This window comes from Agarivorans albus (assembly GCF_019670105.1).
Lineage (GTDB): Bacteria > Pseudomonadota > Gammaproteobacteria > Enterobacterales > Celerinatantimonadaceae > Agarivorans > Agarivorans albus.
In genome coordinates this window covers 2,513,674-2,571,344 of record NZ_AP023032.1, presented here as the reverse complement: position 1 = coordinate 2,571,344, position 57,671 = coordinate 2,513,674, and the positions used below count along the sequence as shown (strand labels likewise).

47 protein-coding genes, 1 tRNA gene and 1 riboswitch (2 of these 49 only partly in view) are annotated in these 57,671 nt (G+C 43.2%); of the genes, 31 read left to right on the top strand and 17 right to left on the bottom strand.

The features are described 5' to 3' along the window. From K5620_RS11810 to K5620_RS11790, 5 genes are all read left to right on the top strand, one after another. Window positions 1-421 carry the 3' portion of a hypothetical protein gene (locus tag K5620_RS11810; protein WP_016401862.1) on the top strand. Its footprint begins 326 nt before the window's first position, so 421 of the gene's 747 nt are visible here — the last part of the coding sequence; its start codon lies off the left edge, out of view; its stop codon occupies window positions 419-421. Further along, window positions 418-2,265 (top strand): SLC13 family permease, encoded by a 1,848-nt coding sequence (locus K5620_RS11805; protein ID WP_016401861.1) that lies wholly within the window; start codon window positions 418-420, stop codon window positions 2,263-2,265. Before K5620_RS11810 ends, K5620_RS11805 begins: the two co-directional genes overlap by 4 nt. Continuing rightward, the gene (locus tag K5620_RS11800) at window positions 2,265-3,302 is read left to right on the top strand and encodes an ABC transporter substrate-binding protein (protein ID WP_215426403.1); all 1,038 of its coding nucleotides are present in this window, start codon (window positions 2,265-2,267) and stop codon (window positions 3,300-3,302) included. Before K5620_RS11805 ends, K5620_RS11800 begins: the two co-directional genes overlap by 1 nt. 20 nt (window positions 3,303-3,322) lie before the next feature. Next, entirely contained in the window at window positions 3,323-6,166 is a 2,844-nt protein-coding gene (locus tag K5620_RS11795; RefSeq protein ID WP_040307177.1) for an ABC transporter substrate-binding protein, read from the top strand. Between the two features lie 61 nt (window positions 6,167-6,227). Further along, window positions 6,228-7,337, top strand: a complete 1,110-nt coding sequence (locus tag K5620_RS11790; protein ID WP_016401858.1) for a DUF1835 domain-containing protein — start codon at window positions 6,228-6,230, stop codon at window positions 7,335-7,337. A 51-nt stretch (window positions 7,338-7,388) separates the two neighbouring features. Here K5620_RS11790 and K5620_RS11785 read toward each other — a convergent pair whose 3' ends face one another. From K5620_RS11785 to pabB, 5 genes are all read right to left on the bottom strand, one after another. After that, the gene (locus K5620_RS11785) at window positions 7,389-8,621 is read right to left on the bottom strand and encodes a catalase family protein (RefSeq protein ID WP_016401857.1); all 1,233 of its coding nucleotides are present in this window, start codon (window positions 8,619-8,621) and stop codon (window positions 7,389-7,391) included. A gap of 1 nt (window position 8,622) precedes the next feature. After that, on the bottom strand, window positions 8,623-10,734 hold the full coding sequence (locus K5620_RS11780) for a di-heme-cytochrome C peroxidase (protein WP_215426402.1): 2,112 nt from the start codon (window positions 10,732-10,734) through the stop codon (window positions 8,623-8,625). Window positions 10,735-11,153: 419 nt separating this feature from the next. Continuing rightward, the gene (locus K5620_RS11775) at window positions 11,154-12,512 is read right to left on the bottom strand and encodes an L-serine ammonia-lyase (protein WP_016401855.1); all 1,359 of its coding nucleotides are present in this window, start codon (window positions 12,510-12,512) and stop codon (window positions 11,154-11,156) included. A 66-nt stretch (window positions 12,513-12,578) separates the two neighbouring features. Continuing rightward, window positions 12,579-13,151, bottom strand: coding sequence for a CoA pyrophosphatase (locus tag K5620_RS11770; protein WP_016401854.1), 573 nt, complete (start codon window positions 13,149-13,151; stop codon window positions 12,579-12,581). A 19-nt stretch (window positions 13,152-13,170) separates the two neighbouring features. Further along, entirely contained in the window at window positions 13,171-14,541 is a 1,371-nt protein-coding gene (gene pabB, locus K5620_RS11765; RefSeq protein ID WP_016401853.1) for an aminodeoxychorismate synthase component I, read from the bottom strand. A gap of 206 nt (window positions 14,542-14,747) precedes the next feature. Here pabB and K5620_RS11760 point away from each other — a divergent pair, with 206 nt between their 5' ends. Continuing rightward, window positions 14,748-16,274, top strand: a complete 1,527-nt coding sequence (locus tag K5620_RS11760; protein ID WP_016401852.1) for a fumarate hydratase — start codon at window positions 14,748-14,750, stop codon at window positions 16,272-16,274. Between the two features lie 82 nt (window positions 16,275-16,356). Here the strand turns inward: K5620_RS11760 and K5620_RS11755 are convergent, their stop codons facing one another. From K5620_RS11755 to K5620_RS11740, 4 genes are all read right to left on the bottom strand, one after another. Beyond that, window positions 16,357-16,812: a DoxX family protein gene (locus tag K5620_RS11755; RefSeq protein WP_221077365.1), complete on the bottom strand. Its 456-nt coding sequence runs from the start codon at window positions 16,810-16,812 to the stop codon at window positions 16,357-16,359. After that, window positions 16,796-17,575 carry an HvfC/BufC N-terminal domain-containing protein gene (locus K5620_RS11750; protein WP_016401850.1) on the bottom strand — a complete coding sequence of 260 codons (780 nt, stop codon included), beginning with the start codon at window positions 17,573-17,575 and terminating at the stop codon, window positions 16,796-16,798. The genes K5620_RS11755 and K5620_RS11750 overlap by 17 nt, the downstream gene beginning before the upstream one ends. Continuing rightward, window positions 17,568-18,410: an MNIO family bufferin maturase gene (gene bufB, locus K5620_RS11745; RefSeq protein WP_016401849.1), complete on the bottom strand. Its 843-nt coding sequence runs from the start codon at window positions 18,408-18,410 to the stop codon at window positions 17,568-17,570. Before bufB ends, K5620_RS11750 begins: the two co-directional genes overlap by 8 nt. Window positions 18,411-18,480: 70 nt before the next feature. Next, on the bottom strand, window positions 18,481-18,735 hold the full coding sequence (locus K5620_RS11740; protein WP_016401848.1) for a BufA1 family periplasmic bufferin-type metallophore: 255 nt from the start codon (window positions 18,733-18,735) through the stop codon (window positions 18,481-18,483). A gap of 496 nt (window positions 18,736-19,231) precedes the next feature. Here K5620_RS11740 and K5620_RS11735 point away from each other — a divergent pair, with 496 nt between their 5' ends. From K5620_RS11735 to K5620_RS11725, 3 genes are all read left to right on the top strand, one after another. Then, on the top strand, window positions 19,232-19,834 hold the full coding sequence (locus tag K5620_RS11735) for a hypothetical protein (RefSeq protein ID WP_016401847.1): 603 nt from the start codon (window positions 19,232-19,234) through the stop codon (window positions 19,832-19,834). A gap of 247 nt (window positions 19,835-20,081) precedes the next feature. Beyond that, the gene (gene psrA, locus K5620_RS11730; protein WP_016401846.1) at window positions 20,082-20,708 is read left to right on the top strand and encodes a TetR family transcriptional repressor PsrA; all 627 of its coding nucleotides are present in this window, start codon (window positions 20,082-20,084) and stop codon (window positions 20,706-20,708) included. Window positions 20,709-20,748: 40 nt separating this feature from the next. Next, entirely contained in the window at window positions 20,749-23,073 is a 2,325-nt protein-coding gene (locus K5620_RS11725; protein WP_016401845.1) for an acyl-CoA dehydrogenase, read from the top strand. A 316-nt stretch (window positions 23,074-23,389) separates the two neighbouring features. Here the strand turns inward: K5620_RS11725 and K5620_RS11720 are convergent, their stop codons facing one another. Further along, entirely contained in the window at window positions 23,390-24,238 is an 849-nt protein-coding gene (locus K5620_RS11720; protein ID WP_016401844.1) for a MurR/RpiR family transcriptional regulator, read from the bottom strand. 328 nt (window positions 24,239-24,566) lie between these two features. Between K5620_RS11720 and K5620_RS11715 the strand changes: the two genes are divergently transcribed. The 7 genes from K5620_RS11715 (at window position 24,567) to K5620_RS11685 (ending at window position 32,632) form a co-directional block, all read left to right on the top strand. Continuing rightward, entirely contained in the window at window positions 24,567-25,532 is a 966-nt protein-coding gene (locus K5620_RS11715; RefSeq protein WP_016401843.1) for a glucokinase, read from the top strand. Between the two features lie 172 nt (window positions 25,533-25,704). After that, a tRNA-Ser gene (locus tag K5620_RS11710) sits at window positions 25,705-25,792 on the top strand. 421 nt (window positions 25,793-26,213) lie between these two features. Continuing rightward, the gene (gene gad, locus K5620_RS11705) at window positions 26,214-27,587 is read left to right on the top strand and encodes a glutamate decarboxylase (RefSeq protein WP_016401841.1); all 1,374 of its coding nucleotides are present in this window, start codon (window positions 26,214-26,216) and stop codon (window positions 27,585-27,587) included. A gap of 84 nt (window positions 27,588-27,671) precedes the next feature. Then, window positions 27,672-29,540, top strand: a complete 1,869-nt coding sequence (locus tag K5620_RS11700) for an aspartate:alanine exchanger family transporter (RefSeq protein ID WP_016401840.1) — start codon at window positions 27,672-27,674, stop codon at window positions 29,538-29,540. A gap of 93 nt (window positions 29,541-29,633) precedes the next feature. Next, the gene (locus tag K5620_RS11695) at window positions 29,634-30,284 is read left to right on the top strand and encodes a hypothetical protein (RefSeq protein WP_016401839.1); all 651 of its coding nucleotides are present in this window, start codon (window positions 29,634-29,636) and stop codon (window positions 30,282-30,284) included. 307 nt (window positions 30,285-30,591) lie between these two features. Then, window positions 30,592-31,449 carry a pyridoxal kinase PdxY gene (gene pdxY / locus K5620_RS11690; RefSeq protein WP_016401838.1) on the top strand — a complete coding sequence of 286 codons (858 nt, stop codon included), beginning with the start codon at window positions 30,592-30,594 and terminating at the stop codon, window positions 31,447-31,449. A 10-nt stretch (window positions 31,450-31,459) separates the two neighbouring features. After that, window positions 31,460-32,632 (top strand): patatin-like phospholipase family protein, encoded by a 1,173-nt coding sequence (locus K5620_RS11685; RefSeq protein ID WP_221077364.1) that lies wholly within the window; start codon window positions 31,460-31,462, stop codon window positions 32,630-32,632. A gap of 76 nt (window positions 32,633-32,708) precedes the next feature. Here K5620_RS11685 and K5620_RS11680 read toward each other — a convergent pair whose 3' ends face one another. Further along, a complete protein-coding gene (locus tag K5620_RS11680) occupies window positions 32,709-33,611 on the bottom strand; it encodes a LysR family transcriptional regulator (RefSeq protein ID WP_016401835.1) in 903 nt (300 codons plus the stop codon). Window positions 33,612-33,707: 96 nt separating this feature from the next. Here K5620_RS11680 and K5620_RS11675 point away from each other — a divergent pair, with 96 nt between their 5' ends. From K5620_RS11675 to K5620_RS11650, 6 genes are all read left to right on the top strand, one after another. Further along, on the top strand, window positions 33,708-35,036 hold the full coding sequence (locus K5620_RS11675) for a serine hydrolase (protein WP_016401834.1): 1,329 nt from the start codon (window positions 33,708-33,710) through the stop codon (window positions 35,034-35,036). A 90-nt stretch (window positions 35,037-35,126) separates the two neighbouring features. After that, complete coding sequence (locus K5620_RS11670; RefSeq protein ID WP_016401833.1) at window positions 35,127-35,345, top strand: DUF1656 domain-containing protein; 219 nt, start codon at window positions 35,127-35,129, stop codon at window positions 35,343-35,345. A 17-nt stretch (window positions 35,346-35,362) separates the two neighbouring features. Further along, window positions 35,363-36,244, top strand: a complete 882-nt coding sequence (locus tag K5620_RS11665; RefSeq protein WP_016401832.1) for an HlyD family secretion protein — start codon at window positions 35,363-35,365, stop codon at window positions 36,242-36,244. Beyond that, window positions 36,231-37,238, top strand: coding sequence for an FUSC family protein (locus K5620_RS11660; RefSeq protein ID WP_016401831.1), 1,008 nt, complete (start codon window positions 36,231-36,233; stop codon window positions 37,236-37,238). The genes K5620_RS11665 and K5620_RS11660 overlap by 14 nt, the downstream gene beginning before the upstream one ends. A 485-nt stretch (window positions 37,239-37,723) precedes the next feature. Further along, window positions 37,724-39,352 carry a hypothetical protein gene (locus K5620_RS11655; RefSeq protein ID WP_016401830.1) on the top strand — a complete coding sequence of 543 codons (1,629 nt, stop codon included), beginning with the start codon at window positions 37,724-37,726 and terminating at the stop codon, window positions 39,350-39,352. A gap of 146 nt (window positions 39,353-39,498) precedes the next feature. Next, a complete protein-coding gene (locus tag K5620_RS11650) occupies window positions 39,499-40,884 on the top strand; it encodes a phospholipase D-like domain-containing protein (protein ID WP_016401829.1) in 1,386 nt (461 codons plus the stop codon). A gap of 1 nt (window position 40,885) precedes the next feature. Here the strand turns inward: K5620_RS11650 and K5620_RS11645 are convergent, their stop codons facing one another. Continuing rightward, the gene (locus tag K5620_RS11645; RefSeq protein WP_016401828.1) at window positions 40,886-41,359 is read right to left on the bottom strand and encodes an SRPBCC family protein; all 474 of its coding nucleotides are present in this window, start codon (window positions 41,357-41,359) and stop codon (window positions 40,886-40,888) included. A 325-nt stretch (window positions 41,360-41,684) separates the two neighbouring features. On the opposite strand from K5620_RS11645, the gene K5620_RS11640 reads away from it, so the two are divergent. After that, window positions 41,685-42,875 (top strand): BamA/TamA family outer membrane protein, encoded by a 1,191-nt coding sequence (locus K5620_RS11640; RefSeq protein ID WP_016401827.1) that lies wholly within the window; start codon window positions 41,685-41,687, stop codon window positions 42,873-42,875. A 3-nt stretch (window positions 42,876-42,878) separates the two neighbouring features. Here the strand turns inward: K5620_RS11640 and K5620_RS11635 are convergent, their stop codons facing one another. After that, window positions 42,879-43,499: a LysE family translocator gene (locus tag K5620_RS11635; RefSeq protein ID WP_040307175.1), complete on the bottom strand. Its 621-nt coding sequence runs from the start codon at window positions 43,497-43,499 to the stop codon at window positions 42,879-42,881. A 532-nt stretch (window positions 43,500-44,031) separates the two neighbouring features. On the opposite strand from K5620_RS11635, the gene K5620_RS11630 reads away from it, so the two are divergent. Continuing rightward, window positions 44,032-45,306, top strand: coding sequence for an L-lactate MFS transporter (locus K5620_RS11630; RefSeq protein WP_016401825.1), 1,275 nt, complete (start codon window positions 44,032-44,034; stop codon window positions 45,304-45,306). 344 nt (window positions 45,307-45,650) lie between these two features. Beyond that, on the top strand, window positions 45,651-46,133 hold the full coding sequence (locus K5620_RS11625; protein WP_016401824.1) for an FKBP-type peptidyl-prolyl cis-trans isomerase: 483 nt from the start codon (window positions 45,651-45,653) through the stop codon (window positions 46,131-46,133). A 5-nt stretch (window positions 46,134-46,138) separates the two neighbouring features. Here the strand turns inward: K5620_RS11625 and K5620_RS11620 are convergent, their stop codons facing one another. Further along, window positions 46,139-47,698, bottom strand: coding sequence for a phospholipase D family protein (locus K5620_RS11620; protein ID WP_215426400.1), 1,560 nt, complete (start codon window positions 47,696-47,698; stop codon window positions 46,139-46,141). Window positions 47,699-47,863: 165 nt separating this feature from the next. Here K5620_RS11620 and K5620_RS11615 point away from each other — a divergent pair, with 165 nt between their 5' ends. Further along, window positions 47,864-50,002, top strand: coding sequence for a YgiQ family radical SAM protein (locus tag K5620_RS11615; RefSeq protein WP_016401822.1), 2,139 nt, complete (start codon window positions 47,864-47,866; stop codon window positions 50,000-50,002). A gap of 26 nt (window positions 50,003-50,028) precedes the next feature. Here the strand turns inward: K5620_RS11615 and K5620_RS11610 are convergent, their stop codons facing one another. The 3 genes from K5620_RS11610 to K5620_RS11600 are packed head-to-tail and all read right to left on the bottom strand — an operon-like array spanning window position 50,029 to window position 52,602. Then, window positions 50,029-50,259, bottom strand: coding sequence for a hypothetical protein (locus K5620_RS11610; RefSeq protein ID WP_040307174.1), 231 nt, complete (start codon window positions 50,257-50,259; stop codon window positions 50,029-50,031). Between the two features lie 4 nt (window positions 50,260-50,263). Then, window positions 50,264-50,899 (bottom strand): two-component system response regulator NarL, encoded by a 636-nt coding sequence (narL, locus tag K5620_RS11605; protein WP_016401821.1) that lies wholly within the window; start codon window positions 50,897-50,899, stop codon window positions 50,264-50,266. A 14-nt stretch (window positions 50,900-50,913) separates the two neighbouring features. Beyond that, the gene (locus tag K5620_RS11600; protein WP_016401820.1) at window positions 50,914-52,602 is read right to left on the bottom strand and encodes a type IV pili methyl-accepting chemotaxis transducer N-terminal domain-containing protein; all 1,689 of its coding nucleotides are present in this window, start codon (window positions 52,600-52,602) and stop codon (window positions 50,914-50,916) included. Between the two features lie 98 nt (window positions 52,603-52,700). Next, a riboswitch (molybdenum cofactor riboswitch) is annotated at window positions 52,701-52,839 on the top strand. Between K5620_RS11600 and moaA the strand changes: the two genes are divergently transcribed. The 5 genes from moaA to K5620_RS11575 form a co-directional block, all read left to right on the top strand. After that, on the top strand, window positions 52,829-53,803 hold the full coding sequence (gene moaA / locus K5620_RS11595) for a GTP 3',8-cyclase MoaA (RefSeq protein ID WP_016401819.1): 975 nt from the start codon (window positions 52,829-52,831) through the stop codon (window positions 53,801-53,803). (Overlaps the previous riboswitch by 11 nt.) Window positions 53,804-53,973: 170 nt before the next feature. After that, entirely contained in the window at window positions 53,974-54,462 is a 489-nt protein-coding gene (gene napF / locus K5620_RS11590; protein ID WP_016401818.1) for a ferredoxin-type protein NapF, read from the top strand. Next, window positions 54,459-54,719, top strand: a complete 261-nt coding sequence (locus K5620_RS11585) for a chaperone NapD (RefSeq protein WP_016401817.1) — start codon at window positions 54,459-54,461, stop codon at window positions 54,717-54,719. The genes napF and K5620_RS11585 overlap by 4 nt, the downstream gene beginning before the upstream one ends. Then, the gene (napA, locus tag K5620_RS11580; protein WP_016401816.1) at window positions 54,716-57,205 is read left to right on the top strand and encodes a periplasmic nitrate reductase subunit alpha; all 2,490 of its coding nucleotides are present in this window, start codon (window positions 54,716-54,718) and stop codon (window positions 57,203-57,205) included. Before K5620_RS11585 ends, napA begins: the two co-directional genes overlap by 4 nt. Window positions 57,206-57,288: 83 nt before the next feature. Continuing rightward, on the top strand, window positions 57,289-57,671 hold the 5' portion of the coding sequence (locus K5620_RS11575) for a nitrate reductase cytochrome c-type subunit (RefSeq protein ID WP_040307189.1). Its footprint extends 67 nt past the window's final position; the window shows 383 of its 450 coding nt (coding positions 1-383); the start codon lies at window positions 57,289-57,291; the stop codon falls past the right edge of the window.

Here is a 57,671-nt window from a genome sequence, read left to right as displayed (position 1 = left end):
GTTCTGCAGTCAGTACCTGTCTGATAATAAAACCGTTTCGCAAAGCGATCTTGAGCTGCGTTTAAAGCAATACCTAGGTTTAGACCCAAGCTGGGATTACAATGCTTTTGTAGAGTTGTATGTTGCGCCAGAAGACCTATTTAGGCCTTGTGTCGACCCTGAAATTGACGACCAGAGTTGTAAGCTAGATGCCAGCCAAATAGCCAATGAGGTGAAGGGGATTAACGATTATCCGGGCTTCTATCAAGCTTTATACTTCAAGAGTTTTCGAGAGTCTGCAGGTGTTCCATGGACAGGCTTAGGTTACACCTACGACTGGGGAAACCCTCAATCTAAACAAGGTGCTAGTGAATACATTATTGCGCCGGGGGCAGAGTATCAGGTACATGCTGTTATCCCAACGGAGCAGTATTGCCGATGATTATGCCGGAAAAGCTACAAGTTTTAAGTCAGTTTTTAAAAAGTAACCCCGCTTTTTCTGGCTGCCAGAAAGAAGACCTCGCTCGACTGTTAGCAAATATTACAGTTGTGAAATTAGCGCCTGGTGAGGTTGTTTGCCGCTCGGGAGAAGACGCGAACAACCTATATTACTTACTAGAAGGTGAGCTACAAACCACCAATAAAGATCAGGTTAAAGGGCCTATTAGCGGATTCTTCGGCGAAGAGTCGGCACTAGGTATGCGCAGTTACATCTACGATATTGAGGTAGTAGAGAGTGCCGAGCTGGTGGTTTTACCCTTGGCGGCGATACTTACTCTAGAAGCCTACAGTAGTTTTAAACAATCATTGCTCGACAGCTTCCACTCTCGCCTTGCGGGGCAAACGCATATTGAAGTCGACTTAAGCCCTAAACATGACATTGAAGTGGGCTATCGCCAGATCATTGGTTGGTTGTTTGCGATAATAACCCCTTTAATGATTTATTGGGGCTTAATACTTAGCCAGCAACCATTGCATCAAGATGCAATCTACTTTGCGTCAATCCTTGGCATATGTTCGGTAATGTGGATCTTTCGTTTACTACCAGATTATGTGCCTGGGTTATTTGCTGTATTAAGTGCTGTATTGCTGGGAATTACCACCAGTGAATCGGCGTTTTCCGGCTTCTCGAGCAACAGCTTTTTTATGGCTTTGAGCATACTTGGCTTGAGCGCGGTAATCCGCTCATCGGGTTTAAGTTATCGTATGTTGTTGCATCTACTGTTAATCGGTCCTGCTTCCAAAATTTGGTATAACATCAGCTTTTTTAGTGTTGGCGCATTGCTTACACCGGTTGTGCCTACCGTTAATGGTAGGGTAACCATTGTTGCGCCGTTCTTAAAAGATTTGTTGAGTGGGGCGAGTAAAGAAGCGCGTGAGCAAGAGGGACCGAGGTTAAAGGCCAGCCTGCTATTTGGCGCAAGCTTACTGTCGCCAATTTTTGTTAGTAGTAAGTCGGTAAACTTTATCGTATTAGGCATGTTGCCACAGCAAGTTCAGCAGTATTTCCAATGGCTAGATTGGCTACTTGCGGCATTGGTTTGTGGCATGGTGCTGTTAGCGCTGTACGCTGTTTCTTTGTGCTGGGTTTATCGCAATAAACAAAGTCTAAAGCTGCCAAAAACTACAAGCCTGCAGCAGCTTAAAACCCTTGGTTCGCTAAACCCTGCCGAGTGGTCGTCAATTCTTGGTCTAATCGTGCTTATATCGGCTCTGTTATTTGCCAATATTCACCGTATCGAAGTTGCTTGGGTTGCCTTAGCCATTCTGTTCTATTTGATGATGTTTGGTTTTTTAGATCCCAACCAGTTTAGAACTAAAATTGATTGGAGCTTTCTTGTGTTCTTAGGCTCGCTAATTGGTGTGGTCGACATTATTCATCAAGTAGAGCTAGATACTTGGCTTACTGGGAAAATCTATTGGTTGGCTGCTTACATGCAAGAAAGCTTGGCACTGTTTGTGGTGTTGTTGGCTGTTATCGTGAGTCTTATTCGTTTAATACTGCCAATCAATGCAACGGTGATTATTCTAGCTACCTTACTTATTCCTGCTTCCATAGAAGTGGGGGTGAATCCTTGGGTGATTGGTTTCCTAATATTGTTCCTTTCAGAAAGCTTCTTTTGGCCGTTCCAGGCTTCTTATTACATGCAGTTTTTAAGTTTAACCACCGGCATTGTGAGTAATGATGAAGCCAAGTTGATGAAAATGAATGTACTGATATACCTGTTCAAACTTGTAGCGGTTTATCTCAGCATTCCTTATTGGCAAAGCATGGGGCTTATATAATGAAAAAGTTACTGTTAAGCGTCATTATGCTGAGCTTTCTCGTTGCTACTATCGGAGTGATAGTCGTGGAGGGGGCTTCAAGGCCAAGAATCCTCATTCTGCATAGCTACGAAACCGACTATGCCTGGACTCGCACAGTTAACCAAGGCATAGACAGAGCCAAGCGCGCCCACATGAATGTTGATATTCGCTATCACTACATGAATACCAAAAATCAATCTAGCGAAGCCGCTAAGAAACGCGCTGCAACGGTTGCTAAACGGGTAGTCGATAACTACCAACCCAATGTATTACTGGTTATTGATGACGATGCTCAGCGCTTAGTTGCTACCGACTATATTGGCAACGAAGCGATTCAGATTGTGTTTGCCGGGGTAAATGCTGAGCTTGAAGCCTATGGTTATCAGGATGCTGACAATGTGACAGGCATACTCGAACGTAAATCGGTGTCGGCAATTAAAGAAGTATTAAGGTTATTGGTAGAAAGCCAGCCTAGACTTGGCAGCTTGAAAGGGAGTGTTGTTTACCTCTCCGATAGTTCAACTTCGGCCAAGCTTGATGCGGGTTACCTAGCAAGGCAAGAGTGGGCGCCACTTGAATACCAAGGGCACCTTGGGGTTAAAACCTTCGAACAGTGGAAGCAAGCTGTTCTATCACTTAACGGCAAGTACCAATTTTTGCTAGTTGGCGGCTACCGTAAACTGTTTAGTGACGGTAGCGAAAGCTTTGCCTCTGCTGAAGAAGTGGCGCAATGGACCGAAGCAAATTCAACGCTACCGATTGTTGGTATCAATGCATTTAACTCTGAAGACGGGGTCATGCTCTCAATTGGAGCTTCACCCTTTGAGCAGGGAGAGATAGCTTTCGAGCGGGCTATTCGCTTAGTGGAAGATCCCGCTAGTTTGTCACAGATGCCAGTGGCTATATCGAAACAATACGTGGTAGCTCTGCGTCATCAAGCACTTGAAGCTCGCGATATCAAAGTGCCAAAAGTACTAGAAGCTTTTGCCCGCGCCACCAATAACTACTTTGAATAAAACCGTTAAGGAAGACTGTTTTGGCTATTAGATGGAATTTACGTAGACGCATACTTGCGCTTGCTTGTTTATGTGTTGTCGCAAGCGCCTTAGTTACTAGTTATGAGCACTTGCAGCGGTGGATAAGCGACAGTGGAACAAATAGTGTAATACTGGCGGTGGTTGGGCCAATGTCGGGCAATGAAGCCGACAAAGGTTTATCAATGGTTCACGGTGCTCAACTTTATGCTGATCTCCATAATAGCCAGCGGCAAGATAACCAAGTAGCCATTGTTGTTCAGCAATACGATGATGCTAATGACAAAAGCAAAGCACAGCTAATTGCGAAGCAGTTAGCTGCAACTAACAATGTAGTTGCCGTATTAGGGCACCGAGCATCGGCTACCTCGATTAAGGCCGCCAGTATTTACCAACGTGCTGGTTTACCCATGGTTGGGGGCTCAGCCACCGCAACTGAGATCACCCAGAATAATGACTGGGCTTTTAGGGTTATTCCAGATAACCATTTACAAGGTAAGTTTGTTGCCGACTACGTTGCAAGCCTAGCTAAAGACAAAGCGGTATTAATCTATAGCCAAGATAAATTTGGCGAGTCGTTAGCAGATTCTTTTCTTAATAGAGCTGAACTGCTAGCGATTCAAACGCTGAGTTTAGGGGTGGATTTAAAAAGAGACATCGCTAAACAAGCCGAGCTAATAAGCCAAAAAATTAGTGAGTTTGGCCACACCGGAGCAGTGTTCTTAGCGGTGCATGATGTAGAAGGTGAAACGCTAGTTAGCCATTTAAAGCAGCAACATCCAAATTGGCTGTTTATTGGCAGTTCTTCTATTGGTAAGCAAAGTTTCCCCGAGCGTTTTAAACATCGAAGCCAAGAGAGAGAAGTATCTGGTTATTATACTAATGGGGTGTTCGCCGTTAGTCCTATCTTGTTTGATGTAGCCAGCGAATCAACTCAACTTTTTTATCAAAGCTTTCATAAAGGTTTTGGTTATGAGCCTAGTGGTGTTTCGGCCGCATATTATGATGCAGCAACTATCGTATCGGCCGCAATAGATGCAGCAAGCGGTGAAGCAGGCGGGGCCGATGAGTTTAGCCAGCTTAATATAGCTAGCCAAAGAGCAGCGATAAAAAATCACTTAACTGGTTTTGATTCACCCAATAATGCTGTTCAGGGTTTAACCCACTCTTTGTATTTTGACTCGCAAGGCAACGTATTACGCCCTATGCAAGTGGGCTTGTTTAGTGGCGGGGCTTTTGTTTCTGCGCCGATTCAGCTGCAAGATGTTAATGACGAAAACCTTGCGGTGCGCCGAACTGATGTGGTGTATACCGGCATTGAAATGCAAAACATTAGCGAGTTTTCCACCATAGATATGACCTTCAAAGCTAAATTTAAACTTTGGTTTAGAAGCACACCTGGGGTAAAAGCCGAAGACATCGTGTTTTTGAACTCGGTAGGTGATTTGGGCTTACAAGAACCAATAGAGTCTAATTTTACAAGCCAAAGTACTTACCAGCTTTATCAGGTGGAAGGCACTTTTCTAGCAGATGCAAAACCCGGTAGAGCAGCCTTTGGAGAATACCAACTGGGCGTAAGTTTTAGGCATACTACGCTGCCAAGAAGTGAGCTTATTTATGTATCAGATATTGTTGGGCTCGGCCAAACCAGCCTACATAAAAACCAAACCAACCAGCATAAGGTTCAATTTGACACCAGCCAGTGGCGCCAAGGCAGCACTTTGTCTTTTCAAGATACCTTACGTAAACGCAGTTTAGGTGATCCCAAGTATTTACATTCAGACAGACAAGCTGTGGAGTTTTCTCGGTTTAATTCTCTAACGCCAGTACAAGAAAATGTATTAAGCCTAAGGGGGCGTATTCCCGCACAATGGCAGCAGATAATCTTTTATAGCAGTGTATTGGCGTGGTTACTTTACGCATTGGTTTTAGACTTTAAGATACTGGGTCAGCTATCTAGAGCTTATGGCTTAGGTAACAAGCTTTTATACGCCTTGTTTATAGCTTCCGCTGAGCCCTTGTTTTTAGATTGGTTAGCGCAAGCTTATCCTAATACTAATCAGCTGTTTGCTAGCAATTGTTTCGACGTATTGTGGTGGCTACTGTTGGCCTCGACCTTAGCTTTGTTAATTGATGTGTTGCTTTGGGACCCCATAGAAAAGCGCAGTGGCCGCCAAGTTCCACGAATTATGCGCCACTTAACTCGTGGCTTAGCATACATAGGAGCGATATTTGCGATTCTCTCTTTTGTATACCAACGAGAGCTAACCAGCCTATTAGCAACGTCTGGCTTGGTGGCAATGATCCTGGGCTTAGCTTTGCAATCAAACCTTGTGAATATTTTCTCGGGCATTGCTATTAGCTTGGAGAAGCCGTTTAAGCTTGGAGATTGGATTAGTCTAGGTGGCTATGGTGGGCCAATTGTAGGCGAAGTGATAGACATGAACTGGCGTACTACTAAGGTAAAAACGGCTGACAATACCCTCTATTCTATCCCGAACAATACTTTGGCAAACGCCAATTTAAACAATGTGAGTAGCAGTGGACAGATTGTGACAGGTGGTTTTTCTGCCTCAGTAAATAAACAGTTAGAACCCTTGCAGGTGATCCCGCGGATAGAAGCCGCCCTTATGGCTATTGACGCCGTTAATCGGGTTTATATTGATGTAGCTAGCATAGGCTCTGACAATGTGGATTATCAAATAAAGCTGGTGCATGGGGTAGATGACACCGCTACAACTACCGATTTAGTTTGGCAAGCTATTTGGCGTTTAGATGCTGAAATTAAGCAGGAACTTGAGGTAATAGAACCAGAGTTGGAAACCCCGTTACTTAATGATGCATAGTGGCGTTTGTTCCCTTATAGAAGTTTGTTAAGCTGAGGCAAACTCAACGAGGGAACAGCTGATGCAATTACACATTACCAACGGCGATAGCGTTGGAGACATGCTTAAGCAATCAAGTATTGTCCAAGGTGAGATACTGTGTTGGCGAGACGTATTGCATGACGGGCCAATTGTTGCTGTAGAAGGGCAAGCTTATCTAAAAGCTCGCGCTAGTTTCATTCATGAAACAATAAGTTTGCCTAGCCCTTTGCCTGCAATGGAGATCAGTGAACAGCAGATCTTGGATGATTTTGTTCAGCGCCAAGCTGTTTTAGATAAGCTAAGCCATTACAAAGAGGTTGTGTTGTGGTTTGAACACGATCTCTATGATCAATTGCAGTTAGCTGAATGTTTATTTCATTTAGCCAAACATCCCGAACTAACCAAGCAATTTCGAATTATTTGTATTGGTGAGCATCCAGATCTTGATTATTTCCATGGCCTAGGAAACCTTTCGATTAGCCAGCTTGAAGCACTTTATCCAAACAGACAAACGCTTAGTGTTGAGCAATTAGAACTAGGCAAAAGGGTATGGCTGGCACTCGCAGCCAACACCCCTGAGCAACTCAATCATTTACTCCTCGAACCATTATCACCACTACCATTTATGGCGAATGCTTTGCTGCGTTTTGCCCAAGAGTATCCTTGGCTAGATAAGGGGTTAAGTCTTACGCAATTGCACATTCTTGAGTCTTTGGCTAAACCAATGCAAGAGTTGCCTATTTTGCAGAGTAATCTTCGTCAGCAATCTCAATATCAGGGTGAAGAAGAGTTCGTTGCGGATCTGCGTTATCAACAAATTATGGAAGACTCTGAGATAAAGCTTGGGCGACTATTTGTAAACTTGCAAACCTTAGAAGATGCGCCTTTTCTTGGGGATGCTTGGTTAAGCAAAGAGCTTTACTGTTTGTCTCTGTTAACTCCTCCTTGTGTAAAAATTGACAACAAGGATGACAAACACTGGAGCATGGATGCTAGTTACACTGTCACCGATGCAGGGCTTAAGGCGCTTGAGGGCGCAATGCTTAAAGAGCTTTCTTCTCAGCTAAATTTTTGGCGAGGCGGGGTTAACATTAGCCAAGATAATTATTGGTGCTGGGACCACAAGCAAGGCCAGATAGTGAAGCAGTAATAGCGAGGTAAAGAGCGGCAATAAAAAACCACGCTTAGCGTGGTTTTTGTTTTATTTACAGTTGCTGTTTAAGCTTTCACCATCAATGGGTTTAGCGTAACCATCAAAACAGCGGGGCAATGGCCAAGTGGGTTTGCTCACAACCAAACCCTGGTTTGGGTCGCAAACTTCTCCTTCGCTGGCTAAGCACCATGAGTTGGGTTCTGGGGTTGCTGCTTTGTTTTGCTGATGACGGTATTTAGATACCGCTTGATAAACAACACGTCGGGCTTTGTTTAAGCTGCTTAAGGGTTCCCAGCCTTCTACTGCTCGCCACGGATTCATCGATATATTTTCACAAAATTGCTGTTGCTGCTCGCTATATAAATGCTGCGGAGGAATGTTAATAGTTGCAATGCTAATGAATGGCGAGGCTTGCTCAGACCAAATAGCGGTAGCATCGTCTACCGGCATGTAATAGCCCGGCAGTTTTTCTTGTACCATAAACTCAAAACATGCTCCGCCGTTTGCTAATTGAGTTTCTAATTGATTGCTTAAATAATCAGGATCTGATTTATCTACCTTGCTAGGGAAGGTCATTCCGGCACAAGGTTTAGTAGAAAACTTAATGGTGCTGTTGCCTAAACGGTAGGGCAGCATAGAAAAATACTGTGCTTCAAGTGGCGTATTGATAACCGATGACACGGTTTGAATCGCCCGGTAAAACTGTTTGGGGTGCAAACGTGGTGGAAACAAGCTAATAAACCACTTGGTGCGTTGAAACTTCGCCAAGTAAGTCATGTCGTCTGCGTAATCAAAAATGTTGCGGTTAAAAAATGCCGGCGTATTGGTCATAATGAAATCTTGGTTATGACTCTCGCCTAACTCAGGGGCAATGGCTTTACCTGGTACGTTCATTACTTTTACCGCCATTCCTCGCGCGTCGCCTTTACTATCAGCTTGTACTAGCATGTCGCCATTGGAGAAACGGATCCAAGCTTTATATTGCTGATTTTCTTGCGCAAACAGCCCAGCTTTAAAACGCTCTGGAATGTCTGGATTTACCGAGAAAGTAGCTCTAGCACAACCGGTTGCTTTGGCATGTGCGTCCCTTCGGTAAGGCAAACCGTTGTATTGCTCTGCACGTTTAGATATTTCGCGCGCCGAGTTAATCGCCGACATAATGGCTTCTTGCTCGGGCTTGGTGATGCCCATTTCTTTATATAAGTCATTAGCATTAGCAGCACTAAAGCTTAAACCAAGCAAACAAAGGGCTAAAGGTGATTTAGTAAATAGTTTTTTCATCTTAGTGCACCTTTGCTGGATTGTTTTTCGCGGCGTTAAAGCTGTCTAAACAAGCTTGCTGTTCAGAGCCAAACTGTGGCGCTTGAGTGTATTTAGACCAATCAAGTGGGTCTCCACCAAGCTTGTCGCTAAATTCTGGGTTGCCCATTACTTTCAAGTATTCTAATAAAGCGGCACGCTCCTGCATGCTAAGCAAACGACCGATTCGGCCCGGCATATCAACATCAGTGAATAGATGCCCTTGGTTACCGTTGCCCTTAATACTGGTATCGTGTTTAAAACTACCTGGGCGTTGTTCGGTAATAAAACCTAGATGGTCTGGGTTGTACTCACGATTACCAATATAAAATTGCTTTGGTCGCTCACGAAGTGGCGATAACAGGTGGTACAAAGTAGGCACTGAACCATTATGTAAGAATGGTGGGGTAGCCCACACACCATGTAATGGGCGCGGTTTATAGGCTCGCATATTGGCGATTCTAAAAGGTACATTTAAACCATCGTAGTCAGCAATCAAGGCTTTATCGATGTTATTGTCTTGGTAAAGTTTTGGCACTAAACGATTAAGCAGTATTTGTAAGCCATCGCCAGCATTTACCGGGGCCGAGCCTGGAATAATTTTGCTACCATCGTAGCGGTGATCCATGTAGTTATCTGCAGCGGTAGGGTCAGTGCCAATCACCGAGGTTTTAACCCAAGGCATTGCCCAAATTACTTCGCGCCAATCTTCGCGGACCGCTTGTTGGCCAACAAAAGTAATGTCTCCGTCCATATCCCATTGCCAGTTTACATCTATTTGCTTGTCTGGATTTTCGCCAGGTTTGCTGGCTACTTTCCATTGGTAGGGTTGGACTTTATGCGGTCCATGACAAGCCTGACATTGGTCTAGGAATAAGTCTTTACCTTGGGTGGCCAGCTGGGTATCGATGTTTCCTAGAATAGCTTCTGGCCAGCGCGGCGGCTCTAGTGAGCGTAAGGTGCCTTCAACGCAGTGCATGCCAGCTAAATCAATGACTGATTCACCAAACTCTTCGCTAGTTAATAATTCACCTTCTTCATTCACTAGTTTGATTGGCGCCAATACGCCTAGGCTTTCACCGACATTCCGTGCCATTGCTTGGTTGGTAAAACCAGTGTATTGCACCCAATCGAAACGCCAGATATCCCAAAGGAAGGGATAGCTAACCGGTGCATTAGCGACACGGTAGTTAGCAGGTTCGTCGAGGTCGTAGCCAAATACTACATTAGCTATTCGGCCTACTGCGTCTGTTCGGCCGCGGCCTTCTTCAACAGGGTAGAGCTTAGGAGCACCAGCGCCCGATACAAATTGCTTAATATTACCCAAGAAGCCCCAAATTTGTTTGCGTAGTTGCTTACGCTGTGCAGGATCTTGTCCTGCAACGCGGTCAGCAAAACGGCTCCATTTACTTGGATTAATGAGGGTTGCGACTACAGAGGCGGCGAGGGTAGTAATAAACTCGCCACGTTTGGCGTTAGAAATGCTTTGCACTGCCTGACCACCATCGATGCGCAGCGCGTTACCTTGGTAGTGAAGCTCACCGGTATGACACATGGCACAGGTAAGATCTAAGCGCTCTTTACCGGATTTAGGGTCAATGTGCCGACCTAAACCTACTGGAAGGTTGCCAGGGTTTAAAGTGGTAGGCTGCTGGCCAGGGGTTACAATAAAGCCCCAGCCGCGCATATTGTCGGGGCTGGTTAATAAATCTTTGGAAAGCGGCAGCTCTAGGTTGATGAACCAATCATACTCTAGCCCTAATAGCTCGGTACCTTGTGGGGTAAAGTAAAAACGCTCGCGTTGCTCGTCTGTCCAACCTTTGTTGAGGTAGTGAACTTGGTTCACCGTCTCTATGGTTAAGTTGGGTTTGAGGAAAGCTTTTAGCCCTAGATATCCGGCTGTGATCAAGGCAATGCCGAGAAAAGAATAGCGTAACCAACGTGGTCCTAATGCTAGCCAAACCTGCCAAATTGCTTTTACTAAACCCCAAACCCAATTTAACAAGCGGGTGGTGGCCTTAATAATTAGCTTAAAAGGCAGTAAGACGATTTTTAAGACGAGCAAAAGTAGCCCAGACAGGAGCTGTTTTAGCATAGTTTCAAATCCATTTGTAAGAATGCAAGCGGCCTGCGTCGTGCAGGCCGTAAATGTTGGTTAAATGTTATAGGTATTTTAAGTGGATTGCACTTAACTATTACTAAAACAAAGAGATAGATCTAGGGGCTGTATATCTTTCGAGCTGATTTTTGCAGCAGTTTGTGGCTGATTTATACAAGGCAGAAGCTTTGATGTGTAGCGAGCCTACATGAGAAGCTGATAACGCAGTAGACATAAGCCACAGAGGCTGCCCAAAGGGTTCGGCTAAAATCGCTTTATGCTTTCTTTAGGTGTGTTTACCTAGAATGCTAGGCTACACACTCTTTGCCGCGCCTAAAGCGATTTTATCGCGAACAAAATTTAACCGCGAAAGATAAACAGCCCCTAATAACAGCATATTTACACTTAGCTGTGTATTAACATTCGATAATGTTTACTGCTAAGCCACCACGAGCAGTTTCTTTATATTTGCTCTTCATATCGCAGCCAGTTTCCCACATGGTTTTGATGGCTTTATCTAAAGAAACTTTGTGCTCACCACTGCCTCTTAATGCCAATCGTGCGGCATTTATCGCTTTAAGCGCGCCCATGGCATTACGCTCAATGCAAGGAACTTGCACCAAACCGCCGATGGGATCGCAGGTTAAGCCAAGGTTGTGCTCGATGCCAATTTCGGCGGCGTTTTCAATTTGTTCGGGGTTACCACCAAATATTGCCACCAAGCCTGCTGCAGCCATCGAGCAGGCTACGCCCACTTCGCCTTGGCAGCCAACCTCAGCACCAGATATAGACGCGTTGGTTTTGTATAAAGACCCAATGGCAGTAGCGGTTAGAAAAAACTGATTGATTGAATCTTGATCAAGCTCTTGAACGTGATTGTGGTAGTAGTGCAATACCGCAGGGATAATACCCGCGGCGCCGTTGGTTGGTGCAGTAACTACGCGGCCGCCGCCAGCATTTTCTTCACTAACAGCTAATGCATACAGGTTTACCCAATCCATCACATTTAAAGGATCTGAGCTTAAGTTGCGCTGCGAAGCTAACTGCCGATTTAAAGTTGGTGCCCGTCTAGCCAGTTTTAAGCCGCCCGGTAATATGCCTTCTTCACTAATGCCGCGTTTTACACATGCTTGCATTGTAAGCCAAATTTGTTGGGTGTATTGGCTAATGGTTCGGGTGGAACAGTGAACTTGCTCATTAGCCGAGACCACGGCCGCAATGCTTTTGCCGCTCTCTTTGCAGCGTTGTAATAAGCTCTCGGCGTTCTCGAAGGGATAGGGGTAATTGTGACTCGACGTATCGTTTTCTTGGCCTTCTTCGACAATGTAACCGCCGCCTATAGAGTAATAGGTGGCCGAGATGCTTTTGCCATTGTCTAGGTAGGCATGAAAACTTAAGGCATTGCTGTGGGCTGGTAGCTGCTTACGACGATGAAATACAATGGCACCTGTTTTAGCGAAGTTAATGGTCTTCTTAGCTAACAGCGACAACTCTTCGGTTTGCTCAACTTTTAGCAGCATCTGATCAACGGTATCAACATCCACTAACTCGGGCGACTCACCCAACAAGCCCAAAATAACGGCCTTGCCTGTGCCATGGCCTTTGCCTGTTGCACCTAATGAACCAAACAGTTCTACTTTAATGTGATCAACTCGATTTAGCTCAGCGTTGCTGTCTAAACGCTCTGCAAACAGCTTAGCTGCTTTCATTGGCCCAACTGTGTGAGAGCTGGAAGGCCCAATACCTATTGAGAATAGGTCAAATATACTTACCATGTTTAATCCTAGCTAAAGCTGCTTAAGCCACTAAGTTGTTAATTCTGAGATTATAAGTATATTTAGTTATCTGCAACAATGAGAAGCGAAATCACGCAATATTTTAGCGGTGGCTCCCCATATCACATGTTTTTCTACTTCTATAAAGTACACTTTTTCGAGCTTTCCTCTGCGTTTGAAGGAATAGCCGTGGTAATTATCTAGTCGTAAAAAGGGCTGTAGCGGCAATACCATAACCTGAGCCACTTCATCGTAGTTAAGTTTAAACGACAACGCTTGGTTGGTGGTGGCTATAAAAGGGCGTACCGAAAAATTACTTACTGTGGTTTGTTTTGGTAATTGGCCATGAATAGTAAATGCGGTGGGATGAACGCCAATTTCTTCGTAGGTTTCCCTAAGCGCGGTGTGGCTAAGGTTAATATCTTCGGGATCGTGTTTGCCGCCGGGTAAACTAATTTGTGATGGGTGGTGGCGCAGATGAGCGCTGCGTTGAGTGAGCACTATTTGTTCTGCTTGCCCTGGTTGAACAATAATTGGTAACAGCACTGCAGCGGCATGTTTAGCGCTGCGAGGCGAATCTTGTTTAGCGAGTTGCAGGAGAAAGCGTTGTAAAAAATGTGTGGTTTCTTTTTGGGACAACGGTTTTCTCCAACTTAGGTTATTCGAGCACAGGAAGAATTCGACTTAATTTATCGAAGGTTTCTTGATATTCGGCGTCAACTTTGGAATCTGTGACAACACCGCCACCAGCCCAACTGTATATTTTTTGATTTTCGCACACTAAGGTGCGAATGGTGATATTGGTATCCATATCACCACTACTTGATATATAACCAATAGCACCACAATAAGCGCTGCGGCGGCTCTCTTCAAGCTCCTCAATAATTTGCATCGCTCGAATTTTAGGAGCTCCGGTTATCGAACCTCCAGGAAAACAAGCTGCTAATAACTGTTCTGCAGAGTAGTTCGGAGCAAGTGTTGCGCGGATTGTGCTCACCAAGTGATGCACCGCGGGGAAAGATTCGATGGCAAATAGTTTGGGGACTTCTACTGAGCCAGGGCTCGCGACTCGGCCAATATCGTTACGCAGCAAATCAACAATCATGAGATTTTCGGCTTGATCTTTCTCGGCACTAAGTAACTCGTCGGCCAGCTGTTGATCATGCTGCTTATTCGTACTTCTTGGGCGAGTACCTTTAATTGGTTTAGTTTCTATTTCACCATTTTTTAAGCTAATAAAGCGCTCTGGAGAAACGCTAAGAATACAACTGCTGGGTAAACGCATAAATGCGGAGAAAGGCGCTTGGTTGGCTGCAATAAGGCGCTGGTAAGCTTCGGCTTCTGTTCCTTGGTAGCTTGCACTAAAACGCTGCGCCAGGTTGATTTGGTAGCAATCACCACTCAACAAATACTCTTGTACTTGTTCAAATTTGTCATGGTAGGCCGCTTGGTTCATATTACTTTGCCAGGCGCTGGTTAGTTCAAACTTAGGTAACTCTTGGCTTGTTTGAATGCTTAGCCAAAGTTCACGCTGCTTTAAACGTTCAAGGGCAGTTTCTTCGTCGCCAATCTCATGCCATTGAATTAGTGTTGTGCTTTTTGTGTGATGATCAAAAATAAGCGCCCAATCATAAAAGCCTACTGCCATATCTGGAGTGCTTAAATCTTTGGCTAAGCGCTCTGGTAAAACTTCTAAGCTTCTTCCTAAATCATAGGACCACAAGCCTAAGGCACCACCTTCAAAGGGAAATACTGGAGTGCTGGCTTGCTCTTCGGGGAACAGTTGCTTGCGCAAAGACTCAAGTAACTCAAAGGGTGCTTGTTCGCTTTGGTAGTGCTGCTCGCCAACCCTAACTTTGGATGTGCCATCGCTATAGGAAATAGTGGCGATAGGATCGGCGACTAAAATATCAAACTGGTTATTCTCGTGAGAGTCGGCAGCCGATTGTAAAAAACAACACCAGTCTTGCTGTGCTAGTTGCTCGAAGAGTTGTACTGGAGAAATAGAAAAAGATTTACTAACAATCATATAGGTAGTTTTGCGTGACCATTCACTATTCGGAATTGAAGATGTAGATAAATTGTAAAAACTTAGCTTTAGGTTATAGCAGGCTTTGTGACGCAAGGGTATCATAGGCGCTGAAGGATAACGACAACAACCCTAACAGCCGTAGCAACAGCCTCGATAAAAGCTGTTGATAATAAAAGGCAATAATAAGGAAACGTGGAGACTTTATGACCATCATCCGTAAACAGGACTTTATTGACAGTGTCGCAGAATCGCTGCAATTCATTTCTTACTACCATCCCCTCGATTTTGTCACCGCAATGGCGGAAGCGTACGAAAAAGAACAGAGTATTGCTGCCAAAGATGCCATCGCCCAAATCTTAATTAACTCACGCATGTGTGCTCAAGGTTTGCGTCCTATCTGTCAGGATACCGGCATTATCACTGCGTTTGTAAAAGTAGGGATGAATGTTCAATGGGACAGTGATCTCACAGTTCAAGAAATGGTTGATGAAGGGGTTCGTAGAGCTTATACCAACCCAGATAACCCTTTACGTGCTTCTATTGTTGCTGACCCTAACGGCGCACGTAAAAACACTAAAGACAATACTCCCGCGGTAGTCCACATAGACTTAGTAGCAGGTGACAAAGTTGAGATTATGGTCGCGGCCAAAGGTGGCGGCAGTGAAAACAAATCTAAGATGGTAATGCTAAATCCATCTGATTCTGTTGCAGAGTGGGTTCTAAAAACCTTACCAACAATGGGTGCTGGTTGGTGTCCACCGGGCATGGTAGGCATTGGTATTGGCGGCACTGCAGAAAAAGCAGCAGTAATGGCTAAAGAATCGCTAATGGATCCGGTTGATATTCAAGACCTCATCGCTAAAGGCGCAGAAAATGCCGACGAAGAACTACGTTTAGAGTTGATGGACGGCATTAACAAACTGGGTATAGGTGCTCAGGGCCTTGGCGGTTTAACGACGGTGCTTGATGTAAAAGTAAAATCTTGCCCAACTCACGCGGCTTCTAAACCGGTTGTAATGATCCCCAATTGTGCAGCAACACGTCATGCGCATTTTCATTTAGATGGCAGCGGCCCAGCGGTATTAACGCCACCTAAGCTTGAAGACTGGCCAGAGATCACTTGGGATGTCGGTGATAATGTTCGCCGGGTAGATGTAAATAAAGTGACGAAAGAAGAAGTAGCCACCTGGAAAATGGGTGAAACTGTATTGCTTAACGGTAAAATTCTTACTGGTCGCGATGCTGCCCATAAGCGCATTAAAGAATACCTAGAGCAGGGTAAACCATTCCCTAATGGCGTAGATTTTAATGGTCGATTTATTTACTACGTAGGTCCGGTAGATGCAGTACGAGACGAAGCAGTTGGTCCAGCGGGTCCTACAACGTCTACCCGTATGGACAAATTCACAGACATGATGCTCGAAGAAACGGGTTTAATGGGCATGATTGGTAAAGCGGAACGTGGCCCTGCAACGGTGGATTCTATTGCTAAACATCAGTCGGTTTATTTAATGGCGGTAGGCGGTGCTGCTTACTTAGTATCTAAAGCGATTAAGAATGCCAAGGTAGTGGCTTTCGAAGATTTAGGCATGGAAGCCATCTATGAGTTTGAAGTAGAAGATATGCCAGTTACTGTAGCAGTTGATGCCGACGGTAACTCTGCTCACCAGCAGGGACCAGCAATTTGGAAGGCTAAAATTGAAGAACTAGATGCAAAACTAAGCAAGTAATATATTTAGTTTTGCTTAGGGTCTGTTGATTTATCACCGCAATAATCAGCTCGGAAGATCAACAAACCCTAATGAAAGCGGCTTAAGCCGCTTTTTTTTGTGCCATTTTTTTGTTTAACAGGTAATCGGCAGAAAATGGGCCCGCTCCCCAAATAACATTAATTAGTATCATTAAGCCCCATAGCTGGTGGTCGTAAAAACCACCGGGCCAAAGCACTGGGTATGACACGACAGCGATGATATTAAAGAAGAACAATTTCAAAGCAAAAATACGGGTAAACAAGCCAAGTACCAGAAATACCGGCAAAATTAGCTCGGCTGCAGTTCCTAGATAGGCTGCTAGCTCCCACGGTAAAATTGGCACTTGGTACTCAAGTTCAAACAGATAAAGCGTTGAATCCCAGCTGGTAAGTTTTAAATAACCTGAGCGGAAAAATACAATGGCTACCCATATTCGAGTAAACGTGAGTAATAAAGGGATAAGCAGAAACTGCATCATCTCTACGGCTTTTAGGTAGATATTATAAAGTGGCATCATTTGACTCTCCTATCTCTGATGCAAAACTAAAATGGGATAAACGTTGTAATTGAATAGATTCGCCAAGGAGGGTTTCTAACTCTGCCAAACAGTGTTGAGGCAACTCACCTAATGGACGTAGTTGCTGGCAATGGCTAAGAAACGCATAACTAAGCGGGGATATTTGCTCTAGCTGAACTTCAAAATCAGCTTGCTTAGTAAATAGTACAAAATCTTGTTCATCTAACTCGATGGCTTCAACTTGGTTTGCTTGAACCATTTGGTAGATAGAAAAAACAGGGTATTGGCTAGCGAGTAAAGACTGATGAGGCGCCAGGTGCAGCACAGCATCACCTAATTGCTCTGCTGGTATCGATTGGAGAACTTCTACAGTGAAAAGCTGGTTTGTAAATGCTTGGCCAGCCGTCTGTTCAATTTGCCAATCTAGCAGCGCGATATCTGCTAAATAGGGTAGGGTAGATAGTGCGTCTTGTTGTTGTAAGAACTTATTAAAACCTAAGCCAAAGAGGTTGAGGTCACCTTGATTATGACCATGCTGTAAAATGAAGTTTTTAGCGACAAACTTAAAGTACTCTTCACCCACTAGCTTTTGCACTGTTGGGTAACTGGCACTCAAAGCTTCGCTAAGGCTTAGCACATAGTTATTTTGGTAGATTTGTATCGACTCCTCAGCGCTTAATGCGATTTTGGCTAAGCGAGATTCAAGGCTGGTATCTGTTTGATTTAGTGAGCGAGAAAACTCTTGTTGTAGTTGTTTAAGCACAGTTCACCTCGCTTATAGCAAGATCAATATGTTTAGCTTGCGCCACTTCTTCAATGAGCACCTCTAAGGATGGAAAATCGCTGTCCCATTCAATAAGGGTGGGGATGCTATTGGCATAGTATTGCTGAAATTGGCGATACAGTTGCCATACTGGCTCACTAACTTTTTGGTTGTGGCTGTCAATAAGTACTGTTTTGTTGTCGAGTTGTTTTTCGGTATAACCCGCTAAGTGGATCTCTTTAACTGCAGCTAGGTTTAGTGTCTCTAAGTATTCTTGGTTATCCCAACCTAGGTTATGGCCACTGACATAAACATTGTTAATGTCTAACAGCAAACCGCAGCCAGTTGCTTCAACCAACCGGTTCAAAAACTCCGGCTCATGAATGTGGCTTTCATGATAGGCCAAATACGCCGAAGGATTTTCGATAAGCAGTTGTCGGCCTAAAAAGTCTTGTGCTTGGTTAACGTGTTCTATAAAAACCTGTAAGCACTCTTCCGTGTAAGGTAGGGGCAGTAGGTCGTTATAAAAGCGCCCGTTAATGCTGCTCCAGCTTAAATGCTCAGAGACGATAAAAGGATTAACATCATCAATTAATGCTTTTAGTTTCTCTAAATGTGTTTTGCTTAATGCATCGAAGGACCCTAGCGACAAACCAACCCCGTGCACACTAATAGGACTGTGCTCAGCTATTTGCTTAAGTAGATGATAATCGTATGAGTGAGGGTTGAAGTAGTTCTCAGCGTGTATCTCTAGCCAATCCAATTGCTGGTGTTTGTTTAGCAATTGTTCTGCATAAGCTGAGCGTAAACCAAGCCCGTATTGTTTTTTTGTCATAGTGGTGTTCGTTTAAGCGAGGGGGTAGGGAGGCTGCCGAACCAAGTTTAGCTGGTTCGGCAGTTACAAATTAGCTAGATTGTTTGCTACCACCAGCTAGTTTGTCACATAAGCCTTTTGGTAATACAACAAAAGCGTCTGATTGGTTGTCAGCTGTAGCTGTGCCGGCACATGAGCTATTTTTGGTAGCACAGTCATTCTTGCCCGCTTTGGCTACGCCGTAACATTTCTCTTTACCTGCAGCAACAGCTGGAGTAGCGGTAAGAGTACCCAATGCGATTAAACCAGTTACTGCTGTAGCGATTGCAATGTTTGAACCTTTCATAATATTTCCTTTATCAAATTGTGTCGTGTTAAGTACAACTTGTTCACTTAGTTGTAGCTAAGGAAACCGCATTACTAAAGAAAAAATTTCGTGAGTTGTGAAAAAATATCAACAATAGAGCAAAGGTTTTTACAATTTTATATTAAGTGGCTTTTTGTTAGTGCTAGGCATGGCGCGGCTTAGGTCTTGATTTTGTTAGCTTTAAAAAAGTTATTTATTTTTTTGATTTTTTTAGTGAAAGATTAGGTTGCAGCTATGTAAAATTAGCTCGCTAGTCACTAGCGAGAGACTTACCAAAACTAACTAAGATTTACCCTTAAGTTACTGTCGAAAATTATGCTGCTATGTTTTAAACGAACTCTAGGCTGCATATTGTTATCAGCTTAAGGAAACTTCTTGGTATGTGGCTTGTCTACAACAGCGCTTGTAACAGTTACGTGCTTTTTTCTACAAATTAGTTAATTATATCAATACATTGTTTTAACAGGTTGAATTTATGAAACAGCTTATCTTGGCTAGCGCCTTGACACTTTTGGCTAGCGCCTGCACAACGGTAGTTGAAGAAGAGCAAGCTCAGCGCAAAGAACAACAATATCGCGATACCATTATTGTCAGTGCAGAGCCCGGTTTTACTGTGTTTAAGCAACAAACAGTATGTGGTCATCCATTGCTAGAAGAAGCCCTGCGAAACCCCCAACGCTCCGATGTGCATGCTTATGATGCGTTTCATGAAGCCTTTGCTCAAAAATTTGAAGACTTAGGTATCCACTATTTATCTCAAGCTGATGATAGCTGCGATTACTGGATGGCTTTTGCATTGCCTACCAGTCAAAAATTAAGTGATGAACAATTGATGACTTTGTTTGGGGTATCGCCAGGATTGGCGGATGACGGCAACCAAGACTTTCAACGTGCCACCTTAATGATGAGTTTGTATACCGCCCAGTCTAATTACAAAATGTGGCAAGTAAGTCTGCAAGCCTTCGCCCAAGTTGAAACCGACGAAATGGGGCGCCGCCAAATAGCCATTAAACCAGAAGGAGTGGATTACGCGGTAAACCGTGTATTTGCTTATTTAAGTGTTAAAGATGCGTTGTAAATAGCAGGCAAAAAAAAGCCCAGCTACAGGGGGCGCTGGGCGTTCAATTTAAGTATTTAATTGCAGTGGCATAGATTAAGACCCAGCGTTTTCGAGAAAGTTTCAAAAATCTTCATTTTTTTCTTAAAAAAATCCGAGTTCAGTTCTCGTTTTTAGTTTCACCCGCAAATTATGCCTAGCGAATGATTGACATCTGAAGGCCTTAAACGTAGATTTTAAACAGGTGTTTTATTTTTAAGGTGTCATAGTGAGACAAGGAACTAAAAGTAAGATCCTCGATGCAGCTGAACGTTTATTCGCTGAACGAGGATTTGCCGATACCTCGTTGAGGTTAATTACTTCTCATGCTGAGGTTAATCTTGCCTCGGTAAATTACCATTTTGGTTCTAAAAAAGAACTTATCCAAGCCGTTCTTATGCGCTACCTAGAGCAATTTATGCCCTTGGTAGACAAAGCGATGTTAGAACATATAGAAGGTGATAGACCGCCTAATCTGGACCAAGTGTTCTCTTCGTTTATTGACCCCTTGCTTGAAATGAACCAAGTGAAGAAACACGGTACCGCAATGTTCCTACTATTATTAGGACGAGGGTATACCGACAGCCAAGGGCACCTACGTAAATTTATTACTCATCACTTTGGAGAAGTACTCAGCCGTTTTCAAGAAGCGGTGAGATTAGCTTATCCAGAGTTATCTGATAGCGATATATTTTGGCGTTTGCATTTCACCTTAGGAACAGTGGTGTTCACCATGGCATCGAGCACAGCCCTAAAAGATATTGCCAGCGCCGACTTTAATGAAGATTTAAATACCGAAGGATTAATCAGAAAAGTAATCCCCTATTTGGCAGCCGGTGTGGGTGCGCCAACCTAAACAATAAAAACTATAAAGTACGTGAAATAAGGATTTGACCATGACTATTTTGTTAATGTTAATAACCGCCGTGGTGGTGCTGTTGTGCATACCCGATACGCGTAAAAAGCTGGTAACTCGACCTGCTTTTAAAGTGTTTAAGAAAATTCTTCCTCCCTTATCTCAAACCGAGAAAGAAGCGATGGAAGCCGGTTCTGTATGGTGGGATGGCGAATTGTTTGGCGGCAAGCCAGATTGGAACAAACTGCACAATTACCCAAAAGCTACTTTAAGTGAAGACGAACAAGCCTTTATGGATGTTCAAGTGGCCACGCTTTTAGACATGCTGGATGACTTTGATATTGTGCAAAATCAACGTGATCTACCACAGCAAGTATGGGACTACTTAAAAGCCGAAGGTTTCTTCGCACTTATTATTCCTAAATCTTACGGTGGCAGAGAGTTCTCGGCCATCGCCAACTCAACCATCGTAAGTACCATCGCTACTCGCAGTTTGTCTGCGGCTGTAACTGTAATGGTTCCTAACTCCTTGGGCCCTGGTGAGTTGTTGCTTCACTATGGTACTCAAGAGCAAAAAGATCATTGGTTGCCAGGATTAGCTGACGGTACTCATGTTCCTTGTTTCGCGTTAACTGGCCCTGAAGCTGGCTCTGACGCCGGCGCAATTCCCGATAAAGGCATAATTTGTAAAGGTGAGTTTAACGGCGAAGAAGTGGTTGGTATTCGTTTAAACTGGAACAAGCGTTACATTACCTTAGCACCGGTGGCTACAGTAGTGGGTTTGGCGTTTAAGCTTTATGACCCTGAAGGATTGTTAGGTGATCAAGAAGAGTTAGGTATTACTTGTGCGCTTATTCCTGCCGACCACCCTGGTGTTCGCACTGGTGATCGCCACTTCCCACTGGGCTTAGCGTTTATGAACGGCCCAACTTTTGGTGAAGATGTATTTATCCCGCTAGATTGGATTATCGGTGGCGCTGATTACGCGGGTAAAGGCTGGCGTATGTTGGTTGAATGTTTATCTGCTGGTCGCGGTATTTCTTTGCCGGCCCTTGGCACCGCTGTGGGCCATATGAGCTCGCGTACAACCAGTGCATACGCTTACGTTCGTAAGCAATTTGGCTTATCAATTGGTCGTTTTGAAGGGGTCGAAGAAGCGCTTGCTCGAATAGGTGGCATGACTTACCAACTAGAAGCGGCTCGTCGTTTAACTGCAGGCGCTTTAGATTTAGATCAAAGCCCAGCCATCGTTACCGCTATTGCTAAATATCACATGACCGAAATGGCGCGTACAGTATTAGACGACGCCATGGATATTCACTCTGGCCGTGCGATTCAGTTAGGTGCCATGAACTATCTTGGCCACGCTTATAATGGTGTACCTGTAGCAATTACTGTAGAAGGCGCAAATATTCTAACCCGTAACTTGATGATCTTTGGTCAAGGTGCAACTCGTTGTCATCCATATGTACTTAAAGAGCTACAGGCTGCGGCAAATCCTGATGAAGAAGCAGGTTTGGCAGAATTTGATAGTTTGCTTCTAAAACACATTGGTTTTGGTGTTGGCAACTTTGCGGGTAGTTTATTCCAAGGTTTAACTGGTGCTGCGTTTAACTCAAGCCCAGTATCGGGCGACACTGCGGTTTATTATCGCCAGTTAACCAGAATGAGCCGCGGATTAGCGCTATGTGCCGATATGTCTATGCTAATTCTAGGTGGCGATCTTAAACGTAAAGAGCGTATCTCTGCCCGTTTAGGTGATGTGTTAAGTAATCTTTATCTAGCTTCTGCCACCTTAAAGCATTATGAAGATCAAGGCCGTCCAGCAGAAGACTTACCTTTTGTTAAGTGGGCAGTTGAGCGTAACTTGCATGAGATTGGCGTTGCTTTTGAAGGCTTCTTCCAAAACTTCTCAAACCGTGTTGTCGCCCGTGTGCTTAAAACTGTTGTCTTCCCTTATGGCAATCGCTTTAAGTTGGCCGATGATCAAATAAGTCATCAAATTTGTGAAACCATGATGACGCCAGGAGCTGCACGCGAACGCTTAAGTCACTTGTGTGTAACTACTGGCGGTGAAGGTGACGCAGTAGCGATTATTGAGCAAGCATTCTTAGCTATGTATAAGGTTCGTCCTTTAGAGCGCAAAATTGCTAAGGCACAAAAAGCCGGCCAGTTACCGCGTAAAGTTGCCCTAGCTGAGATTGTTGAGAAAGCTCTAGTGCAAGACATTCTTTCTAAGGAAGAAGCAAGTAACTTGCTAGAAGCAGATAAGTTGCGTTACCAAGCTATTCAAGTTGATCACTTTGAACCTGGTGTATTAGAAGCGAAAAATGCACCTATAGAGTCAGAAGTTAACGTAGCTTAGCGTTACAGCAGTTTGTAGAAAAAGGATGCTTTAAGCATCCTTTTTTATTGCCTGATATCTAACAGTTAATCTTCAAAGAAGTCTAATAGCGTAGATGTAAGACTTAGGTGGTTATCAGAGTTATCTTGTGTATTTTACGCGCTAGGTTTAGTGGTTTGAACACAACTAATAAGGGATGCTGCAGTTAACGTATCGAGCGGGTAATAGAATACTTAGTGCGGAACTGTTTAACGCTAATGGTGCTGGAGAGCGTTAAGTGCAAATGCTGACAAACAGGCACAAAAAAGCCAGCTTTCGCTGGCTCTTAGTAGATATTTTACAATGATTTATCAGTGCGCGAGTCTTTAAGGCTTTGTTTTACTTTACGTAGATTCTCTCGGAATTTTTCGCCTCGGCGTAGGGTAAAGCCGGTAGCCAATACGTCAATCAGTGCCATTTGCGCAATGCGTGATGCCATAGGCATGTAAACGTCTGTGTCTTCTGGTACATCCATAGACAATACAAGGTTACATTCTTTAGCCAGCGGAGAGTCTTTACTGGTAATGCCAATAACTGTTGAGTCGTTTTGTTGAGCAAGTACCGCGATATCAATCATCGCTTTAGTGCGGCCAGTATGCGAAATCAAAATAATCACATCTTCTTCGGTAGCTACAATGCAGCTCATGCGCATCATTACTACATCGTCAAAGTAACTAACCGGCACATTAAAACGGAAGAACTTGTTTAATGCGTCTTGAGCAACCGATGCAGAAGCGCCTAGACCAAAGAAAGAGATTTTCTTGGCTTGGGTCAATAAATCTACAGCGCGATTTACTGCATTAGGGTCTAAACTGTTTTTTGCTGCTTCGAGGCTCGCCATAGACGATTCGAAAATCTTAGAGGTATAAGCTTCTGGGCCATCTTCTTCGTCAACATGGCGGTTAACGTAAGGTGTGCCGTTAGCTAAGCTTTGAGCTAAGTGCAATTTAAAGTCTGGGAAACCTTTAGTGTCTAAGCGCCGACAAAAGCGGTTTACTGTCGGTTCACTTACGTCAGCGAGTTTTGCTAATGCAGCAATACTTGAATGAATCGCCGTTTGAGGGGAGGCGATAATTACCTCAGCAACCTTACGTTCTGATTTGCTGAAGTTTTCTAAATTTTTAGTAATTTTTTCAAGCGTATTCATAATATCCGTTATTTTTAGCGCATTTGTTATGTCGACGTTGTCAAATGTAATAATTTTTCAACAAAATTATATGTCATACAATTACACAGACACTTTAGTAAAACAAGCTGAATTATGAGCAATCATAGACTAGAGAGGGATTTTATAGTTTGAGCTAGGTCTAATATCTTTGAAAATGAGTATGCAATTAGTAATTTACTAACGAAATTTCAGAACAAAAGCGGTAAAATTCGACAACATAAATATAGTACAGCCATCTTAATCTGAGTTTGTTAGGATGCGTAATAATATTTTTCTATTTTTTGAACTTGGTATGAAGGAAAACAAAATGGCCGGTTTTGGTTTAATTGCCGACGTAGGTGGTACAAATATTCGTTTAGCACTTGTTGAACTTAAAACAGGTGAAATAGGGCGTTTAAAAAAGTATTTATGTGCTGACTACCCAAGCATCGCTGATGTGATTTCCCTGTACCTTAAAGAGCAGCAAGAGACTGTAACTCAAGCTTGTGTTGCCATTGCTTGTCCTACTGACAAAGATTGGATCGCGATGACCAATCACAGCTGGGCCTTCTCTAAGAAAGAAGTACAAGAACAATTAGGCTTTGAAGGTTTCCACGTAATTAATGATTACACTGGCATTGCTATGTCGATCCCAACATTGACTGATGAGCAAAAAATCCAAGTGGGCGGTGGCGAAGCTAAAACAGGCGCACCAATCGCAGTATACGGTCCTGGTACAGGTCTAGGTGTAGCCCACTTAATTCACCACGACAGCGAATATGTATGTATTCCGGGTGAGGGCGGCCACGTAGAGTTTGCCGCAAATGATGAAAAAGAAGCACATGTTTTAGCCTTTTTGCAAAAACGTCTTGGCCATGTTTCGGCAGAGCGCCTACTTTCCGGCCCAGGTCTAGTAAACATATACAAGGGTCTAATGGATATGCATGGTAAAACAGCAGAGGATTTCCAGCCCTCTGATGTTACTACTCGTGGCTTAGACGGCAGCTGTCCAGTGTGTGTAGAAGCAATGGAAGTGTTCTGCCGTGCTTTAGGCTCGTTTGGCGGTAACTTAGCGCTTAACATGTCTACCTTCGGCGGCGTATACATTGCTGGCGGTATCATTACACGCTTTATGGATTTCTTTAATAACAGTGAGTTCCGCAAGCGTTTTGAAGATAAAGGGCGTTTTGTAGATTTTGTGGCAAAAGTGCCTGTTTACATCATTACTGAAGAACAGCCTGGCTTGCAGGGTGCAGCTGCTTACTTACGTCAAAGTAACGGCTACCGTATCTAGGTCCAACAGCTGTTTAATGAAAAAGAAGCTTCGGCTTCTTTTTTTGTTTGAGTCAGCAAAAATTGTTTAAGAACTCGGCAGTTGCCAGTATTTGGCCAAAAAGTTATTGACCCAAACATAAGTGATCCGTAATCTAGCGCCTCATTATTGCTAAGCGCAATAAATCAAATAAGGTGACGTGTCCGAGTGGCTGAAGGAGCACGCCTGGAAAGTGTGTAAGGGGCAACCCTTCGAGAGTTCGAATCTCTCCGTCACCGCCATCTTCAAGTTTAAAGACGTCCAAGGACGTCTTTTTTCTTTTCTAATATCCAATGCAAACAATAAGATAACGATCCAACATCGTTCATTGGCATTGATTGATATCGCTGTAAAACACGTTTGTAACACTACCATTTGGAAGCATTGTTCTTTAATTGCGAACACCGCTTTTTGAATCGACGCCTCTACTGTTTCATTATCTGGTGCGACTTTATAATGCTGCTTCCCTCCCTCCTTCTTTTGAATGATTCAATCCATCAAACCTGATTAATAGGTTTATTAAATCCTCTTTATGATTGGCTCCAGTTACACGCAAAGCGTATTACTCATATGGATTATTTAGCGTCGTATAACTTTGAATTGGCGCTAAGCAACACAACTGAGTTCTACATATTTTAATTGTTATCATATTTAGGATATTCCATGACACACGATAAACACGCAGACTTAAGCCCTTACGAGCAATTTAATGTTGAGCTTCCTCAGCAGTTCCCTGAACAAGGCATGGCAGCCCGTGCTGCAGCAGCTTTAGTTAAAAGTGAATGTTGGACCGATGCAAACCCAATGCTTAATTTGTCATCATTCGTTACTACATTTGTAGAGCCTGAAGCCGCTGAGATTTTTAAGGACGGTTCATTCCGTAACTTTGCAGATCCAGATATGTATCCTCACACTAAAGCAACTGAAGAAAAGTGTGTTAATTGGTTACATGATTTATGGAATGGCCCTAAAGATGTTGAACCTTATGGAGCGGCAACAATTGGTTCTTCAGAAGCATGCATGTTGGCTGGATTAGCACACAAGTGGAACTGGCGCCAAGCTCGAGAAAAAGCAGGTAAAGATGCCTCAAGACCAAATATGGTAACTGGCGGTAACGTTCAGATTGTTTGGAAAAAGTTTCTTAAGTACTTCGATGTAGAGCCTCGTATTGTTCCTTTAAAGCCTGGTCAATACCGACTAACTGCAGAGCAACTTGACGAGTACGTTGATGAAAACACTATCTGTGTAGTGGGTATTGCTGGTCAAACTTTCACCGGTGAAGATGATGATTTTCAAGCTATTCACGATTGGTTAGATGCCTACGAAGAAAAAACAGGTATTTCTATCCCAATGCACATTGATGCGGCTTCTGGTGGCTTTGTTAATCCTTTCTTATATCCAGAATATGAATGGGATTTCCGTTTGCCACGAGTGCAATCTATTAATGCCTCTGGCCATAAATTTGGTTTAGTGCCTCCAGGACTAGGGTGGGTAATCTTTCGTGAGCGTGCCGTTTTCAATGAAGATTTAGTTTTCTACGTAAATTACCTTGGTGGCGAGGCCGCAACAGCAACGCTTAACTTTAGTAAGAGCTCTGCTACGGTTATGGCTCAATACTACAACTTCATTCGTTTAGGCAAAGATGGCTACACCCGCATCATGAAGCAAACTGTTGAAAATGCAGAGTATTTGCGTGACCGTTTGTTAGCCACCGGTAAATTTAAAGTGATGAATGAAACCCAGCGGATACCAGTAGTTGCGCTAACACTCGATGAATCAGTGACTAACTACAACGAGTTTGATATCTCAAACAAAGTACGTGAGCGTGGCTGGATATTATCGGCTTACTCTATGCCTGCCAATGCTCAGGAAGTGAACAGTTTACGTATCGTTGTTCGTCCTCACTTAAACCGCGATGCCGCGGAAATATTAGCCAAAGATATTGAAATGGCCTGCGAGTATTTAGAAGAGCATGGTGGTAATGCTACACCTCCAAAACTTCATGACTTACATAAAGTGTCGCCAGGCAAGTGCTAAGTATCGGCACATTATGAAGTAGTGGAATAGAAGAAGTAGTGCTTACTTCTTCTATTTTGTCTTAAATGAAGGTGGTTTCTAATTATGAATGTTCGAACGAAACTGGCGGGCGTATTGGCTGCGCCTCCAAAATACATTTTAAGCCTTATACTGGGCTTATGTTTTTTATTAACTCTGTTTGTTGGTAACGCTTATGCGTCAACAATTGAATCTGAGGCTTCCAGCGGTATTGCTTGGGCTTTAAGTTATTTAGCGAGTAACCCTTTTGCTTATCTGTTTTTAACCTTAGCGATTGGATACCCCATTGGCCGAATTACCGTTGGAGGAATCAATTTAGGTGCTACGGCGGGCACTTTGGTCACAGGTATATTAATTGCTCTGGCCTCTAGTGCACTTTATGGGATTACCTATGATATCCCAGGCTTAGTAGAAGATATTTTTCTGATGCTGTTTATGTATGCCTTAGGTATGCGAGTTGGTCCTCAGTTCTTTTCTGGCTTGGCAAGAGGTGGTGTTGACTTCTTAGTTATTGGTTTAATTGTTGTTTTCTCCAACTTCTTAATCGTTTTCTTTGGCGTGAAAGTGTTAGACCTAGGGCCTGGTTATGCAGCAGGTATTATTTCGGGAAGTTATACAGTGACCGCTGTAATGGGTGTGGCTCAATCAGCAGTAACTAGCGGAGCTTTCCAATTACCTGAAGGTGTAACAGCTGATACGGTAGGTGCCAATATGGCTGCAGGCTATGCCATTAGCTACGTATTATCCTCAATATTCATTATTTTGTTGATTAAATACTTACCTAAGATGTTTGGCAAAGATGCTGTGCTTGAAGCCCAAAAAGCAGAACAAGAATTTAGTGGCGGTGAAGATGGTGGTGCTCTACCAGGTACAGCAGGCACTTCTATTTTAGGGTTCACCGATAAGCAGATCCGCTCTTATAAAGTTGAACACGCAGAGTTGGTTGGCAAATCCGTTAGCCAATTGTTCAAAATGAATCCTCATGCAGCAATTCTAAAAGTAGTGCGCGGTGACGAAGTGATTGATGCTGAAAAAGATCCTTCTATACAGTTAGGCGATATTGTTGGTGTGTTGGGCGATTACAATCTATTACTCAATGGCAAAGATAAAGTTGGTAAAGAAGTCTCGGAACCTCGCGCCAGAATGGTAGATATTGAAGTTGCGGATATTCATGTAGGTAAAACAAGGTTTGCAGGAAAAACGCTAGCAGAAATGGGCCGAAAGATTGGTTTTGGTTTACATCTAAAGTCGTTGTTTAGAGCTGGTGTGGCAATACCACATCTTCCTAAAACCATTGTAGAAAAAGGCGATGTATTACGCCTTGCTGGTCCTGCATGGTGTGTAGAACAAGCAGCTAAATCGCTTAAAGCTACACCAATAGTTGAAAGTGCTTATACCGAAGTATCATTTATGTCATTAGCCTTATTTATTGGTTTTGTGATTGGCCATGCTAGTGTTGAAATTGGCGGAATTCCATTTGCATTAGGTACTTCTGCTGGCTGTATGTTGATGGGGATTTTAGTGTCTTGGTTGCGTACGCGTAATCCAGATTTTGGTGGCCCAACTAGTGAAGGGGCAAGAGCCTTCCTAAATGACATTGGTTTAAGCTTATTTGTGGCGGTTCTAGCTGCTGGAGTTGGACCTAAAATTATGTCTTCATTCCAAGGTACTATCGTGCTTTGGATAGCAGTACTAGGTTTGTTAGGCGCTTTAGTGCCACCATTCTTAGCTTGGCTCTACGGTTACTACATTAGAAAGATGAACCCGGTCATATTAGCTGGAGCTTGTGCTGGAGGACGAAATAGTACGCCTGCGCTAAATGGTATTCAGGACATTTCGCAAAGTGGTATTGCTGCCGTAGCTTACCCAGTACCCTATGCGCTTACCTCTGCAATAGTCTTGATCTTAGGTTACATGGCCATGGTGTTCTCATAACCCTTAACGATTAAGCATGCACTTATCATTTGTAAAGCCTTAATAGCAGCTTGCTATTAAGGCTTTTTATTCATAAGACTACAGGTACCTTTAATGACACAACCTACAGGTATACGTATTGCAATTAATGTGATGCGAGCCCGCCTAACGATTGTGGGCTTTATCATCGCTATTGTATCTTTTCAAATTTCGACCTTATTCAATATTGATGGTGGCATTGCGCTGCCTGGCGTGAATAACGGTGTCCATATCAGAGCTGATATGGCGTTATTTGTAGCACTCGCTTTATCGGTTATTTCGTTGATTTGTTTTATTGGTTCATCAACGATGGACGAGTTAGGAGCTTGCGACCATTGGTTATTCGTAGTGGGTGATTTGCTGATGTATCTAGCTCTAGCAAGCGCGATTACCGGCTTTTTTATGCCTTTAACTGAACAATTTTCGCTTATCGCAATGCAAGCGCCAATGCATAAAAGCCAGCTAGCCATGTTTCGCTTAGCCATTGTTACGCTAGGCTCTATCGCGTGGTTTGCTGCTGTATATCTTGGTCCAATAGTCTCGTTGCTACGCTCACCATTTTCCAAAAAAACTAATATAAGTTTGAGATTTGGGTATCTTGCTTTATTAGTTGGCTTGTTTTGGTTTAACCACCAAGTATTGTTATTTGAAGCTAGCTACTTACCTAAGCCTCTACCTGGCCAAGGTAACTATTGGTATGAATTATTACAGCCACTAACTTGGTGACCTTAAGTCTTTTTCACAGAATCCATCACTCCATAACTCCATAACTCTTATTCCTTAGGATTAAAACTTTGTGAGCTCGTAAATGCTCTAGAAGCCAACTTCGTTAGTGCGGTAACTTGTGTTGGCTAAAACAAGGCATCCAGTTGCTGGCTTATATTGAATAGGTAGGACTTGATCCATCAATGCTGATTAACGTTGCTCGAACACTTCTAATAATATGCCTGTATCTATATAGGGCTGGGTATTCCAGTTCAGTTTAAGGCGGTGTCATAGCCTTCCCATTTTAACTAAGTAGAGAAGTCGCATCATGAAAGGCATTATTTCTGTTCAATCACATGTTGTTTATGGCCATGCTGGAAACAGCTCGGCGGTGTTTCCACTGCAACGTATGGGTTTTGAAGTTTGGCCCGTTCATACCGTGCAGTTTTCTAATCATACGCAATATGCTCAAGGGTGGACTGGCCAATGCTTTCCGGCAGATGCCATCTCTGATTTAGTGAAGGGAATTGATGCAATAGGGCAGTTACAACAATGCCAAGCTATTGTATCTGGCTATTTAGGCGATGCCGCTCAGGCAACCTCATTAATTGCCGCCGTAGACATGGTTAAACGGGTTAATCCAAAGGCGATATACGTTTGCGATCCTGTTATGGGTGACCCTGATAAAGGCTGTATTTTAGCAGAAGGTATTAGCGAGTATTTGGTTGAACATGTAATGCCAAAAGCAGATGTGATAGTGCCTAATCAATTTGAATTAAGCCGCTTTGTAGGGATGGAAATAACCACCTTAAATGAAGCTATCGAGGCATGTCAGAAGGCTTTAACAAAAGGGCCTAAAGTGGTGTTGGTTAAACATCTTCATAGTTTATCAAAGCAGCAGTTTTGCATGATGATGGCTGATTCAAGTGGCTGCTATTTGGTTAAACGCCCTAATTTAGAATTTGATAAAGCCCCTGTGGGCGTGGGCGATCTGATTTCGGCGCTATTTACTGGAGGCTTATTGAAAGGTTGGCCACCCACTATGGCTTTAGAGCATGCTAACAACGCGAGTTTTGGTGTGTTAGAGGCTACTCGGCAATGTGGTGAGTGGGAGCTGCAAACTGTTTATGCACAAGATCAGCTAAGTGAGCCTCGCCACAGCTTTGCTGCGTCAAAAGTGGCTTGAGGTAGAGACGATGTTTAATACAAAAACCTTAATACAGATTGTTTTGGCTACTTTAGCGTTAAGTGCTTGTAGTTCGCATCATGAGCTAGACAAACGCGTAACCGAAAAAAACTATCAACAAGTAGCGTTAATAGCCGAGCAATCATTGAGTGAACCCTTGCGCTTTTGGGGCAATGAGGCACCAAATTTCCTATATGACAAAGACGCAAATACTACAGTATTACGAACCTCATCCAATTCGCTAAATATTCTTGCCTTATCTGGCGGGGGAGCAAACGGTGCCTATGGTGCTGGCATTATTAATGGGATGTATGAAAGCGGCAACTTACCTGATTTTGCTGTGGTCACTGGGGTAAGTGCTGGAGCTCTTATTGCGCCATTTGTCTTTGTAGGTGGCGACGACATTGTCACTATGAAAAACATCATGTTAGGTATTAGTGATAAGCGCATTTTGGCGAAGCGCAATTATTTAAATGCGGTATTTAAAGACGGGGTTAGTAGTGGGCAAGGCTTAAACGAATTTATTGCTGCAACGTTTGATGAGCAAATGATCGCGAAAATTGCTGCTACACATAACAGTGGTAAGCGCTTGTTTATAGGTACAACTCATTTTGATTCTGGTAGACAAGTTGTTTGGAACTTAGGTCAAATTGCGGCAAGTGATCATCCCAATAAGGAGCAGCTGATTCATCAAGTGCTAAGTGCTAGCTCATCTATACCCGGCATTTTTCCTCCGCAGTTTATTGAAGTAAACGCTAGTGGCGAAAGTTTAGAAGAGATGCATGTAGATGGCGGCCTTAGTGCGCAAATGTTTGCCGACCCCGCAGGTTTTGATTACAACAACATAGCCCAGGCTTTAGGCATTGATAGCTTACCAAATATATATGTGGTGCGTAATGGTCGACTAGATCTACCTTATCAACATTTGAAGGACAGAGGTGTAGAGTTGCTTGGGCGCAGCGTTCAAAGCTTAACCCTCAATCAAAATCGTGGTGATTTGTATCGAATTTTATATTTTAGTGAAAAGTTTAACTTTGACACCAAATTCACCTACGTTACTGCAAACTTTACTGAGAAGAAAAAGAGTAAAAAAATGTTTGATGAAGACTATATGTTGGCGCTTTATCATTACGGTTTTACGAAAGCAATTAACAAGCAACAGTGGCACACAGAGTTACCCTAATCGTGCTCGCTTGCTTAATATGAGGCGAAGACAAGTTCATCTTGCTTCGCCCTTGCCACCAGATAGCTTGTTTTCGTTATCTAGCTCTTCGTTCGTTAATGTACGCAACAACCAGTGACTCTACATCTTTCTTTATTTCCATTATCGCTTTAGAGCGCGGTGCCCAAAGCGCAATAGGAAACTGAAAATCATCTCTCACTTCGTTCAAGTTAAGCTTTTGTAGTTGTAACAAATCGCCCAGGTCTTCAATTGTGACCCTTGGTAATAATGACCATCCCACACCTTGCTGAACTAAGCTAAGTAATAGCGAGAAGTCTTCAATAACTTCGTAATTAGATGACAATAGAATTTTTTGAGAGATTTCATCATCTAAATAAGCTTTTAGTATCAGCTGTTTGCTGGTCTTTAAAGCACCAAATATTTGGTCGTTTGGTAATTCTGCCAGAGGGCTATTTTTAGCTGTGTAAAGACCAAAAGTAAGGTAACAAAGGAAGGTAATATCGAAACTCGTAATAGGGGTGCGTTGATCTACATTTACAAAGCCCAGTTGTATTGAATCATCTTCGATCCCTGCTTTAACCTCTTCTTTGGTTTTAATTAGAAAGTTAACTTTCATTGCCGGGTATTTTTCTAATAAAAGCTGACGAATACTCACTAATACATCACTGGGAATTAGACTTGTATAGGCAATATTTAGGCACTCTAATTGCCCGTAAGATAGGCTAAGTGCCATTTTGTTAAAGGATTTAGCTTGCTCTATTGTTACCTTGGCGTAGCTATATAAAAGTTGCCCTTCACTGGTGGGTTTAGCGCTTCTGCCGATTCGCTCAAACAGCTCAACGGCCAGTTGGTCTTCTAGATTGGTTATCACTTGGCCAATGGTGGTTCTGTGTTTGTTTAGTTTAACCGCTGCCTCACTAAATGAGCCCTTTTCATAAACCGCTACAAATGCTGCAAGTTGTTCCAGACTAAAATGCATGTGGATTTGATCCTTCAAGTCCGATTATCACTGAGCAAAGCATAGCACTATTCTAGGTAGCAATATAAACACCTACCGTTTTAAAAGAGCTATCCCATGAAAACTAAACAGAGCCTTGCCCGTGGCACCTTAATGGCAAACGTTGGCGCAGTGGCAACGGCGATCCGTATCGCTGAACAACCGGATGCTCGGTACATTGAACAGAAGTATGCGCAAATACTTAATCAAGGTGCAGAACCTTTGTTGCCTGTATCAGCGAGCTTGCAGGGATTTTCACTTGAGCAAATTCGTCACGCCCACAAAAACTTTAGCCCTAAGCAATTTGTTATGGGGGGCAACGACGCACTTATTTATAACTCGTATTTAAATCGTTTTTTGCCGTCCTCGTTTGTGAATCCAGCGGAATCTAATCATCGACTTGCTCGGTCAATTAACCCATTAATAGGCGAGGTAATAGGTAAAAACCAAACTTGTAGTTTAAACGACTATGTTTCTTTACCGGAAAGCCGAGTGCAAGGCTTAATTATTGTTCAGGCTGGTAAGGTGGTATTCGAGCTCTATCCAGGAATGAAAGCCGCGCAAAACCATGTATGGATGGGGCTGTCGAGTTTAGCAATTAGTATGGTGTTTGCTCAGTTTATTGATGAAGGGAAGATTGATATAGATAGATCTATAAGCGTATACCTTCCAGAGTTTCGCAATACCGAGTGGGACAGGGTGAGCATTCGTCAAGCGATTAATGGTACTAGTGGTTTAAACATTACTCCTACTCAACAGACAATGTTTGACCCCAATTCCTATATGTCTCGTTTCTTAGCGGCTCAATTTGGCCGGCCAAATGCATACACCGGTTACCAAGAAAACTGGCTCGACATTGTAAAACAAATTAAAAGAGAAAGAGGGGGCGAAGCTGCCACTGAACAAGGGGTTGGCCCAATAACACGAGCCGTTTTAGCTTATATTGCGGAAGAAATTGAACAGCTGCCTTGGACACAAATTTTTGAAAACAGAATTTGGGGAAATATTAAGGCAGAGGCGCCGATGGTGGTGACCTTAGCGCCAGATGGTACCGCTTTAAGTCATGACTTTATATTGTCTTCGATAGAAGATGCAGCTCGCGTAGCAATGTTACTTTGTCCTAGTTGGCCAATTATTACCGATACTCCGGTATTGCCTGCCAAGCTTACGCAGGACATGAGAAAACGAACTGGATTAGCGCGAAACAGTGCGTCGCATGCATTTAATTTTGACAAGGTTTATGACGATGGGGCGCGTTGCTTACAAGGCTATTTTGGGCAAGGCATGTATATCGATACTAAGCGCGATTATGTTGCGGTGTATTTTTCGTCACAAGCTTTTGAACCTTTGAGCTGCCCTTCAAAAATGATGGAGTATTTACGAGCGGCTGCAAATCAGTTTTATTAGTTTTGAGGATGTGATCCTTCATTCGCGATTAACTCTTTCCGTTTTTACGTTTTAATCTCAGCGTATATCGATTAACACCAAGGCAAAACCATGTTCCAAGAATACTTACCTAAAGAAATTGCAGTTGGGGAGATTTATTTCCCGCCGCTACTTATTGCGTTTGGTGCTGCTTATGTAGCGGCAAATTTGACCATGGTGCTAATTGGCCGTTTAGACGCGATGAAATATTTATATGCGCCTGTGTTAGTTGAATTATCACTGTTGGTGATATACGCGGTTGCGCTAAGCCGTTACGTTTTTCCTGCATAAAACACTAGGAAATTTAAATGAAAACCAAAATATTAACTGTATTGCTAGTGGTTGTTGCCGCTACGTTGGCAGGATTAAAGTACCAGCATTATCTTGCTAACCCTTGGACTCGTGATGCGTTGGTAAGAGCTAATATTGTAGAGATTACTCCCCGTGTTACTGGGCCGGTTGTTGCCATATATATTTCGGATAACCAGCGAGTAAAAAGCGGTGACTTGTTGTTTGAAATTGATGATAGCGTCTATCTAACGGCAAGCCAGCAAGCAAATGCAAATTTAGCCCAAGCAAAAGCAGTTTTAGCCAGGGCTAATAACGAACAGCAAAGAATGAGTGCTCTAGAAAAACGCACTCCAGGCTCGGTACCGGTAATCACATTAAATAATTTGCAAAATGATGTTCTGTCCGCGCAGGCAAATGTTAAGGCTGCGTCTGCTGCGCTAAAGGGGGCTGAGCTTAACCTAAGTTTTACAAAAGTGTATGCCAGCAAAGATGGTTACATTACCAACTTCAATTTAGCTGAGGGTGCTCATGTAGTCGCTAATCAACCAGTTGTTGCGTTAATTGACGAATCTAGCTTTTGGATCGAAGGCTTCTTTAAAGAAACGGATATAGAAGCGATGCAGCAAGGTAACATGGCTAAAATCACTTTGATGAGTTACCCCGATACGCCACTAAAAGGCCAAGTAAGCAGTATTGGTTATGGCATAGCGCAAGCAGACGGCAGCACGAGTACTCATATGCTGCCAAGTGTTAACCCTAACTTTGAATGGATACGCTTGGCCCAGCGGCTCCCGGTTAAAATTACCGTGACCGAGCTCCCAGCTAATGTTCAGTTAAGAGTAGGGACTACAGCTTCAGTTATGATTAACAAGCAGGTATCCGCTAATGAGCGTAGCTAGCATAAAAGCGATTAAAGTTGCCATTAGCCTAAGTTTAACCATTGTACTAGCGCTAAGCTTTGGTTGGGAGAAACCCTATTGGGCAGCTATCGCGGTGGTAGTAATGGCAACCACCGAAAGCTTTAGCCACGCATTACATAAAGCAAGGCAGCGAGTGATTGGCACTGCCAGTGGTGTAGTGCTGGGGTTTGCATTATTGGCTTTATTCGGCCAGCAGCGGGAACTGTTTTTGCTAAGCGAGCTTATATTGGGGGGAATTGCCGCATACATGTCTGCCCGCTCGAAATACGCTTATGTTTATAAAATGGCGTTTATAGTGGCAGTGATCGTCTCGTTAGCGAGCGGTTTAAGCCAGTCGCTAAGTTTCAACCTCGCAGTGCTTAGGGTGCAAGAAACGATATTAGGGGTAGTTGTTTATTCACTAGTTTTTAGCTTGTTGTGGCCAGAGGAGAAAGATCCTAAAACACTGCCGAAGCAAGTCCTTCTTAGCCAAGCAGAGGGTAGTTTACGTGCAATTAAGTTTGTTGTCGTTACCCTAGTCAGTTGGATGTTATGGATATATCTGCCTATGCCTGGAGGATTTATGTTTCCACTCATTGCTGCAACTATGGGCCTTAGCATTATCGAATTTCCTTACCACTACCTCAACAAGATATTAGGATTAGTCTACGTTTGGGCTTGTATTGTGCTTACTCAGTATGTGTTTGTGTTACCACTTTTAGACAATGCATGGCAGCTTGGGACATTTTATTTTGTGAATACATTTGCCGTTTGGCGTTTGTTTCCAAAGGATAATCAAGTACCAATGCGGATCCTTGGTGGCCAGTTTTTGGTATTGCTAACGATGAACGCTCAGCACTTAAGGCCGGTATTTGATATAAATGCCTCATTGCAGATGCTGTTATTCCTGAGCCTAATTTTAATTATCGTGCGTTTTGTTATTCACTTTGTAGATACATTTTTTAGCACAACCATGTTGCCTGAGGCTAAGTGAGCCGACAACAATTGTTAATTGGCTTGCACTTTTCTCCTCTGGTAAACGCGCTGTATAGCGATAACCTTCTATTCATTACCACTATTCTGCAAAGGGCCCATAGCTAGCATTAATCTTATTAGGTTACGTTTTTGTGGTGCTGTCTTTGCAGCCTTCATCGATGCTCTTTTGAGTATCTAATCCGAACAAGGATGTTGGGTGATCTTGTCTTTATCTAGTTAACTATCCGGCGTTATCTCTTTTGTTAAAACCTACAAGCTCGATAGTTCGCCAGGTATTGGATAAGGCTAATAATTAAACTGAGGATTCGATCCATCATCACTGATTAACGCCTTAATCTTGCCTCTTTTATTCTACGACCATCAGCAGAGCGGGGAGTCGTTGCCAGCTCTATTAATTCGTTGACCTAACGTAATAGTTAGATAGGGACGTTTGCTTATACGTTTCGTTGATAAACCTTTTGAGTTTTTCAATTTGGAACTGTAATGACAACACTTTACAACACAACACCACGCTCTTGGATAAAAGCAGCATTACTATCTAGTTTCATGTTTTCTGCAACTGCATTTGCGGAACACGAAGATACCTCTAACTTAGAGAATGCAAATGAATTTAGCGAGTTGCGCGATCTAAATATTCCTGAACATCTTCCTGGCTTGGCCTTAAGTGATTTAGGACAAACTGAGCACTTTGTTGAGCACGTAACAAAAAGCTTTACAGGAAAGCATGGTACCGAAACAACAGAGTACTTTTTGGTCCATAGTACCGACCTTAAAGGCCGCATGAATCTGAACATTCGTTACAAAGAAGAAAGCCTAAAACACAGAAGGGGCTTATTAAAAGAAATCGAGAAGCTGGCGATGACAGAATACAAGTTGCGCCAATACGCGAGTACCTACGACAAAAGTTCGTTGCAGGTTGACCAGAATAACGATGGTAGTGCGACGGTGAGTTTTAACTACTCAAAGTTTGCGCTGCCACAAGACTTAGCATTTTTCCGATTTATGCAAGTGAAAATGACGGTAAGAAACGGTTTAGTGAAAGAAATGGTTATTACCAATAATCAACCGTTCAAACACGATCTAGGAAAAGTAAACAAGTATCGCCAGGTACTTAAACTTGAAGTGCTAGATACCGGTGAGTACGTTATTAAACACAAAGAGGTAAACGCAACAGGTACATGTAAAGGCCATGCTTGCGAATTAGACATGGAAATCAAACCGGTCGCGTTTTACGACAATGCTGCGGGAGCCATTATTAAGGATCAGCAGTTACTTTCAGAGATGTCTGATCCCCGTGTTCGCGAAGAAAACGTAAAATTAGAAAATGTTCTTCCATTTTTTGGCGATACGTTACGTAGAAAGGGCATCGATTTGCCAAAACCTTATGGGTTTTCTATGGCTTACCGTGGTCAAGAGACTAACTTCGATTTTACCAGCTTTAGTGTTTTTGGTTTAAGCCCAGCACTTTTAGAAACTTTCTTTGACCCAGAAAAAACTCATGCGGTAGTAAATACCGAGAGCTTTACCCTTCGTGGGGACGCCTACATCTTGCCATTTTGGAATGTATTTGGCTTGGTAGGAAAGCTAAACGTAGATGCCGATGTACAAGCCCATTTTAAAGGGATCGATCAGTGTATTGGTCTGGTGGTTGGAGACAAGTGTTTAGGTGAACACATTTACGTTCCATCGGGTGATTTTAACGTTCCAATTCACCTTCAATATGACTTACTTGGTGCAGGCACCACCTTGTCTATCGGATATAAAAACTTGTTTGCCTCGCTAACTGGCACTGTAACCAAAACCAAAATGAATGGTGCAGATGATTGGGGTGGCAGTATTTTTACCGCGCAACCGATGCTTGGTTACCAGTTTCAGCAACAACGAGCTCAAGTGTTTATTGGTGCTGAATATCAAGGATACGATGACTACATGACAGGTACTGTACGTTTCCAAGGTATTGAAATGGACTATAACGTAGGTATTCGCAGTCAACGTTGGGCTGGCCTCATTGGCTTTAATAAAGAGCTAGACAAAAACTTCAATATCACTGGCATTATTAATGTGGGTAAAGACCGCACAGCTGCCACCTTAAATGTTGGTTACCGTTTCTAAGTATTGTTGAGCAAGGAAGCTCGTTTAAGTTCTCTATCTTCACGTTTAAATTTAGGTTCCTTATGCACTCTATTAATCAATGTGTAGCCAATCTAGTTTCTAACTTTTGGCAAATTAGGTCGTTGGTGGTACTAGGATTATTTTGTATGTTAGCGGGGTGCTCAAGTGCACCACCGCCAATAGCTGAAGACTTAACCAGTAACTGGCAGCCCGAGACTGTGCCTGCTCAAGTCTATTTAATACCAAATGGGAAAGAGGCGTTAGCTCATCGCATAGCGGCAGTTCGAAACGCTAAGTCTTACGTTTTACTGGAGTATTTTACTTGGGACCACGACCTCAGCGGTGCCTACTTATACCGAGAGCTGAGAATGGCTGCCGACAGAGGTGTAAAAGTAAAGTTAGTTCTTGATGACCTACTTGAATTTAATGATATGTGGTTAAGAACATTGGCCGCTCACCAAAACATTGAAATACGCATTTTTAATCCTTTTGAAGCGCGTCAGCTGGGCTGGTTTAGCCGCATGTTTGATTTTCAGATCCATAAAAATAAACGTAATCATCGCTTACATGAAAAGCTACTGCTAGTGGATGGTGATTTAATGATTACTGGTGGGCGCAATATCGGTGATAGTTATTTTGAATACAGTAAAAAAGCAAACTTTTTCGATTTGGACTTATTGGTAAAAGGAGCTGTGTTAGCGGCCTTTGAGAAAAACTTTAATCAGTTGTTTCAGAGTGGGAGTGCGGTTGATGTTCAGACCTTAGTGGGGAAACCAAGGGCAGAAGAGCGCGACTATTTTTTAGCGGGTTTTACCGAGCTTGCCAACAAATACCCATTGCAGCTAGCTGCGATTGCGGGCAGTGTATTAGCTATCGCTGAACCAGAATACACTTCTGTTGAAGCGACCGCTTTGTTTGATTCACTTAATAAACTTGAAGACAAACAACCTTATCATCGAGAGCGGTTGTCTAAAACTATTCAGCAGAAGCATAAGCAGATTGACCAGCTTGTTATATCTACACCGTATTTATTGCCTAAAGCCGTTGGAGAAAGTGATATACAAAGGTTCAAGCAAGCTGGTGCAAAGGTAACAGCAATTACTGCTGGTAAAACGGGCAGTGATTCAGCGTTTGTTGGAGCGTATTATTCCCCCTATCGAAAACAGTTATTACAACAAGACGTTAAACTCTATGAGTTTGCTCCAGACAAAGAGAAAGGACACGTTAAGCATTATTACCACGTAAAAGCGTTGGTTGTGAATAAGCAGTGTAGTTATGTTGGGTCCTCTAATTTTGATCCGCGCTCCGATCATCTTAATCTCGAGTTCGGTTTGTACCTATGCGGAGAAGGCTTTGCTGAACAGTTAGAAGACTATCTGTTCCAAGATCGCGATACCCATTTGTGGCAACTTGGATTGACCGAGAAAGGAAAGACTATTTGGCAGCAAGGAAAACAACAGCGCATTAAGGCGTCAGGGAGCAAAATAAGCAATGCGATATATCGCTCGCTGGGTTTAGTTTACGACCTCTAAGTTAACGGGCTTGTTGTTGCAGTTCTTCAAGCCAATGTTGATGATAGCTATTAATTTGCTTGGGAAGAAAAAACTTAGTGAGCCAGCTTATTCCATTACGTTGGGTTGTCTCAGTAATAATTGAACAGCCGTCTGCTTGGCAGTCTAACTTCCAAGCATGGTACATATCTATACTGCCAGATTTGCCTTTCCAAGCAATTTTTTTGTTAGGCACAAATTCGACCACTGTACATTCGAATTGAAGCTTTTTAGTTTTCCAAAGAAAGACCGTGCCTTTTTCTAACTCTAAGCCGTTACCGTTTAACAGCTGCACAGAGGTCGCTTTATTCTTCCATGTTGGCCAACACGGTGCCTTAATCAAACATGCCCAAACTCGCTCTGCAGGGACTTTGCTGGGCACAGCATTTTTAACATGAATTTGCGCGTTTCGAGGATGATAGTAATCTGGCCAGTTAATCTTTGTTTCCTTGAACATTCGCTTCACCATAATGAGTAAACAAGCAATATCGACATAAAGGAGCTTACATTTATATATTGTAGCGCAGGGTGTAACTCGCTTTTGTTTGGTTCGCATATATTGCGTTTTTACTATGTTTACGAGTGAACCAACTTTCTCCAACTAAGCATAAAAAGTACACCTATCCAATAAGTTATATCGATACAACTTTGACGGATTTAGTCCTACAAACAAGATTTAGCACTACGCCAAAGTAAGCTTAAAGTAGCGTAATTCCTTCCAAAGCTGAATTTGTCAGTTTTAGAGTTAAACAAACAACTAAGTAATTAAACAAAGGTTATTAATGAAAACTACATGGGCGGCGATGGCGCTGTCGGCTTTGTCTATTAGCATTTATTCAACCGATAGCACTGCCTCATATTTTGACGAAGTTGATGGAAAGTTTGATTTGGGCCATCACCTTGCAGAGAATGCCTATGGCTTTTTGCCTATTCCTATTCTAATAACTGAACCTGCTGTTGGCGCTGGTGGCGGTGCTATGGGGCTATTTCTTCATGAAACTGAAGAAGAGAAAATAGCCCGTAAGAAGCTAGCGATGTCATCACTAGATGGTGGTGCACAGTTGATACCCTCGGCAATTACTTTAGTGGGAGCAGCAGGCACCGAGAATGGTACTTGGTTTGCTTTTGCTGGACATCGACATTCATGGATGAAGGATTCAATCCGCTATACCGGTGGAATGGGCTTGGGGAAAGCTAATCTGAATATTTATAAAGATCTGTCTTTAGGTGATTTTACTAAAAGCATGCAGATTGGTACTAAAACCGAGGGCGCTCTAGCCCTGCAAAAGCTTCAGTTTCGTATCGCTGATACTCCTCTGATGTTGGGTGCTAAGCAAATTGTAGGAGTAAGCAAAGTAACGTTTGATACTGGTAACTCTAACGCGGATAAGCTGCTAAATGGCTTGTTAGGCAAGGTGTGGGGGGATGAGTCGATCACTTCTGGTCTAGGTTTTATTGCCGAATACGACACCAGAGACAATATTTTTTACCCAACTAGGGGGTATAAACTAAACGCAGATTACATGATTTATGATAAAAAATTGGGCAGCGATTGGGACTACCAAAATTTGAATGTGGATGGAGAGGTGTATCTTCCATTAGGTAGAAAATGGAACCTAGCTTTTGCTGGCAATTATCAACTCTTTAGCTCTGATGAATTGTTTTTATCACCCACAGCTCGACCTTATATAGGCTTGCGAGGGGTATCCGCCTATCGGTATCAAGGTGACGAGATTCATACTATACAATCACAACTTACTTACTCGATTGATCACCGTTGGACTATCTCGGCTTTTTATGGTGCAGGACAAGCTCTGCAGGAAAGTGAGTTAGCAACAGATGAAAGTGTACAGTCTGTGGGCGCAGGCTTTCGTTATCAAATCGCCCGAAGATATGGTCTTCGCTTAGGGATGGATTTTGCCTACAGCGGCGAGGAAAGCGCAGTGTATTTCCAAGTAGGGAGTGGTTTTTAAACACTAGGTGGATACTAACCAAATTCCCACTCCAATCATGAGTGTTCCGGAGATGCGGTTTAACAAGCGTACATTGCCGCTTTTGTTTAAGAATAACCGTAAGGTTTTTCCACCGGTTGCATAAAGAGTCATACATACAAACTCAGAAATTAGAATTATGCCCACCAATACACTCAGTTGCAGGGGAAGGGCTTTGTCCGCTTGGATGAAAGGCGGTAACAGTGAAATCATAAAGGCCCAACCTTTAGGATTGGCTATTGCTGTTACCAGCCCCTGTGTGGCTAATTGCCAAGGGCTAATTTGCGCTTGCTGTTCAATTTTTTCGGGTATGGCCATCTTTCCGCGAGAGCGCCACATTTGGATCCCTAAGTAACCAAGATAGCTGCCGCCAAACCATTTTAACAAGGTAAACACGTCTGGGTAACGCAGCATAATTGCAGCAACACCAAGTACTGCAAGCACCGCAACTATGCCTACTCCTATCATTTCACCTAGCATCATCCAAAAGGTACGGCGCAGCCCAATGGTCATGCCTAAAGTCATCGCTAGCGTCATACACATGCCAGGTGTAATAGAAACGAAGAAGAAGGTAGGGATAAAGATGAGTAGGGTAGACAGATCCATGGAGTAACCAACAGCATTTTTCAAAGGCTACAGTGTACTCTTTTTATTTTTAGATAAAAGTTGCCAGAACTATTCGTTGTTTTTGGTTAGTTGTATGGCTGCAAAATTTGGCGGCGCTGATAAATGCCTGTTAAACGCGGTTTGCTTTGGTCTAGAGACCATAAAATTAGCTCTAACTCTGCTTTTTCTCCCCAGTGGAAGACTAGATAGAATTAACAAAAGAACAAATAGTTAGCCAAGATTAAGGAGAGAAAACCACGTCATTTACGCGCATGATTATTCACTAACTGTGGTGCGTGTTTATTTCGTGGTTTTGGTGTGGCAAAGGTTTTTATTCTTATTGTGAGGTTCGATTGATCTTGTTGGTAATATTATCATTTGCCAAAGACTGTTTTTTGAACTGTGTCACTAAGCTGACTTGAATAAGCACTTGACTGTAAATTGAACTGATTTAGGTCAAAAATGCTTCAGATCTAGCGTTCTACAGTATAAGGACAATAAATGGATTTAATGTTCTTACAAGGAGTAGGTAATGAAAAACCGTTGGCTTATCGCAGCATCGGCCGTTGGGCTACATGCCTCTATCGGCTCGGTATACGCGTTCAGCGTATTTAAGAAACCCCTAGGTCAGCTGTTGGAGTCAGCGACCAACAATGAAATTGCTTGGACCTTCAGCTTTGCGATTTTCTTCCTCGGCTTATCCGCAGCGATTATGGGGCACTTCGTAGAAAAGAATGGTCCGCGCAAAGCCGGTATGCTCGCAGCTACGTTTTTCGGTGGAGGCTTGTTAATTGCGGGTTTTGGCGCCTATATTCAAAACCTTTATCTAATTTGGCTCGGCTATGGTGTGTTAGGCGGTATAGGTTTAGGGATTGGATATATTACTCCCGTATCTACCCTCGTTAAGTGGTTCCCGGATCGTCGTGGTCTTGCCACTGGCTTAGCGATTATGGGCTTTGGCTTTGGCGCTATGGTAGCAGGCCCGGTGTTTAACTTTATTATTGAAACCTTTACCGTTGAGGGCAATGGTATTGCTTACACTTGGTGGATCACCGGAGTTGTATATCTAGTTATCATGTTTGCTTCTGCGTCTTATTTAGAGCGGCCACCACAGGGTTGGATGCCAGATGCAATGAAGGCTGCGGTTGAGTCAGGTGAAAAGAAAGTTTTAGAGGATTTAACCCAACTAACAGCTAACGAAGCGGTTAAAACTGGTCCCTTTTATGGCTTGTGGGTGATGATGTTTATTAACATTTCCTGTGGCATTGCGGTTATTTACGCGGCCTCACCCTTGGCTCAAGAGAGTATTGGATTAAGCCCGGCGGAAGCTGCTGGTGTGGTTGGTCTAATGTCGCTGTTTAATGGACTTGGTCGAATTGCTTGGGCTTCATTATCCGATGTACTTGGTCGCCCAAATACCTATATGATTTTCTTTTTAATTCAGATTGTTGCCTTCTGTTTGCTGCCAAACATTACCAGCATCATTTTGTTCCAGGTTGTTCTATACACTATTCTAACTTGCTACGGAGGCGGCTTTGCAACGCTGCCTGCCTTTATTGGAGATCTATTCGGTACTAAGGAGCTGAGTGCGATTCACGGCTATGTGCTTACCGCGTGGGCGCTGGCTGGTTTGGCTGGCCCACAGATCGCAGCTTACGTTAAAACAACAACTGGCAGCTACGAGATGACGCTTTACATTTTTGCTGGTGTATTTGTTATCGCCCTAATCGCGTCTTTGCTGATGAAGTCTTACATGACCCGCGCGCGTGCTGAAATGGATGTGGCAGCGCAAACGGCTCACGCCTAAGCCAACATTGCAGTAACGGTTATGAAAAGGGGGCTTGTGAGCCCCTTTTTTAGTCACTAAAGAGTGTGGTCGCCATTAGACAAAAGAGCTTATTCAGATTGGGTGCTCTTGAGTCTATAACTTCATGGCTGTGTTTGGTAAGCGGTATGAATTCATATCTTTAGTGGGAATTTCCGATAGCTTGTTTCTTATCAAACTGAACACATTTACAAGGTTTCAAAGAGCCGCAAGTTGCCAGTTAGCACTATTTTGATAAATGAATCCTAGATAGTAATTTTGTTTCTGAAGCTTTAGAATTGCCCTGTTAGCAGAGTTCTGCATTATTTTTAACCAAGGAATCTTGAATGATCATTGCAAAAGACGACGTTGCCGTTTTTGAATACACTGTAACCGCTAATGGCGAACAACTTGATACTTCCGAAGGCAAAGAGCCTTTGGCAATTATTGTTGGCCATGGTCAGTTAGTACCTGGCTTAGAGCAAGCGCTAGTTGGCAAGCAGGTTGGCGACAAGTTTGATGCAGACATTGCTGCCGAAGATGCTTATGGCGAGCGTAACGATAACCTTGTTCAAGCTGTGCCAAAGAGTATGTTTGGTGATGTTGAAGTAGAAGTAGGCATGCAGTTTCGCGCTACTACCGACGAAGGTGAGCAATCAGTAATTATTATCGGCATGGAAGAAGACGAAGTAATTGTTGATGGCAACCACCCATTAGCCGGAATCGATTTGGCTTTCTCAATTGAAGTGACCGAAGTTCGTAAAGCGACTGAAGAAGAGTTAGCTCACGGCCATGTTCACGCTGCTGGTGGCTGTGGTCACCATCACTAAGCCTGCTAGAGTTGGTCTTCTATTGGTAGAAGACCAACTATCCAAGCTTGAAACTTTCGCCATGCGCTGGCTTTAGGCTCACTATCGTAGCGTGTTTCAGCTTGCTCCCTAAACGTTTCTACCCACTCTAATTGTTGCTTGTCATCTAGCTCTAGCAAATAGCTTTTAAATGGCAGTTCGTCATGCACTGCGTTAAACACTAGGTATGCCAAATTGGGGCAGGTGAGTAACAAGCCCATTTCGGTATTTAGATTGATAGAGCGTGGATCCCAATTAAAAGAGCCAATAAAGAGCTTTTCTTCATCAATTACAAAAACTTTGCTATGCAAACTTGCCCTAGAGGCACCTTTACCAAAAAAAGCTAAACGTTGTTTTTGCTTTGCATCCGGTTTTACTTCATAAAGAAATACATTCCCTTCTACCAAGCGTTTGCGATACTTTTTGTAACCAGAGTGAACGGCTGCAACATCGGTTGCTGCAAGCGAATTGGTAATCACACTTACGTCTATGCCTTTGTGGGCAAGTTCTATTAAACCTGAGGTACCTTCTTCGCCGGGCACAAAATAAGGAGAACTAAGTAAAATACTTTGCTCTGACTGCTCAAGTACACGGGCTAAATTTGTAGATACGTCACTAGCAAAGTCGCCATCTTTATTGGGATGATCAACTAGTAGCCTGCCGTCACACCAATATAGATAATCGCGAAAGGTTTTATCTTCGATTAATTTTGCGTAACGCAAATGAGCAACTACAAAGGACTTAACACTGTTTTTAAAAATCTGTTGTTCTAAACGGCGATATTGAGCTTGTATATCTATTTGCTTGGTATTTAAGGATTCAATGGGGTAGCTTCGAATGTTATTCCAATAGAGATCAAAGGCTTGATTTACTTCATCGACTATCGGCCCTAAGGCAATGGCATCGATATCAGAGAACTCTAGATCATCTTTAGCGCTAAAGTATTCATCGCCGATATTGCGTCCGCCTACTACAGTAATTAGGCCATCAATAGTTAGCGATTTATTGTGCATGCGGCTATTTAAACGCTCAAAGTCGCCCACCATGTTTGTTGCTCTAAAGGTGCGGTCGTAAAATGGGTTGAAGACCCTTACTTCGATATTGTCATGCAAGGCCATGGCTTTGAGAACATCGTCGTAATTGGAGGTATTAATGTCGTCAATTAGCAGGCGAACCCGTACCCCTCGGTCAGCAGCCCCAATTAAGTTACCGAGAAAAATGGCTCCCGTCATGTCTTCTTTAATCATGTAATACTGCGCATCAATGCTTAGTTGCGCTTCTTCAATTAACGCAATTCTAGCGGCAAAGGCACTTATGCCATCAGACAGAACCGCAATGCCATTTTTACCTGGTTGATATTGGGTAATTTGATTTACTTTGAATTGATTTTCGGACTCGACACCGGGCTTAATGGTGTAGCTTGGCTGCTTATATTGTTGAATTAGCTCGTCAGATGGGCGCTGGGCACAGGCAAAAAGCAGTTGGCTTACAAAAAGTATTAAAAGTAGGTGAGCGCTAGGCCGCTGCAATTCCATATGCTTCTTCAATAAGTAACTCGCTAAATACTAAAAGAAATTTTAGGTTATTTGTGGTCATTTAGCTAGCGAGTTGACAGAGCTAGAGCGTGTAATTGTTAACTTGCTGTTAATCCGTTTCCTAGCAACTAAAATAACGTATATAATGTCGCGCTTGATTTTACGAGACCAATTTTTATGCAAACTGCGCCAACTCTATTTAAACCTGAAACTTGCGTGAATCGTCAGCGTGCTGCTGCGCCATTCTTACCTATGTCACGTAAAGAAATGAAAACCTTAGGTTGGGATAGCTGTGACATTATTTTGGTAACCGGTGACGCTTACGTTGATCACCCTAGCTTTGGCATGGCAGTTATTGGCCGTATGTTAGAGGCCAAAGGCTTCAGAGTTGGGATTATTGCTCAGCCGGAGTGGACCAGCAAAGATGCCTTTATGAAACTAGGCAAGCCCAATTTATTTTTTGGGGTAACTGCTGGCAACATGGATTCGATGATCAACCGCTACACAGCAGACAGAAAGCTACGTCATGACGATGCTTATACGCCAAATAATGAAGGGGGTAAACGCCCCGATCGCGCCGTAATTGTATACTCACAACGCTGTAAAGAAGCCTACAAAGATGTGCCAGTGGTACTTGGCGGAATAGAAGCAAGCTTACGCCGTATTGCCCACTATGATTACTGGTCCGATAAAGTGCGTCGTTCGGTACTGTTTGATGCAAAAGCAGAGCTGCTTATCTACGGGAATGCTGAGCGTCCTCTGGTAGAAGTCGCACACCGCCTTAGCCAAGGTGAGGCAATTAGCGAACTAAATGATGTTCGTGGAACGGCGATTATTCGTAAAGAAGCGTTGCCCGGCTGGAGTGGCTTAGATTCAAGCCATCTAGATAAGCCTGGAAAAATTGACCCTATTCCTAGCCCGTATGCCGAAATAGAGGAAAGCTGTTCGACTAAAGAGGCCGAGACAGTTGACCCCAAAGAAGCCGAGCAAGCTAAACCGATTGTTGTGCAATTGGAAAAGAAGCGCCCTTGGGAAAACGTATATATTAATTTGCCGGCGTTTGAGCAAGTTAAAGTTAACCAAGTGCTTTACGCCCATGCTTCCCGGATTTTCCACTTAGAAACTAACCCAGGCTGTGCCCGAGCATTAGCTCAGCGCCATGGTGATAGAATTGTTTGGCTTAACCCACCTGCGTTGCCGTTAAGCACTGAAGATATGGATGGTGTGTTTGGTTTGCCTTACCAGCGTGTGCCGCACCCAAGTTACGGCAAAGCTAAGATCCCTGCCTACGACATGATTAAGTTTTCAATTAACATCATGCGTGGTTGTTATGGTGGTTGTACTTTCTGTTCAATTACCGAGCACGAAGGGCGAATTATTCAAAGTCGCTCAGAAGATTCCATCATCAACGAGATCGAGCAGATCAGAGATCAAGTTCCTGGATTTACAGGCGTTATTTCTGATTTAGGTGGCCCAACGGCCAATATGTATCGACTAAATTGTAAAAGCCCAAAAGCCGAAGAAACTTGTCGCCGCTTGTCTTGTGTTTATCCGACTATTTGTCACCACATGGATACTGACCATACGCCAACCATTGACCTGTATCGTAGGGCGCGAAAGGTGGAAGGGATAAAAAAGATTCTAATTGCTTCTGGTGTGCGTTACGACCTTGCCATTGAAGACCCTCGTTACGTTAAGGAGCTCGCCTTACACCACGTTGGCGGCTACCTAAAAATTGCGCCAGAGCATACTGAGGAAGGCCCATTATCTAAGATGATGAAGCCGGGTATGGGCACTTATCATAAGTTTAAAGAGCTGTTTGATAAATACTCGAAAGAAGCCGGTAAAAAGCAGTACTTGATCCCTTATTTTATCTCGGCGCATCCAGGCACTAAAGATGAAGACATGGTGACACTGGCATTGTGGTTGAAGAAGAATAAGTTTCGATTGGACCAAGTGCAGAACTTCTATCCATCGCCTTTAGCCAACGCAACGACTATGTATCACACCGAGCGAAATCCGCTGCATAAGGTTAGCCATACCAGTGAACGAGTATCGGTAGCCAAGAAAGGGCGTCAACGCCGCTTACATAAGGCCTTGCTTCGTTACCATGATGAGAAGAATTGGCCAATCATCCGCGAAGGCTTAACCAATATGGGCCTTACCAAGTTAATTGGTGGTGGCTTACACCATTTGGTGCCGGCAGACAGTAAGCGGGGAAGTCGTGGGGCAGGAAACCGCGGTTATAAAGGGGCGAAAAACAGTAACTTTGCAGCCACTCGATTCACTAACAAGCAATTTAAGCAAAAGCGTTAATAAAAAAGCGGCGTAAAGCCGCTTTTTTATATCATGTGTCTAACAACATCTAAGCTTACACACGCTACTAGTGCGTAAACTGCCCATCTAATTAATGAGTACTCATCGGCATTTAGATTGTTGACGGGCTTGAAGAAGATCCGCAGAGGATTGAACCAATCTTGATGGCGTTTAGCATGTAAAAACATCGCTCTTATCGCGAAGCTCATTGCCAGAATAAGGCAACTGGCTTCGCCCATCAGTAGCGTGTTATTCATGCGTTTACGCTATATGTTCAAGATACATCACGGTTAATTCAACTCGCGATTTAGCATTCAATTTACGAAGTAGACTTTTCACGTGAACTTTAACCGTACCTTCGGTAATTTTTAAAGTAGACGCTACTTCGCGGTTGCTGGCACCTTTGGCTATTTCGTTAAGCGTTTGTAATTCACGCTTGGTGACTGTTCCTAGTTTTTCAGCAAACTCGTCGGTTTCGTGCAAGCAGCTAAGGAAGGGGACAAGCTCTTCACTTAATACTTGTTTGCCCGCGGCTGCCTGTTTTAATTGCTCGTGCAGCTGCTCTGGTTCCATGTCTTTAAGCAAGTAACCGTCTGCACCTGCGTTAATAAGCTTAATAACGTCTTGTTTCGAATCTGATACGGTGAGGATAATGATGGTAGAGCTTACTTGTTTCTCACGAAGTAGTTTTAATGTATCTAAACCTGATAATCCTTTCATGTTTAAGTCTAATAGCACTACATCGGGTTCTAGCTCACTACAAAGCTCCACAGCTTGAGCACCACTGCCAGCTTCAGCAACTACGTTAAACTCAGGTTCAATGCTTAAAAACTGCACAATGCCTTTACGCATTAAAGGGTGGTCATCTACAACAAGAATGTTGATTGGGTCGCTCATAGCTTGCAGGATCCTTAATTACTCTTTCTAGGAAAGGTTAGTTTTACCGAAACACCACCGGACAACGATTGCTCAAAGCGAATATCTCCATCTAGTCGCTGAGCTCGTTCTTGCATAATCTGCAGTCCGTAATGGTCATTAACTTGTTTTAGTTTGCCACCCTGTAAGCCATTATCCGCTATTTCAACAGAAATAAGCTCAGAGTCACCAATACATTTAACCCAAATTTTATCACAGTCAGCATGTTTTAGAGCGTTTATGATCGCTTCTCGAACAATTTGTATTATGTGAATTTGCTTATCTGCTTCCACCATATCGTTGGATATATTGGTCTCAAGCTCTATTACTTGAGAGTGCTGGGTATTTAATTCGTCTACCAACACTTGAAGTGATTCAACCAATAGGGCGTTTTTAATGGTTAATCTGAAGGTGGATAGCAACTCTCGTAACTGGATGTAGGCGGCGCTTAATACTGATTGTATTTCTTCGCTAATTTCAAAGCTTTGTTGGCAATCGCAAGGGCTTTGCTTAAGTTGCCTTTGTAACAGGCTAGTTTGAATTTTTAAGTAAGATAAAGACTGTGCTAAAGAATCGTGTAACTCGCGAGCAATCGTAGCGCGCTCTTCCATTAACAACAGTTTTTGCTTTTGTAATAAGCTCTGTTCGAAACGCAGCACTTTAGTGATAGTGCGGCAGTAACTTGTAACAATGGCAGCTCTATCTTCGGGCACTAACGGCAGCTGCAGAGAGCCATATTGTTCTTGATTGAGCTGCAAGGATATTGGCTCTTCAAACTGAACATTTTGTTGGTGTAATTCAACCTCAATGTCCAATTTATCGATGTACAGCTTGGCACCCTTAATACCTAAGGTTTCGCAGAGCAGCTTAAGTGATTGCTCTAGGTGTTCCTCATTTAAAGTACTGTTAAATAGCGTTTGCTCTAGGTTGTACAAGAAGTTTAAATCGCGGTTAGCGCGGCGAAGCTCTTTAGTTTTGGCTTTAACTTGATTTTCAAGTGTTTGGTATGAGTGATCCAAATCTTGTGACATAGACATAATGCCTTTTGCCAAGGTTTCCATTTCGATGCTGGCGTAGCGGGTTGGCACAGAGATTTTAAAGTCACCTTGTTGCACTTGCTTGGCTGCTTCTACTAATCGATAAATGGGTTTGGAAATATTCTTTTGAATGTACCAAAGCGTGTAAACGGCAATAAATGTGATGATGGCAAAGGCAATTAATTGAAGCAGGGTTAGTGAGAATACTTTGGCTTCGGAGTTATATTGGGTTTCTGCAACAAATTCGTCGATTAGGTCGACAAATCCCACAATTTGGCGGTCAAATTCATCAATGTTCTTTTCTATCACAAAGGGTTTTAGTTGTACCCAGCGTTGTTTAACTTTTTGGTAGCGCTGGTTAATTGCATCATCTTGCTCGGCGGCTTTAGTTAAAGCATCACTGTTTAACGAGGTTTCAAATTGTTGAATTTTACGTTCTACTTCTTTGTCGTAAACATTTAAAGCATGTGCCATTCGGTAACTTTGCATACGCAAAGAGCCAGCTATATTTATCGCTTCTGCATCATTTAGGCTGTTCACCAAGGTGGTTAACGAACCAATTGCTACTAAGGCAAAAAGGAACATCATCACACTTAACAAGCGGATTACCGCTGTGCCTATGGAGCGTTTGCCAAAAAAACGTTTCAAAAATAAGTCCTTTTAATTCAATAAAGTTAACCGACAAATATCACAAAGCCAGTGTAACCGTTTAAGAAAGCACTTAACAAATTAAGATTTATTGCTTAGCATTAAAGTATCACCGAAGTCTAAATCGACCTAAGTCACAATGATATGGCGTTTAGACCCTTAGCATCGACTAAGCAGGGTAGAGTGCAGAAATGGCTTTGCCTCCCGCATTTGGAAAGGTTGATTTATGTTATCGGATTCATTTTCCCGAAAATTTTTCTATTTGCGTTTGTCGCTTACCGACGAATGTAACTTCAAATGTAACTATTGCTTACCTGATGGTTATCATTGCGAAACGCCCCATAATAATCTCAATTTATCTGAGATAGCTCAGCTTGCTGAATGCTTCGCTAAATTAGGCACAAACAAAATTCGTCTTACCGGCGGAGAGCCAAGCCTAAGAAAAGATTTAGTCGAGATTATGGAAGTATGCGCAAATACTGCCGGCATTCAGCAACTTGCGATGACTACCAACGGCTTTAAACTGGCGAATAACGCTAAGCGCTGGCGTGATGCTGGGCTTACTCATGTAAATGTAAGTGTTGATAGCTTAGATTCACGTCAGTTTGAGTTGATCACTGGTACCAAAACTTTCACTAAAGTGATGGCCGGAATTGATGCAGCACTAGAGCAAGACTTTACTGCGGTAAAACTCAATGCTGTGCTCATAAAGCAGATGGCCCAGCAAAACTTTCGAAAGTATTTGGAGTGGATTAAAGACCGCCCGGTTGAAGTCCGTTTCATTGAGTTAATGCAAATGGGTGATCAGCCCGATTATTTCCACAAACATCATGTTGCTGGCTCTGGATTTAAACAACTGCTACTCAACGAAGGTTGGGAGCAGCAAATTCGAGCTCATAACGCTGGGCCTGCTCAAGTCTTTCAGCACCCTGATTACGCCGGCAAAATTGGCCTTATCATGCCGTATTCCAAAGATTTTTGTGCTACCTGTAATCGCCTACGCGTTTCTTCACAAGGCAAACTACATTTATGCTTGTTTGGTGAAGAGGGGGTAGAGCTGCGCGATTTGCTGCAAAACCCTTCTCAAATAGACGTATTAAGCAAGCGTATTGAAGACGCATTACAAACCAAAAAAGTTAGTCATTTCCTCCACGACGGTAATACCGGCGCTACTCCACATCTCGCATCAATAGGCGGATAAGTTTTAGTGCGTGATAGAAATCACGCACTATACTTGATCTAAATCAATCATTTGAGCAAACACCCCTTAAGGGGTATGTTTTTGATTGTTAATAAAATTTACGCTTAACCCCAAGAAATTTAGGGTGGTTTTACCAGTAATGTTAAAGCCTGATTTCGTAAGGAAAATTGATGTCTGTAGACCTGTCTAAACGTCGTATGTTTAGTACTAACAAAGCGCTTCGCAGTAAACAACATCACTCTCTACCTTGGTTACAACAGTCTATTGAAGCTGGCTGTACTCAATGTGGAGAATGCGTCAAAGCATGCCCTGAACAGATTATTGTTAAGGGTAATGGCGGTTTTCCAGCAGTTGATTTCACCAAAGGTGAGTGCACATTTTGTTACGACTGTGCAACGTCTTGCCCCGAGTCTTTGTTTCACCCGAAGCAGCAACCTGCTTGGTCTAATTCTGTTGACGTTAATGCCTCTAAGTGTCTGGCACAAAACGGTGTTTATTGCCGAACGTGTAGCGACACCTGTGAGCAAAGGGCCATTAGCATTAAGCCATTACTAGCGGGAAAAGCAGAGGTACAAATTAATTCTGAGCACTGCAACAGTTGCGGGGCTTGTATTTCAGTATGTCCAAGCCAAGCCATTGAAATAAAGGAAGTTGGATGAACGAAGAGTACCATATTAGTAGTGCGGTGGTGTTGTGCCAACCAGACCGTATTAAAGAAGTCATCGATCAAATTAGCGACCTGGAAGGACTAGAAGTACATGGTTTTAACCCCGAGGGGAAAATCGTTGTTTCTATAGAAAGCCAGACGCGCAATAACATAGTAACCACCCTAGAAGACATCGGAAAATTGGAAGCGGTACTAAGCAGCAACCTAGTATTTCACCAATTTGAATCAGCTAATGAGGAAGTATCATGAAATGGACTCGCCGACAGTTTGTTAAAGCGAATGCGGTAAGTGCCGCAGCCACCGTTGCTGGTATTAGTTTACCTGCAAGTGCCACCAACTTAATTACTTCGTCAGAAGAAACAAAAGTGAAATGGGATAAAGCTCCTTGTCGTTTTTGTGGTACTGGCTGTAGTGTTTTAGTTGGCTCTCAGAACGGCAAAGTTGTTGCCACACAAGGCGACCCCGAGTCTCCGGTAAACAAAGGCCTTAACTGTATTAAAGGCTACTTCCTTTCAAAAATTATGTACGGTAAAGACCGTTTAACCACGCCTTTATTACGTATGAAAGATGGCAAGTTTGATAAAAATGGCGAGTTTGCTCCGGTTTCTTGGGATCAAGCCTTCGACATTATGGCGGAGAAGTGGAAAAAAGCACTTGCCGATAAAGGCCCAACTTCTGTAGGTATGTTTGGCTCTGGCCAATGGACTGTTTGGGAAGGTTACGCTGCAGCTAAACTACATAAAGCCGGCTTTTTAACTAACAATATCGACCCTAATGCGCGTCACTGTATGGCTTCGGCTGTTGGTGGTTTTATGCGCACCTTTGGTATTGATGAGCCTATGGGCTGTTACGATGATCTTGAAGCTGCAGATTCGTTTGTGCTTTGGGGCTCTAACATGGCAGAAATGCACCCAATTTTGTGGTCTCGCTTAACTGATCGCCGCTTGTCTGCGCCCCACGTTAAAGTTCACGTACTGTCTACCTTTGAACATCGCAGTTTTGAATTAGCCGATAACGGCATGGTGTTTACGCCACAAACCGATTTGGCAATTCTTAACTACATCGCGCATTACATAATCGAGAATGACAAAGTTAATTGGGACTTTGTAAACAAACATACTCACTTTAAACGCGGTGAAACAGATATTGGCTACGGATTACGTCCAGAGCATCCATTACAAAAAGCAGCGGCTAACCCTGATTCAGGCAAAATGACCGATATGAGTTTCGACGAATATCGCGAATTTTTGAAAGACTACAATGTAGAAGCGGTGGCGAAGCTATCTGGCGTACCTGCCGAAAAATTGGAAGCGCTAGCGAAAGATTACGCTGATCCAAATGTTAAAGTAACTTCTTACTGGACCATGGGCTTTAACCAACATACCCGCGGGGTATGGGCAAATAACTCGGTGTACAACATTCACTTGTTAACCGGCAAAATCTCAGAGCCTGGCAACAGCCCATTCTCACTAACTGGACAGCCATCTGCATGTGGTACCGCCCGTGAAGTGGGAACTTTCTCGCATCGCTTGCCTGCAGATATGGTTGTGGCCAATCCAAAACACCGCAAAATTGCAGAAGACATTTGGAAGCTACCAGAAGGAACCATTCCGCCTAAGCCTGGTTACCACGCGGTATTGCAGAACCGTATGCTTAAAGACGGCAAGCTGAACGCATACTGGGTTATGTGTAATAACAACATGCAAGCCGCACCAAATATCAATGAAGAGGGGTTGCCTGGTTACCGCAATCCTGAAAACTTTATTGTTGTATCTGACCCTTACCCAACAGTTACTGCCCAAGCAGCTGATCTTATTTTACCAACAGCAATGTGGGTTGAGAAAGAAGGTGCCTATGGTAACGCTGAACGTCGCACGCAGTTCTGGCATCAGCAAGTGTCTGCGCCGGGTGAAGCGAGATCAGACTTATGGCAATTGGTTGAGTTTTCTAAGCGCTTTAAGGTTGAAGAAGTATGGCCTGCAGAGTTACTAGCTAAGAAACCTGAATATAAAGGCAAAACCTTATACGACATTTTGTTCCGTAACGGCGTAGTTGATCAATTCCCTGTTGAACAAGTAAACGCAGAGCTTAATGACGAAGCGAAAGATTTTGGTTTCTACGTTCAAAAAGGCTTATTTGAAGAATACGCTGAGTTTGGTCGCGATCACGGCCACGATCTAGCACCATTTGATACTTACCATGAAGTACGTGGTTTACGCTGGCCTGTGGTTAATGGCGAAGAAACACGTTGGCGCTTCCGCGAAGGCTCTGACCCTTATGTAAAAGCTGGCGAAGAAGTTAACTTTTACGGTAAACCCGATGGCAAGGCACTAATTATTGCTACGCCTTACGAGCCTGCGGCTGAGTCTCCAGATGAAGAATATGATCTGTGGTTAAGCACTGGTCGCGTATTAGAACATTGGCACTCAGGTTCTATGACGCGTCGAGTTCCAGAGCTATATCGAGCGTTCCCGGATGCGGTATTGTTTATCCACCCAGAAGACGCAAAACAACGTGGTTTTAAACGTGGTGATGAAGTGATGATTCAATCACGCCGCGGTGAAGTTAAATCACGAATTGAAACTCGTGGCCGTAACCGTCCACCTAAGGGTTTAGTGTACATGCCTTGGTTTGATGCCAAGCAGCTCACCAACAAATTGACCCTAGATGCAACAGATCCGCTTTCTAAAGAAACCGACTTTAAGAAGTGTGCAGTTAAGTTAGCTAAGGTTTAACGCTATTAAAAGCATTGAAAGCCCCTCGCTTTCAATGCTTCGCTAAAAATATTTGCCAAGGTGGCGGAGAGAGTATTATGAAAATGCGAGTTTTATTATCTGGTCTATTAAGCAGTTTACTGCTTTGCGGAGTAGTAGTCGCAAATGACTACGTAAGTAATGGTGGTGTAGCTTCACTGCGGGGCGATACCGAGCTAAATACCCAAAACTCAGCAGCTGGCTTAAAGTCAGTGGTTGAACAAGACAAACCCTATGATGCCGATTATGTGTTTCAACCACCGTTGATCCCACACCAGATTCGTCATTACGAGATGAGCCTTAACGCTAATAAGTGTTTATCTTGTCATAGCTGGAAAAATGCCCGAGAAAGTGGTGCTACTAAAATTAGTGTAACTCACTATGAAGCGCGCGACGGGCAAGTATTGGCGGATGTGTCTCCTCGCCGTTACTTCTGTTTGCAATGCCA

Excerpts from the sequence above, each read along its gene's own strand:
- pabB (WP_016401853.1), bottom strand. The coding sequence starts at position 14,541 with ATGATTGTTAGTAAATCTTTTTCTATTTCTCCAGTACAACTCTTCGAG.
- K5620_RS11585 (WP_016401817.1), top strand. The coding sequence starts at position 54,459 with ATGAACGAAGAGTACCATATTAGTAGTGCGGTGGTGTTGTGCCAACCA.
- K5620_RS11780 (WP_215426402.1), bottom strand. The coding sequence starts at position 10,734 with ATGCTAAAACAGCTCCTGTCTGGGCTACTTTTGCTCGTCTTAAAAATC.
- K5620_RS11725 (WP_016401845.1), top strand. The coding sequence starts at position 20,749 with ATGACTATTTTGTTAATGTTAATAACCGCCGTGGTGGTGCTGTTGTGC.
- K5620_RS11695 (WP_016401839.1), top strand. The coding sequence starts at position 29,634 with ATGACACAACCTACAGGTATACGTATTGCAATTAATGTGATGCGAGCC.
- K5620_RS11665 (WP_016401832.1), top strand. The coding sequence starts at position 35,363 with ATGAAAACCAAAATATTAACTGTATTGCTAGTGGTTGTTGCCGCTACG.
- K5620_RS11610 (WP_040307174.1), bottom strand. The coding sequence starts at position 50,259 with ATGAATAACACGCTACTGATGGGCGAAGCCAGTTGCCTTATTCTGGCA.
- K5620_RS11640 (WP_016401827.1), top strand. The coding sequence starts at position 41,685 with ATGAAAACTACATGGGCGGCGATGGCGCTGTCGGCTTTGTCTATTAGC.
- K5620_RS11645 (WP_016401828.1), bottom strand. The coding sequence starts at position 41,359 with ATGTTCAAGGAAACAAAGATTAACTGGCCAGATTACTATCATCCTCGA.
- napF (WP_016401818.1), top strand. The coding sequence starts at position 53,974 with ATGTCTGTAGACCTGTCTAAACGTCGTATGTTTAGTACTAACAAAGCG.
- K5620_RS11660 (WP_016401831.1), top strand. The coding sequence starts at position 36,231 with ATGAGCGTAGCTAGCATAAAAGCGATTAAAGTTGCCATTAGCCTAAGT.
- K5620_RS11755 (WP_221077365.1), bottom strand. The coding sequence starts at position 16,812 with ATGATGCCACTTTATAATATCTACCTAAAAGCCGTAGAGATGATGCAG.
- K5620_RS11675 (WP_016401834.1), top strand. The coding sequence starts at position 33,708 with ATGAAAACTAAACAGAGCCTTGCCCGTGGCACCTTAATGGCAAACGTT.
- K5620_RS11775 (WP_016401855.1), bottom strand. The coding sequence starts at position 12,512 with ATGGTAAGTATATTTGACCTATTCTCAATAGGTATTGGGCCTTCCAGC.
- K5620_RS11800 (WP_215426403.1), top strand. The coding sequence starts at position 2,265 with ATGAAAAAGTTACTGTTAAGCGTCATTATGCTGAGCTTTCTCGTTGCT.
- bufB (WP_016401849.1), bottom strand. The coding sequence starts at position 18,410 with ATGACAAAAAAACAATACGGGCTTGGTTTACGCTCAGCTTATGCAGAA.
- napA (WP_016401816.1), top strand. The coding sequence starts at position 54,716 with ATGAAATGGACTCGCCGACAGTTTGTTAAAGCGAATGCGGTAAGTGCC.
- K5620_RS11735 (WP_016401847.1), top strand. The coding sequence starts at position 19,232 with ATGAAACAGCTTATCTTGGCTAGCGCCTTGACACTTTTGGCTAGCGCC.
- K5620_RS11685 (WP_221077364.1), top strand. The coding sequence starts at position 31,460 with ATGTTTAATACAAAAACCTTAATACAGATTGTTTTGGCTACTTTAGCG.
- gad (WP_016401841.1), top strand. The coding sequence starts at position 26,214 with ATGACACACGATAAACACGCAGACTTAAGCCCTTACGAGCAATTTAAT.
- K5620_RS11715 (WP_016401843.1), top strand. The coding sequence starts at position 24,567 with ATGGCCGGTTTTGGTTTAATTGCCGACGTAGGTGGTACAAATATTCGT.
- K5620_RS11680 (WP_016401835.1), bottom strand. The coding sequence starts at position 33,611 with ATGCATTTTAGTCTGGAACAACTTGCAGCATTTGTAGCGGTTTATGAA.
- K5620_RS11670 (WP_016401833.1), top strand. The coding sequence starts at position 35,127 with ATGTTCCAAGAATACTTACCTAAAGAAATTGCAGTTGGGGAGATTTAT.
- K5620_RS11655 (WP_016401830.1), top strand. The coding sequence starts at position 37,724 with ATGACAACACTTTACAACACAACACCACGCTCTTGGATAAAAGCAGCA.
- moaA (WP_016401819.1), top strand. The coding sequence starts at position 52,829 with ATGTTATCGGATTCATTTTCCCGAAAATTTTTCTATTTGCGTTTGTCG.
- pdxY (WP_016401838.1), top strand. The coding sequence starts at position 30,592 with ATGAAAGGCATTATTTCTGTTCAATCACATGTTGTTTATGGCCATGCT.
- narL (WP_016401821.1), bottom strand. The coding sequence starts at position 50,899 with ATGAGCGACCCAATCAACATTCTTGTTGTAGATGACCACCCTTTAATG.
- K5620_RS11760 (WP_016401852.1), top strand. The coding sequence starts at position 14,748 with ATGACCATCATCCGTAAACAGGACTTTATTGACAGTGTCGCAGAATCG.
- K5620_RS11625 (WP_016401824.1), top strand. The coding sequence starts at position 45,651 with ATGATCATTGCAAAAGACGACGTTGCCGTTTTTGAATACACTGTAACC.
- K5620_RS11635 (WP_040307175.1), bottom strand. The coding sequence starts at position 43,499 with ATGGATCTGTCTACCCTACTCATCTTTATCCCTACCTTCTTCTTCGTT.
- K5620_RS11740 (WP_016401848.1), bottom strand. The coding sequence starts at position 18,735 with ATGAAAGGTTCAAACATTGCAATCGCTACAGCAGTAACTGGTTTAATC.
- K5620_RS11720 (WP_016401844.1), bottom strand. The coding sequence starts at position 24,238 with ATGAATACGCTTGAAAAAATTACTAAAAATTTAGAAAACTTCAGCAAA.
- K5620_RS11700 (WP_016401840.1), top strand. The coding sequence starts at position 27,672 with ATGAATGTTCGAACGAAACTGGCGGGCGTATTGGCTGCGCCTCCAAAA.
- K5620_RS11790 (WP_016401858.1), top strand. The coding sequence starts at position 6,228 with ATGCAATTACACATTACCAACGGCGATAGCGTTGGAGACATGCTTAAG.
- K5620_RS11785 (WP_016401857.1), bottom strand. The coding sequence starts at position 8,621 with ATGAAAAAACTATTTACTAAATCACCTTTAGCCCTTTGTTTGCTTGGT.
- K5620_RS11650 (WP_016401829.1), top strand. The coding sequence starts at position 39,499 with ATGTTAGCGGGGTGCTCAAGTGCACCACCGCCAATAGCTGAAGACTTA.
- K5620_RS11630 (WP_016401825.1), top strand. The coding sequence starts at position 44,032 with ATGAAAAACCGTTGGCTTATCGCAGCATCGGCCGTTGGGCTACATGCC.
- K5620_RS11805 (WP_016401861.1), top strand. The coding sequence starts at position 418 with ATGATTATGCCGGAAAAGCTACAAGTTTTAAGTCAGTTTTTAAAAAGT.
- K5620_RS11615 (WP_016401822.1), top strand. The coding sequence starts at position 47,864 with ATGCAAACTGCGCCAACTCTATTTAAACCTGAAACTTGCGTGAATCGT.